This window comes from Candidatus Acidulodesulfobacterium ferriphilum (assembly GCA_004195035.1).
GTDB classification, from domain to species: domain Bacteria; phylum SZUA-79; class SZUA-79; order Acidulodesulfobacterales; family Acidulodesulfobacteraceae; genus Acidulodesulfobacterium; species Acidulodesulfobacterium ferriphilum.
The window spans coordinates 57,672-115,032 of sequence record SGBD01000001.1 but is presented as its reverse complement, the minus strand read 5'-3'; the positions used below and the strand labels follow the sequence as shown (position 1 = coordinate 115,032).

The 57,361-nt window shown below is 38.3% G+C and carries 62 protein-coding genes and 4 tRNA genes (2 of these 66 only partly in view); 54 read left to right on the top strand and 12 right to left on the bottom strand.

Going from position 1 to position 57,361, the window contains the following annotated elements:
* The 16 genes from EVJ47_00605 to EVJ47_00530 all read left to right on the top strand — a co-directional run.
* Positions 1–276, top strand: partial view of a heterodisulfide reductase subunit B gene (locus EVJ47_00605; protein RZD14820.1) — the final stretch only. Its footprint begins 603 nt before the window's first position; 276 of the gene's 879 nt are visible here — the last part of the coding sequence; the start codon falls outside the window, past its left edge; its stop codon occupies positions 274–276.
* Positions 277–318: 42 nt separating this feature from the next.
* A complete protein-coding gene (locus tag EVJ47_00600) occupies positions 319–2,301 on the top strand; it encodes a CoB--CoM heterodisulfide reductase iron-sulfur subunit A family protein (protein RZD14819.1) in 1,983 nt (660 codons plus the stop codon).
* Between the two features lie 43 nt (positions 2,302–2,344).
* Positions 2,345–2,803 carry a hydrogenase iron-sulfur subunit gene (locus tag EVJ47_00595; GenBank protein RZD14818.1) on the top strand — a complete coding sequence of 153 codons (459 nt, stop codon included), beginning with the start codon at positions 2,345–2,347 and terminating at the stop codon, positions 2,801–2,803.
* 100 nt (positions 2,804–2,903) lie between these two features.
* Positions 2,904–3,803 carry a 4Fe-4S ferredoxin gene (locus EVJ47_00590; protein RZD14817.1) on the top strand — a complete coding sequence of 300 codons (900 nt, stop codon included), beginning with the start codon at positions 2,904–2,906 and terminating at the stop codon, positions 3,801–3,803.
* A 20-nt stretch (positions 3,804–3,823) separates the two neighbouring features.
* On the top strand, positions 3,824–4,846 hold the full coding sequence (locus EVJ47_00585) for a hypothetical protein (protein ID RZD14816.1): 1,023 nt from the start codon (positions 3,824–3,826) through the stop codon (positions 4,844–4,846).
* Positions 4,847–5,063: 217 nt separating this feature from the next.
* Positions 5,064–5,888 carry a heterodisulfide reductase subunit F gene (locus EVJ47_00580; protein ID RZD14815.1) on the top strand — a complete coding sequence of 275 codons (825 nt, stop codon included), beginning with the start codon at positions 5,064–5,066 and terminating at the stop codon, positions 5,886–5,888.
* 3 nt (positions 5,889–5,891) lie between these two features.
* On the top strand, positions 5,892–7,805 hold the full coding sequence (locus EVJ47_00575) for a threonine--tRNA ligase (protein RZD14814.1): 1,914 nt from the start codon (positions 5,892–5,894) through the stop codon (positions 7,803–7,805).
* Between the two features lie 252 nt (positions 7,806–8,057).
* Positions 8,058–9,296 carry a trigger factor gene (tig, locus tag EVJ47_00570; protein RZD14813.1) on the top strand — a complete coding sequence of 413 codons (1,239 nt, stop codon included), beginning with the start codon at positions 8,058–8,060 and terminating at the stop codon, positions 9,294–9,296.
* A 66-nt stretch (positions 9,297–9,362) separates the two neighbouring features.
* Positions 9,363–9,962: an ATP-dependent Clp endopeptidase proteolytic subunit ClpP gene (clpP, locus tag EVJ47_00565; GenBank protein ID RZD14812.1), complete on the top strand. Its 600-nt coding sequence runs from the start codon at positions 9,363–9,365 to the stop codon at positions 9,960–9,962.
* A gap of 52 nt (positions 9,963–10,014) precedes the next feature.
* Positions 10,015–11,343 (top strand): ATP-dependent Clp protease ATP-binding subunit ClpX, encoded by a 1,329-nt coding sequence (clpX, locus tag EVJ47_00560; GenBank protein RZD14811.1) that lies wholly within the window; start codon positions 10,015–10,017, stop codon positions 11,341–11,343.
* 271 nt (positions 11,344–11,614) lie between these two features.
* Positions 11,615–11,899, top strand: coding sequence for an HU family DNA-binding protein (locus tag EVJ47_00555; GenBank protein ID RZD14810.1), 285 nt, complete (start codon positions 11,615–11,617; stop codon positions 11,897–11,899).
* Between the two features lie 77 nt (positions 11,900–11,976).
* Positions 11,977–12,053: transfer RNA gene (locus EVJ47_00550), tRNA-Val, on the top strand.
* A gap of 88 nt (positions 12,054–12,141) precedes the next feature.
* Entirely contained in the window at positions 12,142–12,429 is a 288-nt protein-coding gene (locus EVJ47_00545) for a DUF1640 domain-containing protein (protein RZD14809.1), read from the top strand.
* A gap of 57 nt (positions 12,430–12,486) precedes the next feature.
* A tRNA-Asp gene (locus tag EVJ47_00540) sits at positions 12,487–12,563 on the top strand.
* A 275-nt stretch (positions 12,564–12,838) separates the two neighbouring features.
* The gene (locus tag EVJ47_00535) at positions 12,839–14,668 is read left to right on the top strand and encodes a hypothetical protein (protein ID RZD14808.1); all 1,830 of its coding nucleotides are present in this window, start codon (positions 12,839–12,841) and stop codon (positions 14,666–14,668) included.
* Between the two features lie 18 nt (positions 14,669–14,686).
* The gene (locus EVJ47_00530) at positions 14,687–16,828 is read left to right on the top strand and encodes a response regulator (GenBank protein RZD14807.1); all 2,142 of its coding nucleotides are present in this window, start codon (positions 14,687–14,689) and stop codon (positions 16,826–16,828) included.
* Between the two features lie 140 nt (positions 16,829–16,968).
* On the opposite strand, the gene EVJ47_00525 is transcribed toward EVJ47_00530, so the two are convergent.
* Both EVJ47_00525 and EVJ47_00520 read right to left on the bottom strand, forming a co-directional pair.
* Positions 16,969–17,271: a hypothetical protein gene (locus tag EVJ47_00525; GenBank protein ID RZD14806.1), complete on the bottom strand. Its 303-nt coding sequence runs from the start codon at positions 17,269–17,271 to the stop codon at positions 16,969–16,971.
* Entirely contained in the window at positions 17,255–17,569 is a 315-nt protein-coding gene (locus EVJ47_00520; GenBank protein ID RZD14805.1) for a toxin, read from the bottom strand. The genes EVJ47_00525 and EVJ47_00520 overlap by 17 nt, the downstream gene beginning before the upstream one ends.
* Before the next feature lie 221 nt (positions 17,570–17,790).
* On the opposite strand from EVJ47_00520, the gene EVJ47_00515 reads away from it, so the two are divergent.
* The 4 genes from EVJ47_00515 (at position 17,791) to EVJ47_00500 (ending at position 20,498) form a co-directional block, all read left to right on the top strand.
* Entirely contained in the window at positions 17,791–18,159 is a 369-nt protein-coding gene (locus EVJ47_00515; GenBank protein ID RZD14804.1) for a response regulator, read from the top strand.
* 241 nt (positions 18,160–18,400) lie between these two features.
* Positions 18,401–19,954, top strand: coding sequence for a response regulator (locus EVJ47_00510; protein RZD14803.1), 1,554 nt, complete (start codon positions 18,401–18,403; stop codon positions 19,952–19,954).
* A 99-nt stretch (positions 19,955–20,053) separates the two neighbouring features.
* Positions 20,054–20,308: a hypothetical protein gene (locus EVJ47_00505; protein RZD14802.1), complete on the top strand. Its 255-nt coding sequence runs from the start codon at positions 20,054–20,056 to the stop codon at positions 20,306–20,308.
* Complete coding sequence (locus EVJ47_00500) at positions 20,286–20,498, top strand: hypothetical protein (GenBank protein ID RZD14801.1); 213 nt, start codon at positions 20,286–20,288, stop codon at positions 20,496–20,498. The genes EVJ47_00505 and EVJ47_00500 overlap by 23 nt, the downstream gene beginning before the upstream one ends.
* A gap of 121 nt (positions 20,499–20,619) precedes the next feature.
* Here the strand turns inward: EVJ47_00500 and EVJ47_00495 are convergent, their stop codons facing one another.
* The 5 genes from EVJ47_00495 to EVJ47_00475 all read right to left on the bottom strand — a co-directional run bounded on the left by EVJ47_00495 (position 20,620) and on the right by EVJ47_00475 (position 27,118).
* On the bottom strand, positions 20,620–21,798 hold the full coding sequence (locus tag EVJ47_00495) for a UDP-N-acetylglucosamine 2-epimerase (non-hydrolyzing) (protein RZD14800.1): 1,179 nt from the start codon (positions 21,796–21,798) through the stop codon (positions 20,620–20,622).
* 48 nt (positions 21,799–21,846) lie between these two features.
* Positions 21,847–22,776, bottom strand: a complete 930-nt coding sequence (locus EVJ47_00490) for a hypothetical protein (protein ID RZD14799.1) — start codon at positions 22,774–22,776, stop codon at positions 21,847–21,849.
* Entirely contained in the window at positions 22,727–24,676 is a 1,950-nt protein-coding gene (locus EVJ47_00485) for a hypothetical protein (GenBank protein ID RZD14798.1), read from the bottom strand. Before EVJ47_00485 ends, EVJ47_00490 begins: the two co-directional genes overlap by 50 nt.
* Positions 24,677–24,797: 121 nt before the next feature.
* Positions 24,798–25,838: a hypothetical protein gene (locus EVJ47_00480; protein RZD14797.1), complete on the bottom strand. Its 1,041-nt coding sequence runs from the start codon at positions 25,836–25,838 to the stop codon at positions 24,798–24,800.
* On the bottom strand, positions 25,835–27,118 hold the full coding sequence (locus EVJ47_00475; protein ID RZD14796.1) for a glycosyltransferase family 2 protein: 1,284 nt from the start codon (positions 27,116–27,118) through the stop codon (positions 25,835–25,837). Before EVJ47_00475 ends, EVJ47_00480 begins: the two co-directional genes overlap by 4 nt.
* Before the next feature lie 204 nt (positions 27,119–27,322).
* Here EVJ47_00475 and EVJ47_00470 point away from each other — a divergent pair, with 204 nt between their 5' ends.
* Positions 27,323–27,613, top strand: a complete 291-nt coding sequence (locus EVJ47_00470; protein RZD14795.1) for a hypothetical protein — start codon at positions 27,323–27,325, stop codon at positions 27,611–27,613.
* 321 nt (positions 27,614–27,934) lie between these two features.
* Here EVJ47_00470 and yaiO read toward each other — a convergent pair whose 3' ends face one another.
* Positions 27,935–28,828: a YaiO family outer membrane beta-barrel protein gene (gene yaiO / locus EVJ47_00465; GenBank protein RZD14794.1), complete on the bottom strand. Its 894-nt coding sequence runs from the start codon at positions 28,826–28,828 to the stop codon at positions 27,935–27,937.
* A gap of 58 nt (positions 28,829–28,886) precedes the next feature.
* Positions 28,887–29,219 (bottom strand): hypothetical protein, encoded by a 333-nt coding sequence (locus EVJ47_00460; GenBank protein ID RZD14793.1) that lies wholly within the window; start codon positions 29,217–29,219, stop codon positions 28,887–28,889.
* 381 nt (positions 29,220–29,600) lie between these two features.
* On the opposite strand from EVJ47_00460, the gene EVJ47_00455 reads away from it, so the two are divergent.
* The 25 genes from EVJ47_00455 to EVJ47_00335 all read left to right on the top strand — a co-directional run bounded on the left by EVJ47_00455 (position 29,601) and on the right by EVJ47_00335 (position 46,785).
* Entirely contained in the window at positions 29,601–31,604 is a 2,004-nt protein-coding gene (locus EVJ47_00455) for a diguanylate cyclase (GenBank protein ID RZD14792.1), read from the top strand.
* A 127-nt stretch (positions 31,605–31,731) separates the two neighbouring features.
* The gene (locus EVJ47_00450; protein RZD14791.1) at positions 31,732–31,929 is read left to right on the top strand and encodes a DUF2191 domain-containing protein; all 198 of its coding nucleotides are present in this window, start codon (positions 31,732–31,734) and stop codon (positions 31,927–31,929) included.
* Entirely contained in the window at positions 31,919–32,320 is a 402-nt protein-coding gene (locus tag EVJ47_00445; protein RZD14790.1) for a PIN domain-containing protein, read from the top strand. The genes EVJ47_00450 and EVJ47_00445 overlap by 11 nt, the downstream gene beginning before the upstream one ends.
* A gap of 31 nt (positions 32,321–32,351) precedes the next feature.
* A tRNA-Leu gene (locus EVJ47_00440) sits at positions 32,352–32,436 on the top strand.
* A 56-nt stretch (positions 32,437–32,492) separates the two neighbouring features.
* Positions 32,493–33,227, top strand: a complete 735-nt coding sequence (locus tag EVJ47_00435; protein RZD14789.1) for a YebC/PmpR family DNA-binding transcriptional regulator — start codon at positions 32,493–32,495, stop codon at positions 33,225–33,227.
* Positions 33,193–33,756, top strand: a complete 564-nt coding sequence (gene ruvC / locus EVJ47_00430; GenBank protein ID RZD14788.1) for a crossover junction endodeoxyribonuclease RuvC — start codon at positions 33,193–33,195, stop codon at positions 33,754–33,756. The genes EVJ47_00435 and ruvC overlap by 35 nt, the downstream gene beginning before the upstream one ends.
* Positions 33,757–33,774: 18 nt before the next feature.
* Positions 33,775–34,596, top strand: a complete 822-nt coding sequence (locus EVJ47_00425; protein ID RZD14787.1) for a Holliday junction branch migration protein RuvA — start codon at positions 33,775–33,777, stop codon at positions 34,594–34,596.
* A 70-nt stretch (positions 34,597–34,666) separates the two neighbouring features.
* Positions 34,667–35,749: a Holliday junction branch migration DNA helicase RuvB gene (ruvB, locus tag EVJ47_00420; protein RZD14786.1), complete on the top strand. Its 1,083-nt coding sequence runs from the start codon at positions 34,667–34,669 to the stop codon at positions 35,747–35,749.
* A 9-nt stretch (positions 35,750–35,758) separates the two neighbouring features.
* Entirely contained in the window at positions 35,759–36,295 is a 537-nt protein-coding gene (locus EVJ47_00415) for an epoxyqueuosine reductase QueH (GenBank protein ID RZD15523.1), read from the top strand.
* A 251-nt stretch (positions 36,296–36,546) separates the two neighbouring features.
* Positions 36,547–37,572, top strand: coding sequence for a UDP-3-O-[3-hydroxymyristoyl] N-acetylglucosamine deacetylase (gene lpxC / locus EVJ47_00410; GenBank protein RZD14785.1), 1,026 nt, complete (start codon positions 36,547–36,549; stop codon positions 37,570–37,572).
* A gap of 212 nt (positions 37,573–37,784) precedes the next feature.
* Entirely contained in the window at positions 37,785–39,422 is a 1,638-nt protein-coding gene (locus EVJ47_00405; protein ID RZD14784.1) for a hypothetical protein, read from the top strand.
* A 354-nt stretch (positions 39,423–39,776) separates the two neighbouring features.
* Positions 39,777–39,971, top strand: coding sequence for a type II toxin-antitoxin system HicA family toxin (locus EVJ47_00400; GenBank protein RZD14783.1), 195 nt, complete (start codon positions 39,777–39,779; stop codon positions 39,969–39,971).
* 5 nt (positions 39,972–39,976) lie between these two features.
* A complete protein-coding gene (locus EVJ47_00395) occupies positions 39,977–40,186 on the top strand; it encodes a type II toxin-antitoxin system HicB family antitoxin (protein ID RZD14782.1) in 210 nt (69 codons plus the stop codon).
* A 450-nt stretch (positions 40,187–40,636) separates the two neighbouring features.
* Positions 40,637–40,852 carry a DUF4258 domain-containing protein gene (locus tag EVJ47_00390; GenBank protein ID RZD14781.1) on the top strand — a complete coding sequence of 72 codons (216 nt, stop codon included), beginning with the start codon at positions 40,637–40,639 and terminating at the stop codon, positions 40,850–40,852.
* Positions 40,853–41,132: 280 nt separating this feature from the next.
* Positions 41,133–41,333: a DUF2283 domain-containing protein gene (locus EVJ47_00385; protein RZD14780.1), complete on the top strand. Its 201-nt coding sequence runs from the start codon at positions 41,133–41,135 to the stop codon at positions 41,331–41,333.
* A 207-nt stretch (positions 41,334–41,540) separates the two neighbouring features.
* A complete protein-coding gene (locus tag EVJ47_00380; protein RZD14779.1) occupies positions 41,541–41,831 on the top strand; it encodes a type II toxin-antitoxin system RelE/ParE family toxin in 291 nt (96 codons plus the stop codon).
* 9 nt (positions 41,832–41,840) lie between these two features.
* Complete coding sequence (gene higA / locus EVJ47_00375) at positions 41,841–42,098, top strand: addiction module antidote protein, HigA family (protein RZD14778.1); 258 nt, start codon at positions 41,841–41,843, stop codon at positions 42,096–42,098.
* A 107-nt stretch (positions 42,099–42,205) separates the two neighbouring features.
* Positions 42,206–42,472, top strand: coding sequence for an AbrB/MazE/SpoVT family DNA-binding domain-containing protein (locus tag EVJ47_00370; protein ID RZD14777.1), 267 nt, complete (start codon positions 42,206–42,208; stop codon positions 42,470–42,472).
* Complete coding sequence (locus EVJ47_00365; protein RZD14776.1) at positions 42,465–42,932, top strand: PIN domain-containing protein; 468 nt, start codon at positions 42,465–42,467, stop codon at positions 42,930–42,932. Before EVJ47_00370 ends, EVJ47_00365 begins: the two co-directional genes overlap by 8 nt.
* 401 nt (positions 42,933–43,333) lie before the next feature.
* Positions 43,334–43,600 carry a DUF4258 domain-containing protein gene (locus tag EVJ47_00360; protein RZD14775.1) on the top strand — a complete coding sequence of 89 codons (267 nt, stop codon included), beginning with the start codon at positions 43,334–43,336 and terminating at the stop codon, positions 43,598–43,600.
* Between the two features lie 4 nt (positions 43,601–43,604).
* Positions 43,605–43,817 carry a DUF2283 domain-containing protein gene (locus EVJ47_00355; protein RZD14774.1) on the top strand — a complete coding sequence of 71 codons (213 nt, stop codon included), beginning with the start codon at positions 43,605–43,607 and terminating at the stop codon, positions 43,815–43,817.
* 243 nt (positions 43,818–44,060) lie between these two features.
* Entirely contained in the window at positions 44,061–44,318 is a 258-nt protein-coding gene (locus EVJ47_00350) for an AbrB/MazE/SpoVT family DNA-binding domain-containing protein (GenBank protein RZD14773.1), read from the top strand.
* A 4-nt stretch (positions 44,319–44,322) separates the two neighbouring features.
* Complete coding sequence (locus tag EVJ47_00345; GenBank protein RZD14772.1) at positions 44,323–44,724, top strand: type II toxin-antitoxin system VapC family toxin; 402 nt, start codon at positions 44,323–44,325, stop codon at positions 44,722–44,724.
* Between the two features lie 343 nt (positions 44,725–45,067).
* Positions 45,068–45,283, top strand: coding sequence for a DUF3311 domain-containing protein (locus tag EVJ47_00340; GenBank protein ID RZD14771.1), 216 nt, complete (start codon positions 45,068–45,070; stop codon positions 45,281–45,283).
* Complete coding sequence (locus EVJ47_00335; GenBank protein ID RZD14770.1) at positions 45,283–46,785, top strand: sodium:solute symporter; 1,503 nt, start codon at positions 45,283–45,285, stop codon at positions 46,783–46,785. Before EVJ47_00340 ends, EVJ47_00335 begins: the two co-directional genes overlap by 1 nt.
* Before the next feature lie 108 nt (positions 46,786–46,893).
* Here the strand turns inward: EVJ47_00335 and EVJ47_00330 are convergent, their stop codons facing one another.
* The gene (locus EVJ47_00330; protein ID RZD14769.1) at positions 46,894–48,054 is read right to left on the bottom strand and encodes an iron-containing alcohol dehydrogenase; all 1,161 of its coding nucleotides are present in this window, start codon (positions 48,052–48,054) and stop codon (positions 46,894–46,896) included.
* 272 nt (positions 48,055–48,326) lie between these two features.
* Between EVJ47_00330 and pstS the strand changes: the two genes are divergently transcribed.
* The 3 genes from pstS (at position 48,327) to rpmB (ending at position 50,593) form a co-directional block, all read left to right on the top strand.
* Positions 48,327–49,421: a phosphate ABC transporter substrate-binding protein PstS gene (pstS, locus tag EVJ47_00325; protein RZD14768.1), complete on the top strand. Its 1,095-nt coding sequence runs from the start codon at positions 48,327–48,329 to the stop codon at positions 49,419–49,421.
* Positions 49,422–49,611: 190 nt separating this feature from the next.
* On the top strand, positions 49,612–50,298 hold the full coding sequence (locus tag EVJ47_00320) for a Uma2 family endonuclease (protein ID RZD14767.1): 687 nt from the start codon (positions 49,612–49,614) through the stop codon (positions 50,296–50,298).
* Positions 50,299–50,401: 103 nt separating this feature from the next.
* On the top strand, positions 50,402–50,593 hold the full coding sequence (gene rpmB, locus EVJ47_00315) for a 50S ribosomal protein L28 (protein ID RZD14766.1): 192 nt from the start codon (positions 50,402–50,404) through the stop codon (positions 50,591–50,593).
* A 38-nt stretch (positions 50,594–50,631) separates the two neighbouring features.
* Here the strand turns inward: rpmB and rlmD are convergent, their stop codons facing one another.
* Positions 50,632–52,005: a 23S rRNA (uracil(1939)-C(5))-methyltransferase RlmD gene (gene rlmD / locus EVJ47_00310; GenBank protein ID RZD14765.1), complete on the bottom strand. Its 1,374-nt coding sequence runs from the start codon at positions 52,003–52,005 to the stop codon at positions 50,632–50,634.
* 14 nt (positions 52,006–52,019) lie between these two features.
* On the bottom strand, positions 52,020–53,303 hold the full coding sequence (locus EVJ47_00305) for a hypothetical protein (protein RZD14764.1): 1,284 nt from the start codon (positions 53,301–53,303) through the stop codon (positions 52,020–52,022).
* Positions 53,304–53,407: 104 nt separating this feature from the next.
* Between EVJ47_00305 and rfbA the strand changes: the two genes are divergently transcribed.
* The 5 genes from rfbA to EVJ47_00280 form a co-directional block, all read left to right on the top strand.
* Positions 53,408–54,316, top strand: a complete 909-nt coding sequence (gene rfbA / locus EVJ47_00300) for a glucose-1-phosphate thymidylyltransferase (GenBank protein ID RZD14763.1) — start codon at positions 53,408–53,410, stop codon at positions 54,314–54,316.
* A gap of 26 nt (positions 54,317–54,342) precedes the next feature.
* The gene (locus EVJ47_00295) at positions 54,343–54,567 is read left to right on the top strand and encodes a hypothetical protein (GenBank protein ID RZD14762.1); all 225 of its coding nucleotides are present in this window, start codon (positions 54,343–54,345) and stop codon (positions 54,565–54,567) included.
* A 249-nt stretch (positions 54,568–54,816) separates the two neighbouring features.
* A tRNA-Glu gene (locus EVJ47_00290) sits at positions 54,817–54,891 on the top strand.
* A gap of 56 nt (positions 54,892–54,947) precedes the next feature.
* A complete protein-coding gene (locus tag EVJ47_00285; protein RZD14761.1) occupies positions 54,948–56,765 on the top strand; it encodes a chloride channel protein in 1,818 nt (605 codons plus the stop codon).
* Positions 56,762–57,361, top strand: the 5' portion of a protein-coding gene (locus EVJ47_00280) for an NAD-dependent epimerase/dehydratase family protein (protein RZD14760.1). 429 nt of this gene lie beyond the right edge of the window; the window shows 600 of its 1,029 coding nt (coding positions 1–600); the start codon lies at positions 56,762–56,764; its stop codon lies off the right edge, out of view. Before EVJ47_00285 ends, EVJ47_00280 begins: the two co-directional genes overlap by 4 nt.

Genomic DNA, 57,361 nt, shown 5'->3' with positions numbered 1-57,361 from the left:
GATGTCGTAATGGCTTTAACGGGCAATGTCTTATACGATATTAAAAAACATGGAGCAGACCTTGTGGTTGTTGCCTGCCCCCTGTGCCATTCAAATTTAGACGTCAGGCAGAGGGAAATCGAGAGAAAATACTCGGAAAAAATAGGACTGCCGGTGCTTTTTATAACCGAGCTTCTGGGGCTTTCTTTCGGCATAGCTCCGAAAGACCTTGCAATAGAAGGACATATGGTTGCGGCGGACAGGGTTTTAAGAAAGATAGAAGGATTAAAAAATTAAGATTATTATTTATTTAAGTTTGCATATATAGAGGTATATATTATGGCAAGAATAGGAGTTTTTGTTTGTTGGTGCGGTTCGAACATTGCAGGAACCGTCGATGTCGCTAAGGTTACCGAGGAGGCGAAGAAAGTTCCGGGCGTCGTAACCGCCGTTGACTACAAATATATGTGTTCCGACCCGGGACAAAACAGCTTGAGAAACATGATTAAAGAACAAAAATTAACGGGGGTTGTTCTTGCGGCATGCTCTCCGCATATGCATGAAAACACATTTAGAAAAGCTGCCGTTAAAGAGGGTTTAAATCCGTATTTTGTCGAGATTGCCAATATAAGAGAACAGGTTTCATGGGTTCATGAGGATAAAGAAAGGGCTACGCAAAAAGCCGTAGATTTAATGAAAATGATGGTGGAAAAGGTAAAAAGAGACAGACCCATCGAAGATGTCAGGGTTCCTTTAAACAAAAAAGCGCTTGTTATCGGCGGAGGAATATCGGGCATTCAAGCGGCATTAGATATTGCAAACGGGGGAGTAGAGGTCTTGCTTGTGGAAAAAGAGCCGTCCATCGGCGGAAGAATGATTCAGCTTGACGAAACATTTCCCACATTGGACTGCTCAAGCTGCATAATGACGCCGAAAATGGTTGAGGTAAACCAGCATCCAAACATAAAGCTATATACTTATTCCGAAGTCGAAGATGTTTCGGGATATATCGGAAATTTTAAGGTAAAAATCAAGAAAAAGGCAAGAAGCGTTGTCGAGCATGACTGCACAGGTTGCGGCGACTGCTGGAATGCCTGTCCGATGCATAAAAATGTCAAAAGCGAATTTAATATGAATTTGTCCGAAAGGACTGCGATATATGTTCCTTTTCCTCAAGCCGTTCCGCTTGTTCCCGTATTGGACAGGTCGGTCTGTCTTCACTTTAAAAAAGGCGGAAAATGCGTCAAATGCTATGAGGCATGCGGACCAAAGTGCATAGATTTTGATATGAAGGACGAGATTATCGAAGAAACGGTCGGCGCAATCGTTGCCTCGACAGGATACGACCTTATGGATAATTCCCTTTACGGCGAGTATGGCTACGGCAAATATAAGGATGTAGTATCAGGTTTACAGTTTGAACGGCTTTTATCGGCATCCGGCCCGACCGAAGGCGTGATTAAAAGACCCTCCGACGGGACAACTCCGCAGACAATCGTGTTTATTCAATGCGTAGGTTCAAGAGACCCCGAAAAAGGCGTTCCTTATTGCTCGAAGGTTTGCTGTATGTACACCGCAAAACATGCAAAATTATTTGCGCATAAGGTTCACGGTTCACAGAGCTATGTTTTTTATATAGACATAAGGGCGACAAGCAAGGGATACGAAGAGTTTGTCAGGGGGACGATGGAGCAGGACGGAGCGGTATATCTAAGGGGCAGGGTCTCGAAGATTTACGAAGATAACGGCAAACTTATCGTTAAGGGCGCCGATACGCTTTCGGGAAATCAGGTTGAGATTGCCGCAGATATGGTGGTTCTTGCAACCGGCGTCATACCTAAAAAGGGTTCCGACAAGACGGCGCAAATGCTCGGCATATCTTACGATAAATACGGATTTTTTACGGAGTCTCATCCGAAGCTCCGTCCCGCGGAATCCTCTACGGCAGGGATTTATCTTGCGGGCATGGCGCAGGGTCCGAGGGATATTCCCGAGTCTGTTGTTTCCGGTTCCGCCGCCGCATCTAAAATACTGGGGCTGTTTTCAAAGAACGAATACGAGGTTGAAGGAACGATTGCCAATGTTAATGAAGCTACCTGCGTTGCCTGCTTTTACTGCCAGAGGGTTTGCGGTTTTAGCGCGATTAGCAGGAAGGAGATTAAGGATAGAAGCGGCAAGGTTATAAAGGTTGTTGCCAGCGTCAATCCCGGACTTTGCACCGGCTGCGGCGCATGCGTCAATGCCTGTTTCTCGAAGTCGATAGATGTCAAAGGATTTATGGATGACCAGATATATGCGGAGATTAGGTCTTTAGCAATTTAAATATCCCTGATAATATTAAAACAAAAAAGGAGCCTGTTTTTAGATGGAAGATAAAAAAGAAAAGCCCGTGAAATCCGGCGGAAACAATGTGAGCGACCCCAGAATTATCGCATTTGTTTGCAACTGGTGTACCTACAGCGGAGCGGACCTTGCGGGAACAAGCAGAATGAAATATTCGGACAATGTAAGAGTAATAAAACTCCCCTGTTCGGGAAGAATAGACCCCTTGTTCATTGTCGAGGCGTTTAAGAAAGGGGCAAAGGGCGTATTGGTTTCGGGATGCCATCCCGGAGACTGCCATTATATCAGCGGCAATTATCATTCAAGAAGAAAATACGCGGCTTTCAGAGATTTACTGGGTTTTTTGGGCGTAGATTTAAACAGGATTGAATTTTCATGGATTAGCGCCTCGGAGGGTAATAAATGGGTTTCCGTAATTAATGAATTTACCGATAAGATTAAGTCGCTGAATGATAATTCAAGCGATATATTTAAAAAATAATTAAATAAAACTAAATAATAATTCATATGTCCCAACCCGCTTCAGCGGTAATCTATTCTATAATATAACTGATTTAAATTTAACTTTTAGGATATAATATATGGCAAATACAGATGAAAAGCTGCAAAAGATAGCAAAAGACCTTTTGGAAAGCGGGGAGGTTAGCTTAGTAATCGGCTATACCAAAGGCTCAAACCCCCAGAGGATGCGTCCGGTATTTATTACAAAGGCGGAGGATGCGGATAGGCTGTCTTTTAATCATCATGCCGTTCAAGATTTGGCGGTATTTTTAAAAAAGCCGGAGGTTAAAAAATTTGGCAAAATAGGCATAGTCGTTAAAGGATGCGACGAAAAGGCCGTTAACGCATTGATACAGGAGTATCAGGTTTCAAGGGATAATATAAAGATTATAGGCGTCGAATGTAACGGCGTCATCAGGCAAAATCTTGCCGACAAAGGTGAAACGGCTGTTTCCGAAGCCTCCGTTTACGATAAATGCCTCATCTGCAATGAACATACGCCTGTATTATATGACTACCTTGTCCCTTCCGAAGCCCCGAAGCTTAATTTATCAGGTAATCTGAAGCCTTATGCAAAGATAGAAGAGCTGGATTCTATGAGCCCCGAAGAAAAAAATTCCTTCTGGGAAAAAGAATTCGACAAATGCATAAAATGTTATGCATGCAGACAGGCCTGTCCGTTATGTTATTGTTCAAGGTGTATCGTCGAAAAGAATATGCCTCAATGGATAGACACAAATCTCGAAGAGACAGGCAATGCCCAGTGGAACTTAATCAGGGCTTATCATCTTTCTGGTAGGTGCATCGGATGCGGCGAATGTGAGCGCGCCTGTCCCGTAAATATTCCTCTTATGTTGATTAATGAAAAAATGGCAAGGGATGTCAACAATCTTTTTGGCTATAAATCGGGACTCGATATTAATGCCAAACCGGTGTTCGGAGTGTTTAGCGAAAGTGATTTTAACGAGTTTATAAAGTAAGATGCGGGAGAGCCTATAGAATGGAAGAAAAATATTTTGAAATCTTAGCCGAAGATTTAAAAAAATTTGTTAATTCTTTAATATCGGATAATTTTAATGTTATAGCCCCAAAAGACAAAGATGGGGACACATTTTACGGAAAAATAGATAAATTTGACGAAGCAAATCTGGGTATTCTTTTGCCGAAGATGTCTTATAAAGAATATCTTCTTCCCAAAACCGAAACTCTTTTCGAATATTCAGTTTCGGGAGTGGATGTCGATATAAAAGACGGTCTTGGAGCGGTTACGGGCGAAAACAAAAAAAGGGTTATTTTTGGCGGAAGGCCGTGCGATGCCGCCGCCGGTCCCATAATGGAAAAAGTTTTTAACTGGGATTACAGGGACGAATTTTTTAACGAAAGATTTAAGAATTTAACCATAATTTCTATAGCCTGCAAAAAGCCCGACAATTATTGTTTTTGCACGGATATGCAGCTTTCTCCCGAAAGTTCTTACGGTTCGGATATACTCCTTAAAAAGGAGGATAATAAATATTTTGCTACCGTGGTAAGCGAAAAGGGGTTGGAGCTTATAACCCCATACTTAAGCCTGTTTAAAGAAATAACGAAGGCTCAGATTCCTGCAGATAAGGACTGGAAAAAGGTTTTTGAAATCGAAAAGACAAAGGGGTTTTTGGATAAAAATTTTGAACATAACTATTTTCAGGACAGGTTTTTATCCTGCATCGGCTGCGGGATTTGTACTTATACATGCCCGACATGCCATTGCTTTGACATTCAGGATGAGGGGAATTTAAAAGAAGGCAGAAGGATTAGAAACTGGGATTCCTGCCAGTTTGCAATATTTACGCTTCATACATCGGGACATAATCCAAGGGTTACGCAGGGCGACAGGTACAGGCAGAGGCTTATGCACAAATTTAAAATATACAGCGAGAAATTTAACAAGTATTTATGCGTCGGGTGCGGCAGGTGTTCGAGAAATTGTCCCGAGGATATAGATATCAAGGAAGTGGCAAGGGATCTGGCGGGGTTAATTTAATAATTATTGTTATTTGTCATTATGACGGAATGACGGGAAAACTGGATTCCCGCTGAAGCGGGTTGGGACAAACTGCAAATAAATAAGGTCATAATGATAAATGAAAACGGTTAAAACTGGTTTGTCATTCCCGCGAAAGCGGGAATCCAGTCGAAAGGCGGCAGATAATGACCGTAATTGATAAAATTTTTAACATATAGCAGGGAGCAGATAGTTAATGGAAAATATTTACTTACCTAAGTTAGCGGAAATAAAGGAAATTATTCAGGAAACCAACGATACCAAAACAATCCGCCTTGCCATAAACGGCGGCAGTATCGATTTTTTGCCGGGTCAGTTTGGAGAGTTTTCGGTTGTAGGGGAAGGGGAATCGACCTTTGGGTTTTCGTCGTCTCCTCTAAGAAAAGAATTTTTTGAATTTAGTTTCAGAACCTCCGGCAGGGCAACCACCGGTATAAACGGATTAAATCCCGGGGACAAACTATCCTTTAGGGGTCCATACGGAAACTATTTCGATACGGCCAAAATGAAAGGCAAAGACCTCGTTTTCATCGGCGGCGGTATCGGTATGGCGCCCGTAAAATCAATTCTGGAATACTGTTTCGACGAAAGGGATGATTACGGCAAAATAACCGTTTTATACGGCGCAAGAACCGTGAACGACCTTTTGTATAGAAATGTTTTTGACGGCTGGAAAAAATATAAAAATACAGAGGTGGTTATTACCGTCGATCCGGGCGGCGAAACTCCGGATTGGACGGGGAAAGTCGGTTTTGTTCCTACTATTCTCGAACAGCTCCCCCTTAAAGGTGAAAATAGCATTGCCGTCGTTTGCGGGCCTCCGATTATGATAAAATTTGCCTTAAAGTCCTTAGAAGAAAAGATGGGTTTTGACAAAGAAAATATTATTACGACTCTTGAAAATAGAATGAAATGCGGGCTGGGCAAATGCGGGAGGTGCAATGTCGGAAGCGTTTATGTTTGCAAAGACGGTCCCGTTTTTACGGCAAGGGAACTCGAGAGCCTTCCTAACGACTTTTAATATATGCAATTATTAATCATTCATGCCGATACCTTTAGTTATGCTTTAACAGGAAAGACGCCTGTTGCCGAAGAAATCGATGTAAATTCCGTTAAAGAGTCCGAGGTTTCGTTTAAAGATCCGTTAGTGGTTTTTTGCACCGTAGAAAAAGGCGACGCCTCGGATGCGTACGCAATCGTTAAAAAGGCTTTTTATGAGATAAAAGGTATTTCAGAAAAATTAAAACCCCGGATTATAGTTTTATATCCTTACGCCCACCTGTCAAACAGTCTTGCCGAACCGTCTTTTGCAGTTAAGACCTTAAATAGCTTAAAAACGGAATTAGAATCTATCGCAGGGGTTTACAGGGCGCCTTTCGGCTGGTATAAAAGCTTTAAAATATCCTGCAAGGGACACCCTTTAAGCGAGTCGTCCCGCCATATAGTAAGCGAATCAGCCCCGAATCAGGCTATCCATAAGACAAGGGAAGATGTCGTAAAAGATGTGGAAAGCGAATTTTTTATATTGGATTATACCGGTGCAGAGACTAAAATAAATTTAAACGATAAAAACATATTAGCCGGCGATACCCTCAAAGACTTTCCATCCTTAAGAAAAGTTATCGCCTTCGAGGAATTTAAAATTAAAGACGGCGCAACCCCCCCATCCGTTGCGGCTATGAGGCGGCTTGAAATTGCCGACCATGAGGAAAACTCTGATTCGGGACATTTGAGGCTTTATCCGAAAGGGACGCTGTTATACAAACTTTTATCCGATTGGGCGGAAGATATCGCCTTAAACAGGTTAAAATGCATGGAGATTGAAACTCCTTTGATATATAACTGGAACAAGCCCGAAATTAAGGGGCAGGGGGAATCTTTTCATGAACGGCATTATTCCGTTTTTGTGCCCGACGAAAAAAGCGAAAGCGGGGGATTTGCAAAAGGCAAGGAGTTTGTCTTAAGGTTTGCGGGCGATTTTGGGCTTTTTTCGATGCTTAAAGACGCAAAGATTAGTTATAAACAGCTACCGCTGAGATTTTACGAGTTTTCGAAAAGCTTTAGATACGAAAAAAGCGGGGAGTTATCGGGTTTAAGGAGATTAAGGGGTTTTACGATGCCCGATATTCACAGCTTTTGCCTTAATTTAGAAGAAGGATTCAACGAGTATCAGGTGCTTTACAAACAATATGCCGATTTAGCCGAGGCCGCAAAAATTGAATATGCCGTTGTTTTTAGAATAGTTAAAGAGTATTATGATAAATATAAAGATAAGATTATCGAACTTTTAAAATATTCAAAGAAGCCGGCTCTTATAGAAACATTGTCGAAAATGAAGCACTATTGGGCGCTTAAGCATGAATTTCAGGGCGTGGATTCCGTGAACGGTTCCTGCCAGCTTTCGACCGTCCAGCTCGATGTCGAGGATGCCAAAAGATACGGCATAAATTTTGTTAACGAAAACGGCGAAAAGGAGGGATGCATAATCTGCCATTCTTCCGTCGGCGCAATAGAAAGATGGATGTATCTCATTTTGGAAGAGGCTCTTAAAAAAAATATTCCTGTTTTGCCTTTATGGCTCAGCATAACGCAGGTAAGAATTATTCCGGTATCCGATAAATTTCTGGATTTTGCGGTTAAACTTAAGGAAAAACTTTTTAGCTCAGGTATCAGGGTTGACATCGACGACAGGGATTTCAGCCTCGGCAAAAAGATTATGTTTGCGGAGGAAGAATGGGTTCCGTATATCGTCGTCGTGGGGCATAAAGAGGCGGAAGGGGGGGTTTTGCCGGTTAGAAACAGGTATAAGGAAAGAAAGAATTTCAATCTTAACGAGGAAGAGTTAATAAAGGAAATTAAAGGCGGAACCAAAAATATGCCGTACAGAAACTTAATACTTCCCGATATGGTTTCAAAGAGGCCTATATTTGTCGGCTGATTAAATATATTATATACTTTAATTATCGGTATAATTTACCTTAATCCTGCATTAGAAATTTTATTTTCTGGATTCCCGCCTACGCGGGAATGACTATTCGGAGATTAAGGTTTTAACTCAACAGTCGTCATTCCCGCGTAGGCGGGAATCCAGATTTAACATAGCTTTTGATATATAATGTAACTTCTAGTGCAGGATTAAGGATTTACTTTAATTTTGCGACATATAAATTAAATTTACAAGGGGATTTTAATGGATAACGCAGTGAATGGTTTTGTTATAGAGGATGAAACCTCGGTAAAAAAAAGGGTCAATTTAAAATTAGACGACCTGAGGACGGGCGAGCTTTTAAAAAAGAAATTAGAGACAGCGGCTAAGCAGTCAAATATCAAAGGTTTCAGGCCAGGGAAAGCCCCGTTATCCATTATAAAAAAATTTTATGAGGCGGAACTTCTTGAAGAAGCGGCAGTCGAGATTTTAAATGAAGATTTTAAAAAAATATTAGCCGAAAAAGACCTTTTCGTGGTTGGAACTCCAAGAATGGAAAAAAAGGGCGATAAAGAATACACCGTATATTTTGAAGTTATGCCCTCCGTGAAAAATTTAAATTTGGATTTAAAAATTAAAGAGGTTAAGAAAAGGGATATTACGGACGAAGTTATTAAAGACGAAATTAATTTCCTGCTTGAAAGGACTGCGGATAGCGAAAAACAGGATGACTTAAGCCCCATAAACAATAGCGACAGGTATTTTGTTAAGATAGATTACATTACGGAAGATGAAGCAGGCAAAGAGATAGATAACGCAAAGGACTATTTAATAAGCCTTAATTCAAACATTATCGATAAGTCTTTTGAATCCGTTTTTATCGGCAAAAAGAAGGGCGATAACTTTGAATATGACGACAGAGAAAGAAATGTTAAGGTAAAGGGCGTTATTAAGGAAATAGATAAAAAAATACTGCCCGAACTTAATGCCGAAACGATTAAAAATTTCGGCAATTTCAAAGATGTCGATGAGTTTAAGGAATATGTCAAAAAAAGCCTTAAAGAATATGAGGATAAAAGATATAAAGAATCTATCAGGTCATTAATATCGGACGAACTTGTCAATCTTAACCCTGTCGATTTGCCCGAAAGCGTCATAGAGGAAGACGCTTTGGCAAGATTAGAGGATTTAAAAAAACAGGGCAAATATAAAGATATTGACGAAAAGCAAAAGGGCGATTTATTAAATATGCTTAAGCTTATGGCAAAACGGGAGCTGGTATTATACCTTTTGCTTTCCGAAATTTCCAAAACGGAAAATATTAAAATAGACGAAAGCGATTTTGAAGAATTTTATAAAAAAACGGCGGGAGAGTCAGGCTTGAAAGAAGACGAAGTAAAGAGCTTCTATGCTACAGGCGAGGCCCGCAATAATCTTAAACAAGCCTTGCTCGAAGATAAGATATTTGATTTTCTTACCGCAAGTAAGGTATCATATATATAGATATATGCGAATTAGCGTATAGCCTGTATAAATAAAATTTAGAAAACTTTAAGGAGAATAATAAAAATGTCACTTGTTCCGATAGTCGTCGAGCAAACACACCGAGGGGAGAGGGCTTACGATATATATTCCCGTCTTTTAAAGGATAGAATCATATTTGTCGGAGATGCGATAGACGACAACTTTGCCAATCTTATAATAGCGCAGCTGCTTTTTCTCGAATCCGAAGACCCGGAAAAAGATATAAATATTTATATCAATTCCCCCGGCGGCATTATAACCTCCGGGCTTGCAATTTACGATACTATGCAATATATAAAACCGGATGTTTCTACGCTGTGCATGGGGCAGGCGGCAAGCATGGGGGCAGTGCTTTTAGCCGCAGGCACAAAAGGAAAGAGGTTTGCCCTTCCTCATTCCCGGATTATGATACATCAGCCTGCCGGCGGATTTCAGGGGCAGGCCACGGATATCGATATACAGGCAAGGGAAATTCTCAGGATGAGGGAGGAGCTAAATCAGATTTTAGCTTTTCATACCTCTCAGCCTATAGATAAGATTCAGGTGGATACCGAGAGAGATTTTTATATGAGCGGCGCTGAGTCCGCTAAATACGGCATTATCGACAAGGTCGTGGACAAGAAAGATATTAAAAGCGTAAAATAGTTTTATCGATATTTTCCAAATATTATAAGTATAAGCAAAAGAGGTAATTAATATGGCAAGAAAAAGTAATAATAATGATAATTCGGGTAGAGAGCTTTACTGTTCCTTTTGCGGTAAATCACAGGATGAGGTCAGGAAACTGATTGCAGGACCGTCCGTTTATATTTGCGACGAGTGCATTAATCTTTGCAACGAAATTATATCGGAAGAAAGCAAGCAGCCTGCCGAGCCGGACATCAAAGCTAAAAACTATCTTTATAAGCCGGTAGAAATCAAAAATTTTTTGGATCAGTATGTAATAGGACAGGAAAGAGCAAAAAAGATCCTTTCCGTTGCCGTTTATAATCACTATAAAAGGATAGAACACAACCTTTCCGTTAAAAGTATCGGGCATAACAATGCGACTCATAATCCAAAAGATAAATATAATAGTGCGGATGTCGAGATGCAAAAAAGCAACATTTTGATAATCGGACCCACGGGCAGCGGTAAAACTCTTTTAGCTCAAACACTTGCCCGCATGCTTGATTTGCCTTTCACTATAGCCGATGCCACGACGCTTACTGAAGCAGGCTATGTAGGCGAAGATGTCGAAAGCATTCTTCTTTCCCTTTTACAAAATGCCGATTATGATATCGAAAGGGCTCAAAAGGGCATTATATATGTCGATGAAATCGATAAGATAGCAAAAAAATCGGATAATGTTTCCATAACAAGAGATGTATCGGGGGAAGGCGTTCAGCAGGCGCTTTTAAAAATAATCGAAGGAACGGTTGCAAATGTTCCTCCGAAAGGGGGCAGAAAGCATCCCCATCAAGAATTTTTAAAGATTGACACAAGCAATATCCTGTTTATATGCGGAGGCGCTTTTAACGGCTTAGACAGGATTATCGAAAGGAGGGTCCATTCTCAGCCTATAGGTTTTAACACAAGCGCCAAGCCCAATAAATCTAATAATCCTTATGAAATAATAAAACAGGTTGAAACGCAGGATTTATTAAAATTCGGGCTTATTCCCGAATTTATCGGAAGGCTTCCCGTTATAGCCACGCTTGAAGAATTGGATGAAAAAGCCCTTATAGAAATTTTAACGAAACCTAAAAACGCCTTAGTCAAGCAGTATCAAAAATTGTTTGAGTTAGAAGATGTGAATTTACGATTTACCGATTCCGCGATTAAAGAAATTACAAAAAAGGCTATAAAGTATGGTTCGGGAGCAAGAGGATTAAGAACTATCCTCGAATCTATAATGCTTGATGTTATGTACGAAATACCGACGGATCCGACAATTAAGGAATGCGTTATAAATGACGATGTAATTATAAATAATGGGTTGCCTATCCTTCTTTACGAAAAGGATGCTCATGCTAAATCTAATTGATAGGGGCTTAATGACGATTTAAGGAGTCAAACTCTTTTGTAGCGGCGGTTTGACGATGGTTGACAGGCGTGCCTGCTAATAAATTCATAGGGAAAAACAGATTATTTTTTTATAAAGTAGATAAAATATACATTTTTTTGTTGACATATATATTAAAAACATATATATATTAAGTATGTTTTATCAGAACCCTTGTAAACATTGGATATTAAGTACGGCGGTTTAAAAGTTAACCATTAAAACCTTTAAAATGTAAAGGAGGAAGTTAAGTATGACAAAAGCAGAATTAGTTGATGCAATTGCAAAGCTGTCTAAGCTTACCAAAGCTGATAGCGAGAAAGCCCTTGGCGCAACGGTTGACGCTATTATTAACGCTTTAAAAAAAGGCGATGCCGTGAGGCTTGTCGGTTTTGGCACATTTGAAGTTGCGAAAAGAGCCGCAAGAAAAGGGAGAAATCCCCAAACCGGAAAGGAGATTCAAATTAAGGCTTCTAAATCTCCAAAGTTTAAAGCCGGCAAATCTTTTAAAGAGGCTGTCAACACAGGAAAGTGGTAATTTCTGATTACGCGCAATTTTTATTTGCTGCTCTCGTTTTTAAAATTTATTAAAGGCGGGGGCAGTTGTGTTTTTATGGGCGGATAGCTCAGCAGGTTAGAGCATCGGCTTTACAAGCCGGGGGTCACAGGTTCGAACCCTGTTCCGCCTACCATTTTCGTCTGCGCACTCAGGAATATTTTTCCGTTCGCCGTTTTAATTTTCTTGACTTTTTCTTCTTAACCGTTTATTATTGTAAAACTATGGAAACCTTTATTTTTGATACGCTGGCTTACGCGGAAAAATTAACAAGCGCCGGAATGCCTGAAAAACAGGCTAAAGCTATTGCCGAGGCTCAGGCTGATATTCTGTCGAAAAGTTTATTGGATTCCGTAGCTACAAAAGCAGATTTAAAAGAACTGGAAGCAAGAATAGATATCAAGATGAATCAACTGGAAATCAGGCTTATTAAATGGTTTGCCGGATTGTTCATTGTTCAGATTGGCGTTACGGTCGGCATTGTTTTAACCGTAATTAAATTTTTGCATTAAAATATAAGCTTTAATTATCGTATCGTATCGTTTCATCTCATACTTACTTACATAAACGGGGCTGTAGTTCAGACGGTTAGAACGCCGGCCTGTCACGCCGGAGGTCGCGGGTTCGATCCCCGTCGGCCCCGCCACTTAAAACCGCAGTATTTAAGCCTTTCCTAAAGAAAATTCCTCTTGACAGACTTAGTTAAATTTGGTAAATTTTAGTTAAAATTAGTTAATTTTTAACGTAAAACCCTCACAATTTATGAATATTTTTAAGAGCGGACAAACTTACCGATGCGAGTTCATAGTCGATAAAAAGCGATGCAGGTATTCCTGCAAGACCAAAGATAAGAATATTGCAGAAGAGGCAGCTTCCGCAATGCCGGGCTTAAGTATTTAAGAATACACGAATTGTAAACAAATGAAAGAATTTAATCTAAAAAAATTTTTTAAAAAAAAGGAAAATTCTGCTTTATTGGATAGTATCATAAATCTTTCCTCCGAACCGGTTTCCGTTTTCGATAATAACGGCAATCGAATTGCCGGCGAGCCCTCTGCCGCAAAAACCTCTTTTTTCCCTATAAAAATAGACGGGGAAGAAATCGGCAGGGTTTCTGGAAAACCCGGAGCAGAAGCGGCGGCTATTATGTCGCATTTCATAAGGTCGCGGTTAGTGCAGAGGTCGCTTGCGGAAGAAATACTCCAAAAATATAAAGAATACGATTTGCTGTATAATATTAACGACCGGATGTCGTTGTGTCCTAAATCCGCGGAAATCGCAGATTTTATTATAGGCGAACTTTTAAGGCTCATACGATTCGAATATGCCTCGATAATAATTTTTAACGAGGCGGATAAAACCTTAGATATTCTTTCTTCATTCGGTAAAAATTACGACGGCGCCGGTTATAAAAAGAATATAGAAAAAATCAACATCAAGGTTTTTAAGAGCGGCAAAGGCGAAATTATCAACGAAAATATCGAAAAAGACTGGGGCGGAAGAAAAAAAGCTAAAATAATTTCCGACAGAGATGGCTATTCTTTTATGTCAATTCCTTTAAAAACAAAAGGTAAAATTATCGGACTAATAAACGTATGTTCTTTTAAAGAGGCGACGTATTATATTGCTTCGGACTTTAAAATTTTATCTACTATTGCTTCTTATGCCGCAAATTCCATAGAAATTACAAGGCTTTATAACATCGAAAAAGAACGCGCCGATAAACTTCAGAAAAAAAATAAAGAGCTTAATACGGTAAAAGATATTATAGCCAATGAAAATATAAATCTGAAGCAAAATTTAAGGCAGAAATTTTCTCCTAAAAAAATACTGGGCATAAGCGGACAGGTTAAAAATTTATTGGACAAAATAGATAAGATAGCCGATATCTCTTCCAATGTCCTTATAACTGGAGAAAGCGGAACGGGGAAAGAGCTTGCGGCCAAAGCTATTCATTACTCTAGCGCAAGGGCGGAAAAGCCTTTTGTCGCCGTTAACTGTTCTGCTATACCCGAATCTATTTTTGAAAGCGAGCTGTTCGGCATAGAAAAAGGAGTAGCTACCGGCGTCGATAAACGCAGAGGCAGGGTGCTTGACGCGGATAAAGGTACGCTTTTTCTGGATGAAATCGGCGATATGCCGTTATCGGGACAGGCTAAAGTATTGAGGATGATTCAGGATAGGGAAGTAATTCCGGTAGGGGGGTCTAAGCCGGCGCCTTTCGATGCAAGGATAATAGCCGCAACCAATAAAAATTTAAAAAAGGAAATAACGGACGGAAATTTCAGGAAAGATTTGTTTTACAGGCTGAATGTAATAAATATCGATATGCCTCCTCTCCGGGACAGAAAGGAAGACATAGCCGTTCTTGCAAATTATTTTTTAAAAAATAACGCTGTAAGATTGGAAAGGCGGAGTATGCAGTTTACCCCGGATGCAATGGATGTGCTGACAAATTACGACTGGCCGGGAAACATAAGGGAACTAGAAAATGAAATAGAAAGGGCAGTAGCATTAAACATTTCGGGAAAAATTACGTTTGAAGATTTGTCCGGCAATATCAGAAAATATAATTCACCTAACGGTAATAATAATGCCGAGGATGAACAAATGGCGAATATAGAAGAGAACGAAACTGTTTTAATCAGGAAGGCGTTGGAAAAATCGCGCTGGAATAAAACCGCCGCCGCGAAAATGCTGGGTATAACGAGGGAAGGTTTAAGAAAAAAGATGATAAGGCTCGGAGTATGAATTCTATGCATAGAAATTATGGAAAATAATAAGAATGATATCGAAAAAGAATTGGCAGATATCCTCGCATATATAAAAAAGGTCCTAAACCACGAATTCGAATCTGCGTCCGAAATCGGTTTGACAGACTCCGAACTTGTAGAATCTATTAAATCGCTTGCCTCCGGGTACATAAACTCGCTGGTAAGAATCGAAGATTACGCACGCAGTCTTGCGGAATCGGAAAATAAAGTGTCGCAGATTAAGAGAACTTACGAAGCCATGTTGAATAATTCTTCGGTCGGTATTACGCTTGTGCGGAATAGGCATTTTGTTTTAGTAAATAAAAAAATGGCCGAAATGTTCGGATATAATTCGCCGGAAGAAGTTATAGGAAAAATTTCCAGAATATGCTACCGTTCCGACCGAGATTTCGAAGAAATAGGCAAAAGCGCATACTCGACCGTAAAAGCCGGTTTGGAATATAAGGTGGAATACATAGCCAAGAGAAAAGACGGTTCGGAATTTTGGGCTCTGCTTACCGGAAAATCGGTCAGCCCGGACGAGGTCGATAACGCCGATTCGGTTTGGGTGTTTCAGGATATAGACGAGAGAAAAAGACAGGAAAGCCAGTCGTCTGTTATTGTTTCAAGCTTAGTGGATGCCTTGTTCGTCGTAAATAAGCATAAAAAAATATCGGCTTATAATTTTGCTTTTTTATCCATGTTCGGTTTTAACGAAAACGACATAGGAGACGATTTATCCCGCCTTTTTGACCCAAAAATAAATGCCTTGGTAGATAAAGTATTTCTAAATGGGGATATAAATAAAAAAAATATTTATACGGATGAAATTGGTCTCAGCGGAAACAGAATCTGCAGGGCTACGGCGTCATCGATGTATTTAGACATCGAAAGCAGCCTGTCCAAAGACGATTATGCCGCAGATGCTTTTATAGGCGTGGTCGTTACCGTAAGAGACATCACCAAGGAAAAAGAGGTAGATATGATGAAGACCGATTTCATATCCACGGTATCCCACGAATTAAGGACGCCTCTTACTTCCATTCTCGGCTTTGCGAACATCATAAGCAAGAAATTTAAAGATACAATATATCCCGCGCTTAATACAGAGGATAAAAAAACTAAGAAAACCGCAGACCAGATAGAAAGTAACTTAAATATAATAATATCCGAAGGGCGGAGGCTTACTTTCCTTATAAACGATGTCTTGGACATAGCCAAAATGGAAGCGGGCAAGATAGAATGGAAGGACGAGCGTTTTACCGCGCAATATGCGATAGAGCATGCCGTATCGGCAACCTCTTACCTTTTTCAGGCAAAAGGTCTCGGCATAATAACCGACATAGAAGACGGACTTTCCGAGATACATGCCGACAAGGACAGGTTTATCCAGGTCGTCATAAATCTTTTATCCAATGCCGTAAAGTTTACCGATAAAGGAGATATAACCGTAAGGGCAAAATCAGATAAAGATTTTGTGTTAATAAGCGTTTCGGATAACGGCATAGGCATAAGCAAAGAAAATCTAAACAAGGTATTCGAAAAGTTTAAGCAGGTCGGCGATACCCTTACCGATAAGCCTGAAGGCACCGGACTCGGACTTCCCATATGCAGGCAGATTGTGGAACATTACGGAGGAAAGATATGGGCGGAAAGCATGGAAGGCAAAGGAAGTACTTTTTATTTTACCGCTCCGCGCTATTTAGGTAAAACCGGTACGGCGCGTATAAAAGATTTTATAGAACAGCTTAAAAACTCTGCTCCTCCTGCGTTAATCTATAGCGGGGTTTCCAAAAACATATTGATAGTGGACGACGACGGGAGCATAAGAAGGCTTCTAAGGCAGGAACTCGAATATGCCGGCTATATTACCGACGAAGCCGCCGAGGGATTAGAAGCTTTAAATAAAATAAAGCATAAAAAATACGACCTTATTATATTAGACGTTATGATGCCGGGCTTAAACGGATTCGACGTAGCCAGGATTTTAAAAAACAGTCCCGATACTATGGATATTCCGATTATAATTTTATCCGTCGTCGAAGACAAAGAAACAGGATTTAAAATAGGCGTGGAAAGGTACCTTATTAAAGGGGCGGAATACCCGCAGTTATTGAACGAAGTTAACGGACTGCTGGGTAGCGGCAATTTTAAATAGCATATACCCAAATTGTCGATAGAAAATTATTCTTACGGTATTTTGGTTCGCATCAAAAATATACTTTGATAAACATAAACGGAAAATACCGCATATTCTTTGCCTGTATTTATTAATAATATTTTTATCCTATTTTTTCATTAAGTCTTGATAGTTATTTTATTCTGGGCAAATTGATGCAGAACGGACGATATAAGCGTCTGATAAGGAATGCCGGTCTCAAGGCTTTTGCGTTTTATTTTCAGGATATCTTGCTTAGAAATCCTGATGCTTATATTTGCTTTCTTTTGTATAAAGCCGGAGGCTAATTTTTTAAATCTGGCTTTTTCGCGGGACAAATTTTCAACGCTTTCATATTTATCGTTTTCGTAATCTTCCAGGATTTTTTTTTCATACTCGTCAAGGTCAATCAAGCCGGCTAACTTGCTATTTTTCTTTCTCATTTTTATTTCCTCTTAAATATTTATTTGTAGCTTTTCTACTTGGAATTACCGTCTTTAAAAAAACGATTGCACATTTGTTATTTTCAGTTAAATTATCTTCTATTTCAAAGGGAACTAAATAGGCATATTCATTAATTTCTACGACAAAAATTAGTTGGTCCGGATACTTACGTTGGTTTTTATGCCGTATAATATCGAGTAAGCCGCCTTGATTTATAGCAAGTATAATATCCTCGAAACAAACATCTCTAGTATATTTTAATAAGTTATTTTTAGCCTCATCCCATTTAAATTCCATGAGTCAATTATAATGCAATTAATATATAATGTCAATAATTTGTAGCATTGAAGCATAAAGGATTGGGCATAAAGAATTTTGCTTGACATTAGCCGCCGTATATTTTATATTAACAATATAAATAAGCTTTGTTGCTTAATTGCGGGCATATTTATGCGTGCAAAAACGTGAAGCTTTTTCAAAATTATTGTTGTATTAAATATTATTCAAGGAAAGGTACAATGCCTAAAGTTCTTATCGCCGACGACGAACCGCATATAAGGCTGCTTTTAGAACAGACCCTCGAGGACCTAGAAGACGAAGGTTTAGAAATACTCGTCGCCGAAAACGGTGCCGAAGCCCTCGAAGTTATCAGGGAAAACAAGCCGGACATGGTTTTTCTTGACGTTATGATGCCTAAGATGAACGGGTTCGAGGTATGTGCGGAAGTAAAAAACAACTTAAAAATCCAAGATATATGCATAGTCCTTCTAACCGCGAAAGGACAGGAAACCGATAAATTAAAAGGAATGGAATCTGGAGCCGATATGTATATAACCAAGCCTTTCAATCCAGACGACATCGTAAAGAAAGTCCGCGAAATTTTATAAACATTTATCCTTATATTTCCAACTTTGTGCCAACTTTATTTTCATTTTGCCAACTTTATTGCGCAATTTTAATTAAATAATTCCTTTTTCGTTTCGTGCCGGTTGGTTATGCAAGTCTACACATAGCCGTTATTTCTAACAAATCGATAAAGATAACCTAATTTTTCGTTATGGTACGTAAATTGCATATATCTTACATTAAGACTTAATTGAGATTAAATAATTTACGGAGGATTTATATATGGATAATCTGGCGACTTCTATCTACAGGGTTATTTTGGATAATTCGCTGGTCGGCATAGTTCTTCTGCAGAAAAGGCATATAATTTTGACAAACAAAAAAATGGCCGAATTGTTCGGATACGATGCGCTGGAAGAAATGCTCGGCAATACGACTAGAATACTTTACCGCTCGGAAGCCGATTTTGAAGAATCAGGCAGAATAATATATTCGGATCTTGCCAAAGGAAAAGAAACAAAACTTGAATTTATAGGAAAAAGAAAAGACGGCTCTGAGTTCTGGTGCCTCTTGACGGGAAAATCGGTCAACCCCGGCGAGGCAAGCGGCGCCGATTCGGTCTGGATTTGTCAGGACATCACCAAGGAAAAAGAGGTAGATATGATGAAGACCGATTTCATATCCACGGTATCCCACGAATTAAGGACGCCTCTTACTTCCATTCTCGGCTTTGCGAACATCATAAGCAAGAAATTTAAAGATACAATATATCCCGCGCTTAATACAGAGGATAAAAAAACTAAGAAAACCGCAGACCAGATAGAAAGTAACTTAAATATAATAATATCCGAAGGGCGGAGGCTTACTTTCCTTATAAACGATGTCTTGGACATAGCCAAAATGGAAGCGGGCAAGATAGAATGGAAGGACGAGCGTTTTACCGCGCAATATGCGATAGAGCATGCCGTATCGGCAACCTCTTACCTTTTTCAGGCAAAAGGTCTCGGCATAATAACCGACATAGAAGACGGACTTTCCGAGATACATGCCGACAAGGACAGGTTTATCCAGGTCGTCATAAATCTTTTATCCAATGCCGTAAAGTTTACCGATAAAGGAGATATAACCGTAAGGGCAAAATCAGATAAAGATTTTGTGTTAATAAGCGTTTCGGATAACGGCATAGGCATAAGCAAAGAAAATCTAAACAAGGTATTCGAAAAGTTTAAGCAGGTCGGCGATACCCTTACCGATAAGCCTGAAGGCACCGGACTCGGACTTCCCATATGCAGGCAGATTGTGGAACATTACGGAGGAAAGATATGGGCGGAAAGCATGGAAGGCAAAGGAAGTACTTTTTATTTTACCGCTCCGCGCTATTTAGGTAAAACCGGTACGGCGCGTATAAAAGATTTTATAGAACAGCTTAAAAACTCTGCTCCTCCTGCGTTAATCTATAGCGGGGTTTCCAAAAACATATTGATAGTGGACGACGACGGGAGCATAAGAAGGCTTCTAAGGCAGGAACTCGAATATGCCGGCTATATTACCGACGAAGCCGCCGAGGGATTAGAAGCTTTAAATAAAATAAAGCATAAAAAATACGACCTTATTATATTAGACGTTATGATGCCGGGCTTAAACGGATTCGACGTAGCCAGGATTTTAAAAAACAGTCCCGATACTATGGATATTCCGATTATAATTTTATCCGTCGTCGAAGACAAAGAAACAGGATTTAAAATAGGCGTGGAAAGGTACCTTATTAAAGGGGCGGAATACCCGCAGTTATTGAACGAAGTTAACGGACTGCTGGGTAGCGAAACCCAAAACTAAATATAAAAGGAAATGCGAAAAGGCGGCGGCAAAACAGGTTCTATATAATTAATATTATTTATAAAAATATAATTCTTTTTAAGAGTGGAGATGATTTAAATGGTTAAAAAATTAATGTATTTTACGGGAATTAGTTTTTTTGTTTATCTCTTCGGGTTTATTTTGCTGTATATATTTTTGAAGAGTTTTACCCTAAATCATTTTCTGCCGGTTTTTACAGTATTTTCGCTATTTTTCGCCGCCGTAAACTCGGTTTATTTTTATCTCAACCTGTTTAAGCATGTTAAAGAATTAGACGACGAATTTAAAAATATATCGGGGGCAGACAAATATGATTTTACCAATACGAGATAGGCAATACCACGGAAGAAATGAAAGAAATCAGAAACAATTTCGAAGCGATAGTATCCGTTATGAACGATTCCGCAAAGTCGGAGCGCATATCGAAAAAGTTGCGAGACTTGCGGAGGACGGGGTAAGAGAAATAGTTAGCACAATCGAAGATTATATTAAAAGCGGCGATATTTCGTCTTCCGACCTCTGAGACAGAAATTATATTCCCGTAGCAAACACTAATCCCCAGAAATACAAAACAAAATTTACCGATTTTGTAAAAAGGCGGATTCAGCCGATAGAAGATAAATACCTTGGAATAAACCACAGTTTCAAAATCGCTGGATTAAAGATACATGTTGGGGCTTCAAAAAAGATTTTTCCAATATGCAATTATGTTTTTCTTTTAAAATACTGATTATTTTTTCTGAAGATTTACCGTCTCCATATATATTAACCTGCCTTCCCATTTTTCTATATCTTAATTTATTGTCAAGCAAGTCAACAGTTTCTTCCACTATTATATCTTTATGAGCACCGGAAAGCACCGATACGCCGGCTTCTACGGCTTCGATACGTTCCGTTGAATCCCTCATGACGATAACCGGTTTTCCTAAAAAAGGCGCCTCTTCCTGTATGCCGCCGCTATCCGTCAGCACTAAAAACGATTTATTCATAAGCCATATTAAATATTGATACTCCAAGGGTTCCATTAAAAATACGCCTGCAACGTTTTTCAATGCATCATATACCGGACCGCTTACATTAGGATTAAGATGAACCGGATATACTATTTGAATATCTTTGCGCTGGATTGCTATTTCTTTTAAGGCTTCGCATATATTCTCAATCCCTTTTCCGAAACTTTCCCTTCTGTGCCCCGTTACCAAAATTATTTTTTTAGAAAAATCTAAAAAATTAAAAAACTCCTTATATATTTTATCACCTTTTTCTCTTATTAAATCAAGGCCTAACAATAGGGCATCTATGGCGGTATTGCCGACTATATAAACGTTGTCTTTTATCCCCTCGTCGAATAAATTATCGCTTGCTTTTTTAGTTGGCGCAAAATGGTAATTTGCGATTTGGCTTATTAATATCCTGTTCATCTCTTCCGGAAATGGAGAATATTTATCATGGCTTCTTAAACCGGCTTCTAAATGAATTACCCTTATTTTTTTATAAAATCCGGCTATCGCTCCGATAAACGCTGTTGTAGTATCTCCCTGAACAATTATAAAGTCCGGTTTTTCATTTTCTATTAAAGGTTCGATAGCTTTTAAAATATCCGCGCTTATATTAAAAAGCGATTGATTGGGTTTCATCAATTCAAAATCATGGTCTATTTTTATATTAAAAAAGTTTATAACTTGTTCAAGCATTTGTTTATGCTGTCCGGTTATGCATACTTTTACATCGAAACAATCGTCTTCTTTTGATTTGAGTATTAGCGGTGCTAATTTAATAGCTTCGGGACGGGTGCCTAAAATAAATAATAATTTTGTTGGCAATTAATCCTCCTTTAATATATCTTTGATATATTATTTATAAAATTTTATTTATTTATTTATTTTTTCTTTGGTTAAAAAATATAAGGCCTTCTGTTCGGCAGGAAACGGTCCTGTTTTTTTCCTATAAATAGATTTAAACTTATTCCACAAAAATTTTGCCGATACGGTAGATTGATCCGTAATGCCGTATAAAATGGGAAATAATTGGGCAAGCGCATCGGGATAATAAACTAACCAGTTCGAATAACGTTTCCTGCCTTTTATAATAGCCCAGTCAAAGTTATTTCTGCGGCGGTTATAAAGATTTTTTATGATAGCCGCTTTTATTGATTTTTTTAGTTTTTCGTAATAATTAAATTCTTTACCGGATTTTTCCCCTGTTATTTCCAAAAGGCCAAGATATGCTTTCACGCCTCCGTAATCTTCGCAGTTATCCATAAGGTATTCTTCGTCTTTATCCGGCAAAGCTTTTATAAGTCCGTTGTTAGAGGTCTGCAAATAAGGGATAATATAAGCGACATCTTTTAATTTTGACGATATGTATTTAAGCATCTTGATATCTTTGGTTTTTTTATAATATTTATAAACCGCCATAATATAAGTTGCGGCATAACTGTCCGCCGAATCGTAAGTATTTGCAGGTCTTTCAATGCATCCCGATTTAGATATAATATAATCGTACATTGTTCCTGTAAGACCAAATTTATCGGGATAGTTAAGATGTTTAAAGTACCATAGTATATAGTCTTTTATAATTCCGGTATTTTTATTTTTTTTTAGGAAATATAACGCTATTACATTGTCGGTGTATGGATCAATATAATATTTTTTGTTGCTTTTTATTTTTACATTATAAAACCTGCTCCATAACGTCAAAGCAGGGTTATTGCAGGAGGCGGCTGCCGCACGCCCGGAAACTAAACCCAAATTAAGAACCGTCAGTGCCGCTAATATGCCTAAAATGAACAATATCTTCATTTAAATCTCCCGTAAAAGCTAAATAATAATAATTCTTTCCTTCGTCAATTTTATAAGCGTTACTGTCGGCCGGTTTTCTAACTAAATTCTTCGGTAGGGCAACCGTAATTCCTTTTAGTCCTTCCTTGTTTTTTATGAATAAAGTAATAGAGCCGTTCTTTGAGGACATAAAAGAATATTTGGTTTTTAAAAATCTCAATATAAACTTGGCAAAATAGGCCATAGGTCTGACAATCAGCTTGCCTTCATTTTGCTTTTTTTCTATATAATCGGTAAAAGCCTTCATATCTTTCAAGTAATGATACATATGTATATCGTAAGGATGTGAATACCATAGCCTGATATCTTTATTTCTAATGCAGTGATTTACTAAGCCTTTCTGCCAGTTTAATACTTCCGCATTTGACATATGGCCGTAGCGCCTTAATTCATAAAGAGATGCTATATTTCCGTCTATCGATACCGGAAACGCTATAACTTTACGGGAAACCATCTTGCCGTTCCAGAAAACCCTCGTTGGTCCGGAACCAATGCTTCCAGTGTAATAATTTGCTATCATTCTTAACTTCGATAAGATTTCGGTCGATACCGGCTGAGGAAAAACTCCTTGAGCGGGCATATATTCTGTTATCTTATAACCGGATATGCTTTGTAAACAATTATTGTTTTTTTTGATAAGATGATACATCTGCTTTTCGCCAAATTTTCCGCTTAAAACACGCTTATACCAATAGTTATGTGTCCACCCGCCGTCCGTGCCTATTGTTCCGTAGGGTAATAACATCTTAATATAAGGCCTATTTTTCCCGCACGCGCCTACGCCTCTTCCATCCCCGGGGCGATCTTCGAAACTTCCTGCCGATATATCAAACGAATATTTCAGGTTTTTTCTAAGAATACGGTTTTTTATCATATATGGAATGCTTTTGCTGACAAGATAGTTTTCTATATGCCAGTTTACGATCAATCCGCCTTTTCCGTAAGGCGTGTAAACCAAGTGAGGCATCTTTACTATCTTAAACAGGAATGTCCTGATAAAAGCCCGCATTAAAGATCCATTTGAGGCATATGCTTTCAGATAGCCTAGTTGCATATCAATATATAAAATATGTCCTCTGCCATATTTTTTTAAAACAATTGCGGGGAATTTTTTTATGTTGTTTTTTGTGATATATGTATCGTTTATTTGCCGGTAAGAAGGAAATTTAAGCGTTTTTTTATCGTTGCGTTCTATACCGTAAGCATATATGTTTTTAGCCTTTAACCTTGGTCCTGCCGCGGTATACGCCACAGGGAAATAGAGCGGCCCGTACATATACCCGCTCAGAAAATTGTCCATTGTATTTCCTTCCAATATATTAAAAAAATTAATACTATCCATATTCTTAAATCTTAACAAAGAAACTACATATGACTTACCCCTCATTTTGCCGTATAGCTCATAATTCAAACCGATAATCTTTGAGAACAGACCCTTTTTTAGATATAGGCCTTCTTTGGTTTTTATTCCTGCATTAAAAATAACTGCGACATTTCCGCCATTTTTTAAATAGTTCTCTACCCAAAATTCCATTGAGGAAGGGAGTTCTTCGTCTGCCGCATCCGGAAATATAACCGCAGGCATATTTTTACTTAATGAAAGCGGGTCGAAAGATATGAGGTCGGAATAACTTATCGTCCTGCAAGGAACTCCTTCTATTTTTAAAGCGCTCTTATAAGCGGATAAAATAGATAAATCGTATGCATTTTTGGACTTGTTGCCATATACCAAAAAGACCTTTATATTCTTATCCGTGGAAAAGATTTTGTATTTTTCAACCCGATTATAGCCGTAATAAATGATGGGCGCCGCGATCAATATCGTTAAAATGAAGATTAATATAACAGTTATCTTTTTCATTCCTTTTTCCTCTGCTCAAAACAATTTTAAAAGTATTTTTTCGACTACCGCCGCATATTTATATCCTGTTATATCCTGCACGGTAATAATTTAATTTTTTGGCAAACAAGCAAGCAGATAACTACACGACGGTCCCTATCCCTTCCGTAAGAACAAAACCGTAAATCGTAACATTATTGCCAAGGTTCAATTTCTTTTTTGCTATTACCGACTTTAGTTTATTAATATCTCCTACATCCACGCCTTCCAGGTAAACCTCTTCCTGGGAAAATATGTTCCCGCCGACTTTTATATTGCCCGCCATTGTTATTATGCTATCGGATATTATATTTCCTAAAATATTAACATTTTTTAAAGTTTTTATAGTTATATTTCCGCTTGCCTTTATATCCCCATTAATGGTGAATTCGCTATTTATATCAAGGTTCCCGTTTATTATAAGGTTCCCGTTTATCAAGACAGGTTCATCGTATCTCATGTCCTCATTTATTATTTCATTTAAAGTAGTTGAAATGGACGCGTTGTTAATGTCAAACCTTCCGTTGTCCGCTAAGCCGTGATCAACGGAGGATGGGTCTTTCAACGTTAAAATGGGATTGCCGAGAAGCCGTCTGAATTTACAGCCTTTAGACAATTGAAACTCTTCTCCGCAAGTGGCGCTTATTCCAAGATAAGTGTTTTCACAGGCTCTAATTCTGCCGTTAGCATCAAGCCACCTCATTATTTTTGAGTTATCGTCTATTTCTACATCTTTAGTTACCGCTGCCGCACGAATAATGCTATTATTTCCGAACGACGCATTGCCTTCCACGAAAATTTCTTTATTAAAATTATCAGCGTGTCCGGTAATTAAATTGCCGGATATTAACAGAATGCGGTCTAAATTTTTTTTATCGGAATTAAAATCGGAGTATATCATTTCGATTTTTTCTAAACCGGAAGATAATTTTATTTCCGCCGTACCTTTTTGAAACCCCGCTTTTTTAAGCGAATCTTTCAAGATTTTCTTGAACGACCTGCCAAAATACCGTGCGTCTCTGGAGTAGTCCATTTTTACGGGCAGAGGTTTATTGTCCAACGGCGCTAAAAGCTCTATAATGCCGGGAAGAAAAGGTAAAAAGATAAAAAACGCAAATATTAAAATTAATATGATAAAATTCATTTTGCTGCCGCCTCCTGCACCGATGGCTCTTTTCTGTAGCGTTTTGTTTTATGCCATGTAACTTTTCTTAAGCTTATAACATCGATAACCGATTCTATAAAACCCTGCGAGATAAACCACACATTAAAAACAAAAATAAAAAAGAAAAAAGGCAATAGGCGCATTCTGTATGAGGTTCTATCTAAAAAAGCGCCGATTCCTATCTCGTAAAAAGGAGCAAAGCTTCCAAAAGTTACATACCCGCCTACTAATAAATATATAATTGCATAGTTTGTTATATTCATTTCGCCCATAAAAAATAATACGATAGAATCTAATATACCCAATAAAAAAATAACCGGAATAAAATATACGAAAAGCAAAAGAACCCCGTCTAACTTTTGATAAAAATTCAAATGTTTTGTTGTTATAACCGGTATAAGATATTTAAACATAACCCTGTTATGCCCCCTTGACCACCTTTTAATCTGATTTGCCCTTGTCCTCCATTCCTCCGGCGCTTCTTCATAACATTCCAAACGATTGGCGTAAGCTACATCCCATCCCTTAATAAATAAATTAAATGTAAGCTCAGTGTCTTCCGCAAGAATTTTTTCGTCAAATCCGCCTATAGAAATTACTAATTCTCTTCTGAAACCTCCTACGGTTCCGCCGTATTGCGGGATAAGACCAAGATTATACCTTGCCTGCTGGTCCACCTGGTAACCGCCTGTTCTCTCCAAATCGAGCATGCGGGTAAGCAAATTTTTGCCGGTATTGATAAGCATCACCCTCCCCATTACACCGCAGACTTTAGGGTCTTTAAAAGCGGCCGTTAAATCCTTTAATAAGCCTTTCCCTGGAAGATAATCCGCATCAAAAACCAGTATTATTTCACCCTTTGCTATATTCAATGCTTCGTTAATGGCCGGCACCTTACCCCTATTTTCGCTTTCCCTGTGAATCGGCTTTATAAATGGATATTTTAAAGCGTAAGAATCGATTATTTCTTTTGTTTTATCGGTAGAGCGGTCATCTATAGGTATTATCTCTATTTTTGACATAGGATAATCCGATTTTATTAATAGATCTAATATATGGGATGCCGTCTTTTCCTCGTTATACATAGGAATCATAACGGATATCATCGTAAATTCGGAATCTATTATATCCTGATAATACATCTTTTGTTCGCCGAACACCCTGTTAAACGTAAAAAAGTTATGCCTTAATGCATAAATCACCATAACAAATATCACAAATAACATATAAATTTTTAACGCAATAATTAGTACAACCATTGTCCTTCTCCTGCATAGTTTTTATTTTTTTCTGCTACCGTACTAAAATAATAAGAATAGATGCCTACTATATATAAAAAATCAACTAATGGACCAAAAGCAAAAAAAAGCGCCGCCATAAATACAAAAGAAAATTTTTGCAGTATATATAAAAATAAAATATACCGAATAACGCCAAATATCACGGAATAAATTAATACGGCAATGGAAACTAAAAATTTTATGAAAAAATTGGACGGTAAAGGAACTAATGCCATCGCAAGAATAACAGGTATAAAAAACCATATTGCCACTTCAGTTTTTATGTATAAATCTGAAAATGTCGTAAGGTCATATGGAAATTTGAACGGGACAAGGACAAAAAACGCCGAAGATATCGCGTTTATTAATAATATATACATTAAATATAAAAAAACCGGCTTAAAAATATGCGTCTTTATAAAAAGAAACATAATTAAGAGAGCTAAAATAGAAAATAAAAAAAACACTAAATAAAATAGCGGCGAATGAAAGAGCGAATACATAGAAACTATATATAAGCTTGAGAAAATATAATGGCTTTTTAATATCCCAATTTTTCCATTGATAAAGTATTTGGAAAGAATAAATATAGAAAACCTACATATATAAAGGGTTATGGCTGGATAAAGAAATAGCACCAATAAAACAGGCGATAAAAGACCTATGCTTTCCCAAAAAACTTTTTTTTTGGAAAACGTTTCCTTTCTGTATGCCCTGTGGTAGTAAATAGTATCTTTTATCGTGTCTGTTTTCATGTCTGTTTATTATTCATCTATTATTAACTATTAATATTAATCAGAAGTTTTTAAAAATACCTATACTTATTCCGTAAGCTCTATAATTACCTTGAAGAATAAAATAGTCCAATTTTCCTATAATTCCAAAATCTTTTTTTAGCCATATCCTTTGGCGTATTTCTATATTCAGAGCATTATAATTTACGGCGCTTTGATACCGTACCGGCAGGTATGTCGTTAAATATGCCTCGTTTCCGGTAGTTACATTAAGGTATGTCCTCTCCCAATAACGTTTTCCGTAACCTATGGAATAAAGATGAGACCATGAAACAACATTGCCAGGATCGCTGATAACCCTGAACAAGCGGTAGCTTGCTATCCATCGCTTATAATAATAGGTAAGCCCGGTGGAAGCTATCAGATTTAAATTATTATCGTTATATTTTATGTATGACCCGCCTATTTCCCAAACAATATTTTTATTTTTGCCGAGTTTAAAATTAAAATTATTGTCTGCTCTAAACTCAGGCAAATAAAGATAATTGGTACCGCTTGAAATATCGGAGTATGTGTAAAGCCAGGGCGTCCAAATCGTGTAAGCGCCGATTGTTCCAAGTAAGCCTTTACCCTCTATTGTTCTTGAAAATCCGTCCGCTTCGATAAAATAATTGAATTTTTTAATAGAATTATTATAATACTTCACGGTGCCGATGTACCATGAACCATAGATTCCATGCGGCTCGAGAAAATAGTAAGAAGCGCCCACGTCGATCCTTTGATTATCGGATGAAACTTTGCCGGCAAAAACAGTTTTGGAAAACGAAAACATAGAAAAAATAATGATGAACAGCGCAATTACCAAACCTGTAAATTTAAATTTTATCGTCAAATATTTTTCAATGACCGGTATAATACAAGTCTCCTTTCTATTAAAAGCTATTAATCCTTTCATTTTCTATCCTTTTTAATTTTTAATCCCCTTTAACATCCTGTATCTTTTTAAGATAATCTTAAAAAAGATTTATTTCCTTATACCTCTTTAGGGTTTCGCCTATCAAATCTCTTTTGTCGAACTCCATTCCGACAATATAATTTATAAAATTTGCGACAACGGCCGCATTTTTATTTCCTTTAATCAACGCTATCCGTTCGCCGTTTACCACTACAGGATAACCCATACAAATATCCGCCCCTAAACCGGTTCTTCCAATATTTGCTAAAATATTACCTTTATCGCCTAATATTAATAAACGGGCATCTAAAACATTCGCAGTATTATCTAACAGCTCGGCCACCTCTTTTCTATAAAATAATTTTTTTAATATTTGTTCTATATTTTTCATGTTTTATTTTTTTTCTCTGTCTTTTTATCATATACTACAGCAATTTTAATGCCATCATATAAATTTTTCGGAGTTTCCTTTTATTCTAAGGCTGTCATGGGATATAAACGGGGTTGGAAATAAAAATCAATACTGAAAAAACCGGCAGATAAGTTGGCGATACAGGAACAAAGTTGGCACTGATGCCAACATCGTTGGCAGTAGTCGGTGTAGCCCTTCCATCATTGAATATTACAATATTGCCGTTTCCGCCTTTATTTTCCTCGCCCGTGCCCCGCGTCCTTCCATGGCACGGGAGTTGCTTTACTTTAATAATATAGGTATTCGAATAATTTTAATCTGAGTAAAAATATTAAATAATTATTTATAAAAGGTATTTTTATGCTAAATTCTTCCGATTCTCTGCTTGAAATATTAAGTAGTTCCATGTATTTTGGATATTTTGTATACGGCGAAGGAGGCAGAATAATTTATATAAATCGGCATTTTGCGGAAATTTTAGGATATGACGCTAAAGAACTTATCGGCAAAAATTTTATAGATTTTATATTAAATCCCGAAGAAAAAATTCAATCTTATATATCTAGGCGGCTTAACGGGGAAGAATTCACAAGAGAAGACGCATATTATATTTTTAAAACAAAAAAAAATTCATTAATACCTATTTCTGTGTCGACTTACACGGTTTTTTACGAAAATAAACCGGCTGGGCTTGCGATTGGAATAGACAAAGCACAAGAGAAACTTTACGAAAGGCTCTTTCTTTTTACAAGCCAAATAAACCAGATAATAGTCAGGGTGTCCGACGAAGGAACTCTTCTGCGCAAAATATGCGATATTTTTGTAGATATCGTCGGATACGATGCCGCAGTCGTAGGATGCGTCGACGATTTTAACCTTTTTAAACAAAAATACGCAAAGGCTAAAACTAAAGAACATGAAGACGGTATAATGTCTCTTATCATAGGGGTAAATCCGGATACGCCTTACGGTAAAGGTTCGGTAGCAAGAGCCTATGCAAGCAAAAAAATCAGCCTTGTCTCCGGCGCGTCGAAAGACTCTGCTTCAAGAGCATTGCACGATTATTACGAAAGATTTAATATAAACTCCGTCTGTTCGATACCGATTTTAAAAAACGATAAAGTTGAATATATATTTTTGCTTATGGATTCCATGCAGAATGTGTCCAGCGAAAACAAAATAGACGAGATAATAGAACTTGCAAATTTATGCGCCGAAGAGATTTCAAGCGTAATAAAAACGGCTATAAACTCCGGAGAAATATCTTCTTCCTATATATGGGACAGAAATTATATTCCCGTCCGCGATACTAATCCTCAGAAATATAAAACCCGTTTCAGTTCCTTCGTTAAAAATCGGATCCAGCCTATAGAAGATAAATATTTAAGGATGAACCCTAATTTCAGGTTTTTCGTTTTAACGGATAACAACGGCTATGTTGCCGCGCACAACGGTATTAACGACCAGCCTTTAACCGGCGATTACAAAAAAGACCTTTATGGCAACCGTTCGATGAGGATTTTCGATGATCCTGTCGGTTTGGCGGCGGCGAAAAATACGGACAGGTTTATCATCCAGACTTATGAGAGGGATACCGGCGAGGTTATGAGCGATATCGGCGTTCCTGTATTCATAGACGGAAAACACTGGGGCGGCATAAGGGTCGGCGCAGGGGAAGAACGCATGAACCTTCTCGAAGAAATTCAGTTAGACGTTGCTTACGCATTAGAAAAAATAGAGTCCCAGCGGAATATGCTTATACGTCAGGAAAAACTCAGGATTGCGGCGTTTTACGACGCGCTTACCGGTTTGCCAAACCGCCGCGCCCTCACAGACGAACTGGAAAAAACTATAGCAAGGGCTATGCGGCAGAACTGGCAGACTGCGGTAGGAATGATAGATTTGGACGGTTTCAAACCCGTAAACGACACCTATGGACATGAAGCCGGCGATACCGTTCTTCAGATTATAGGAAAGCGGTTAAGGGACTCTTTGCGCAAAACCGACTTCATTGCAAGAATCGGGGGAGATGAATTTGCTGTTATAATAGAAGACTGTAAAAATATTAAATCCTTAATTCCCATATTTAATAAAATCGAAGAAAGCGTCCGCGTTCCGGTTGCGCTTTCGGAAAGTAAAACCGTTACGATAGGCCTGAGCATGGGTGTACATATTTGCCATATAGATAATGACGTTACAGCCGACACTCTCCTGCGGTATGCCGACGACGCGCTATATCAAAGCAAGGAACACAAGGCGGACAGAAAATACTTCTGGACGGTTAATAGACCCTTTAAATTAAAAAAGAAAAGCCTCGTCGGCGCTACGAATAAACTTACTGATCCTGTCCCTTTTTCTTTTTAAAAACTCTGCATTTAAAAAATCGTTTACAAATATTGCGCGCTATTGACATTTGCACAAAAAATAATTTATAATTGTGCATGTATTATGCATATTTTATAAAACAAGTAAATGTATAAGGTATATAGTAATGCGCACAACAATCACGATAGATAAAGATATAATAGATGACTTAATTAGGGAAACTCATGTAAAAAGCAAAGCCTCTGCCGTGAAAATAGCCATCGAGTCTTATCTTAAAAAAAAGAAAATAGAGAAAATTCAATCTTTAAAAGGCAAACTTGAATTCGATATGACCGCGGACGAAATAAGGCATTATGAAAGATGAAAAAATCTTAATAGACACTTCCATCTGGATAGATTATTTTAAAAAACAAAATGCCGCTGTCGTTGAGGTTATGGATTTAATTCTTGCCAAAAACGATATTTACGTGCCTAAAGTGGTGATAGCCGAGCTTATACAGGGTTCGAAATCGGAAAGAGAGGTCTTGGTTATAGAGGAATTTTTAGATGCATTTTATATTATAGATAATGCAGGCAGCACATGGATAAAAGCCGGAAAATTATCTTTTACTATGAAACAGAACGGGAAAACGGTAAATCTTATAGATTGTTATATATCTATTATGGCTATGGAGAATAACTGCGCAATATATACTTTAGACAAGCATTTTAGCGAGATAAAAAATTTTATAAAAATTAAATTATTAAAGGCCTAAAAATAAGTATAAGTATTGCTTTATTATCTTTGCGAGAGTGGCGAAACTGGTATACGCACTGGACTTAGAATCCAGCGGAGCAATCCTTGGGGGTTCGAGTCCCCCCTTTCGCACCATATCATTATAATTTTTTAGCCGATTTTATTTATTATTTCATTATTTGGGGGTTTTTATGTCCGGTCACAGTAAATGGAGCACCATTAAAAGAAAAAAGGGGGCTTTGGACGCAAAGAGGGGCAGGATTTTTACCAACATCATCCGCGAGATTATCACAAGCACCAGAATAGGCGGGAAAGATGCGTCCACTAACCCGAGATTAAGGCTCGCCATCGAGGAAGCTAAAGCCGCCAATATGCCCAAAGATAATATCGAAAGGGCTATGAAAAAGGGGGCGGGAGAGCTTGAAGGCGAGACTTACGAGGAAATAATATATGAGGGATACGGTCCAGCGGGGGTGGCTTTACTTATCGAGACTTTAACCGATAATAGAAATAGAACCGTTTCAGAGGTTAGGCATGCGCTGTCGAGGCATGGCGGCAGTCTTGGAGAATCGGGCTGCGTTATGTGGATGTTTAACAAAAAGGGCGTTATAGGGTTCGATGCAAGCCTCTATCCTGAAGACACGGTTATGGAAGCGGCGCTCGAGGCGGGAGCCGAAGACATAAAAACCGAAGATGACGAGGTATTGGTCTATACGGACATAAAAGACTTCGAGGCCGTTAAATCCGCATTCGAGTCTAAGGGAATGAAAGAAAAGTTTTCCGAACTTTCTTATATACCACAGACAAATATCGAGCTTAAAGGAAAAGAGGCAGACCAGATGGTTAAACTTATGGACGCGCTGGAAGAGATAGAAGGCATTCAAAACATTTATGCGAACTTTGATATACAAGAAGCGGAGGCTTAATTTTTCCTTTATGAGTTACAGGATTTTGGGAGTTGACCCGGGTTCAAGGCTGACAGGTTGGGCGGTTTTGGATTTACCGTCTTTCGGAAGGACTTTTAATTTAATATCCTGCGGGTTAATAGATGCAAAAAATAAAGAATTTCCTTCCAATTTGGGTAAAATTTACGAGGAACTAAGAGAGGTTATGAAGGAATATTCGCCGGGCATAATGTCTTTGGAATCTGTGTTTTCAGGAGTAAATCCCGCTTCTTTAATTAAACTTTCTCAGGCAAGGGGGGTTATATGTCTTTTATCATCCGTTTTCAACATAAAATTAAAGGAATATTCGCCGAGGTTCGTAAAAAAGAGTATCGCAGGTTATGGGGATGCAAATAAACAGCAGATGAAAGAGGCATTAAATATAATATGCGCTTCTAAAAGTTCCAACATTAAGGCTTTTTTAAACGATAATATGGACAGCAACATATCGGACGCTCTTGCAATAGCGGTTTGCTGCGCCACCGATATGTCGAACTTTATTTATTCTTAAAAATCTTAAAAATGGGAAATGATCGCCTATTTAAAAGGAAGGGTAATTTACAGGGATAACGAAAAATCCTCTATAATACTGGAAGTCAACGGGGTCGGATATGAGGTTTTTATGGCGGAGCGGTCGGAAACCTCCGGCAGCCTAAGCCTTTTTATTTACACATATATCAGGGAAGACCGTATTACGCTTTACGGGTTTCGTACCTCCCTGCAAAGAGAAATATTCAGCCTTCTTCTGGAAGTTAAAGATGTCGGACCAAAGCTTGCCGTAACAGTTCTTTCGGGAATCGACTCCAATAACTTTTTAAATATTTTAACCACGCAGGACATATCCGCGCTATCGCAAATTAAAGGCATAGGCAAAGCTAAAGCCGAACGCATCATTATGGAGCTTAAAAATAAAATCCTTAAAAAACCCGCTTTAATCAGCGATATAAAGGCTGAAGATATTTGCAATTATAATTATAAGGATATTGGCGAAAACAAACACGGCGGCGCAGGTTTGGATAATAATTTAAATTCCGTTGATGCCCCAACCCCGCATGTCCCGCCCGCTACAGCGGGAAAGTCCCTACGGGACTTCACGAGCACGGAGTGCGAGAGCGAAGCGGTAATCCAGAGAGGCGCTATGGATAATAATTTAAATTTTACCGATGCCTCCAGTATTATTCTTGAATCTTCATGTGCTTTAGAGGCGTTGGGATATTCAAAATTAGAGTCTTTTAATCTTGCAAGCAAGGTTTATACAAATATTATAAAAGGCGGGGGAATAACGAATATCGACACCGAAATATTGACAAAGGAGTGTTTGAGGTATATATACTCGTTAAAAAATATTTAATTATAATTGCCTTAGATGTTTCGTCCTGCAAATTATTATATAATATATGATATAGAATATAGGATAATATATGAGTTCTTTTAAAAAAGATTTTACGGATGAAGACGATAAAAATATCGATAATAAGGAACTTCACGGGAGCGAAGCGGAAGGTTTATTAAATGAAGAGGGTAACGAATTTGACAACCCTGTAAGACCCACCAGTTTCGACGAATATATCGGTCAAACCCAACTCAAAGAAAATCTTTTAATTTTTATAAATGCTTCTAAAAAAAGAAGTTCTACTCTGGGGCATCACGATTTAGACCACCTTTTATTTTTTGGGCCGCCGGGGCTTGGCAAAACCACGCTTGCAAGTATCATATCCCATGAACTCGGGGTTAATATAAAAATAACCTCAGGGCCTTCAATCGAAAAGGCGGGCGATATTGCGGCGCTTTTATCTTCCGCAGGCAACGGCGATATTATATTTATCGACGAGATACACAGGCTGCCGAAGCCGGCCGCCGAGATGCTTTATCCCGCCATGGAGGATTTTAAACTCGATATTATAATAGGCGAGGGCGCAACGGCAAAATCCATAAGAATCAGTCTGCCGAGGTTTACGCTTATCGGCGCAACCACAAGGGCAGGGCTTATTCCGTCTCCGCTTCGGGACAGGTTCGGGTTTTCTTCGAGACTTGAATATTATGAACCGGGTGACCTTGCAAGGATTGTTATAAGAAGCGCATCCCTTTACGGCATTAAGATAGACAATAAGGCCGCTTTTGAAATTGCGCGCCGTTCAAGGGGAACGCCAAGGATTGCAAACAGACTTTTAAGGAGGCTGAGGGATTATATGGTTCATTTAAAGAAAGATGCCGTTGACATAAGCGTTGCAAAATTCGGCATTGAAAGCCTCGGGATTGACGAATTAGGGCTTGATGCTAACGACAAACTTTTTTTAAGAATGATAATAGACAAATTTGGCGGCGGACCGGTGGGCATAGAAACGATTGCGCAGGCAATGAACGACGAAAAAGATACCCTTGAGGATGTAATCGAGCCTTACCTTGTGTCTTGCGGGTTTATATTGCGGACAAAAAAGGGCAGGATTGCCACGGAACTTGCTTACAAGCATTTTGGGCTGACAAAAGAAGACTCGTTGTTTTAAATGAAAAAAATGGAAAATAAACTTTTGCTCCACATCTGTTGCTCTCCTTGCCTGATGTATCCTTATACCGTCGTCGATAAAAAATTCGATACCGTTATAGGTTATTTTTACAATCCGAACATACATCCTTACAGTGAATATTCGAGGCGGGAGGAGTCGCTAAAGAAATTTGCGGAAAAAGCCGGCCTTAAGGTTATCTGCGAAAAAAATTACGATATGGAGGAGTTTATTAGAAATGTCGCATTCAGGGAAGAAAACCGCTGCTATTACTGCTTAAGCAAAAGGCTTGAAAAAACCGCTTCCCTTGCCAAATCCTCCAAATTTACCCATTTTTCGACCACTCTTTTATACAGCAAACATCAAAAACACGATTACCTCAAAGAGGTCGGTTTTAACCTGCAAAAAAAATACGGCGTTAATTTTTATTATGAAGACTTCAGGCTGGGCTATAAGGAAGGAGTGAAACTGTCTTACGAATACGGCTTATACCGCCAGAATTACTGCGGGTGCATTTACAGCGAAAAAGAAAGGTTTTATAAACCATGAATTTTAGTTCGCACCATAATGCGAACAAAAATTCGTATTTAACCCAACCTCAAGAAAGCTCGTTTTGTAGCCGTAGTATAACCGCTTGATTTTCTTAATTTTTATCTATTTAAATCATTTATATCGTCATTGGCACATTTTTTGCACATAAAACTATAAATAATTGCCGTTACGGCAAAGGCGGGATTAAGATATTCCAACCCGCTTCGCCGAAGCGGTAATCCAGAAGGGTTTAGAGGTAAACTATTACGATGGAAAAATTTGCGATATTAAAAGAAGAAAAAGACGAATTTCAATGCACTGTAGCCAATATGCTTTTCTTTAAAGGAATCGGTTTGCACACGGGCAAAGAGTCGTCCATTGCGGTTAAACCGGCAAAAGCAGGTTCGGGCATTACTTTCGTACGAAAGGACTTAAAGCCGAATGTTATAATTAAGGCCGATGCGGGCAATATCTGTTCCACGACATTAAGAACCAGCATAGGAAGGGCAGGTAAAGAGGCTGGAAGCGGCAAAAGCGGCACAGGGTGCATTTCTACCGTCGAACATTTAATGTCGGCTTTATGGGGTGCGGGTATCGACAATGCCGTTATAGAGGTTTACGGAGACGAGATTCCGGCTATGGACGGCAGCGCAAGAGTCTTTTACGAAGCGTTTTACGAAAGCGGCATTAAAGAACTGAATGCAAACAGAAGGTATATAGAAGTATTTAAACCGATAATATTAAAGAGCGGGGATATTTATTCGGAAAAGCATGCGGGGGAGCAAAGCGCAAACGAGGGCGAGGTAAGCATTGCCGTATATCCCGCAAACGGCTTCGAAATATCTTATATTATGGACTTTAATCACCCGTTAGTAAATTCCGGCTCAATCGATTTGAAAATTGACGGGTTTAACTTTCATAAGGAGATTTCGAAGGCAAGGACATTCGGTTTCTTAAAGGATGTCGAATATTTAAAAAAGAACGGGCTTGCGCTGGGCGGAAGCTTGGATAATGCTTTAGTGCTGGATGAAACCTCGGTTCTTAACAAAGAAGGGCTCAGATATAAAGACGAGTTCATAAGGCATAAAGTACTGGATTTAATCGGCGACTTATATCTTTCCGGTTACAGGATTAAAGGCAGGGTCGTTGCAAAAAAGACCGGCCACGATATAAATTCTAAATTAGTAAAGAAGATAAACGGTTTTTTAAATGACTCAAAACTAAAAGGCGGGATACAAGCGGAACAGGAGAAACAGGCGGCAGTCCCAAATGCCGGCGCAGCCCAGTTCGCGTAATATCGGAGGCGGCGCAATACTGTAATTAGCATATAAGCATATTCATATATTAGAATAAACCTGACTTTTATAATAAATTAATAATTTTTTAAAATATTTATTTATGCTTGACAAGCCAACTCGATATATGATAAGTTTTATTAAAACTACTGCTATAGGGGGATGTTCCAAGTTTTTTAATTTTTAAAATTTAATTTAATATGGAGGTAAAGATGAAAAGAAAAATTTCATTGCTGGCATTGCTCACGATTGCAATTGCCGGTTTTTTAGCACTAACAACGGCTTCACCGTCGTTTGCCGCTTCTCAGGCAAATAAGGCCGGCGTCAGCTTTTCAATGAGCGGGCAGTACATCGGCAAGGCTTTCTGGTCTCAGAATCAGTCTCAGCTGTTTACTACTACAGGTGCGTATCCTAATTCAAATTCCTTTGAAGTATTTCTTCAAAGATTAAGAATGAACGGTTCTATAAGCTACGATAAGTTAGCTCACGGCATGCCGCTTGCCGCTATTTTTACACAGTTTGACCTTACTAACGCTTATAACGGCGTTACAAACGGTTATGGAACAAACGGCTGGCAGGCATTAGGGTACACCACCGTGCCGACGGGTTTTAACCACGATTTTAACACTTTCGGCTTAAGGCAGGCTTACATCAGGTTTATTACCCCTATCGGCGCTATTATGTTCGGTCGTATGCCTGTTAAGTTCGGTCTCGGCGTTGCCGTCAACACTAATGCGGACGGTGTAGGCGATTTTATCCCGTTGGGCAATGTAGGGGTATTTGTCGGGAACTTATTCGGCAACGAAACAACCGCATGGAATAATGGAAATACACCAACCCCGATAGGCGCTCTTCCTCCTGCTCTTTATGGCTATTCTCACATTCAGAGCGGCACTATTCCGACATTAGAGGTCATGAGCTTAAAGCCGATGAACGATGTTTCATGGAGCGCTTGGTTAACAGAGGCACATTTAAATCAGTTTGGCGCTGTTCTTTCTTCTTTTCTTGCTGCTAATGCTGCTCTTTCGCCTACTCCCCCTTCTCCGGGCTCCCAATCATTACTCAGTGAGAGTGCCTCCGCCAACATAACTTACGGCGGGTTAAGCGCGACATACGCAAATAAAGGAACTAATGTTGCGGGAGAGTTTGACTATTTCAGAGGGGATATAATGAATTCTCCTTATGCTTTTTACAACAATGCGACCACGGATGACAGGACAAAGATTGGAAGCTATGACCTTTATTTAACGGGTTCCCAGTTGTTAAACACTTCCACTCCCACAACCGTCGGTTTAAAATTCGGCATAGGCGGTCCTATTTCCTATCAACATTTGGATATGACATATTATTCTCAAATTCAAAATACGAGAACATTATTTGGCGATGTCATTGGTAATAACTGGCAGTCAATTCAACTTTCCGCTCCCGGAATAGATTTATTTTACAATGCTCCCGGCGAAGCCATGGGCACAAATTTAGCCAACAGATATACGATTATGGTAGATGCAACGGAACATTTTACTGGAATGAACGATTTACAGGAATCGTTAATTCATGCCGCATGGTTAAAAAAATCTATAAACGGAACTGATATGTTTGGCGGCAACGATATAGGAACCGAATTTGACCTTAATTTCACGCATCACTTTACAAAAACGCTTGCATGGCAGGCATGGGGCGCTTATGTATGGACGGGAAGCGGTGTTGAGTCTGCCACTACTCCTGCTCCTAATCCTGTTAAACAAGTCCCGGGTAATTGGTTTGCTCCAAATCAGGGTTCCAACAACTTTGCCAATGCCTCGCATAAAGATATTACGGCTATTGGAACTGCCATTATCTGGAACTTCTAAGATTTGCAAAGTCGTTAGATTTAGTATAAGCAGTTTAACAATAAAACCCCCGAAACTAATCGCTTCGGGGGTTTTGCATTTCTTATCTCCATCCCCCCCCATTCCTTTCCTCTCCCATAATTCGTTGTTATGTTAAAAATAAAGGTGTCAGATTTATTTATTCCCTTACTCCCGACTGCATCTGCCGCAGTCGCTTGCCCAATAATTTTTTATTATATCAACTTAAAATATCTTTTAATTTTAGAGTTAATTTTTATTTATTAATGTCATATAATACAAACATAAACAATAACAATGTATTTATAAATGTAATGTTATTTGTAAATTTTTAGTGTTAAAATACAAATATAAAAAATGAAAATTCGTGATATAATAAAAATATTAGAAAAAGACGGCTGGGTTCTTATTGCGATAAAAGGCAGTCATAGACAATATAAGCATTCTAATAAAACGGGCAGGGTAACTATTGCAGGACACCCTAATGACGATATAGCAGCAGGAACATTAAACAGCATTTTAAAACAGGCAAAATTAAAGGAGAACAAATAGAATATATGCATAAATTACTTATTGTAATTGAAAAGGCGGGCAATAATTATTCGTGTTATTCGCCTGACCTGCCGGGTGTTATTTCTACAGGAAAAACCAAAGAAGAAACAAAAAAAAACATGGCTGAAGCCATTAAAATGCACATTGACGGATTAATAGAAGACGGAATAAATATTCCGGAATCTGTTTCTTTTGCAGAATACCTAACTATATAAAGAATTAAAGTCAACTATATTATTTAATCTCTTAAACCCTTGTCAAATCTGCATTTCAGGACTTATTGGCATTTATGCAATAAGTCCTTTTTTTCCCTGACTTTGACACCCCACCCCATTTAAGCAAATATCTTTTGTAAAACTATTCGGACAGACAGTACTGTTTCAGGCTTGAAGACTTGGATAAATTTATCGTTGACAACAAAAATTAAATGTGTCGGATTTATTTATTCAATCTTTGCAAAGTCGTTAGATTTAGTATAAGCAGTTTAACAATAAAACCCCCGAAACTAATCGCTTCGGGGGTTTTGCATTTCTTATCTTCATCCCCCTCATTCCTCTTTCCTATAATATCCAATTACGCCAACTTGATTATTTTATGGAATTAATGTATAAATAAATTAAATAATGCTAATAAAGATATCATATTTATTCCTAAGTTAATAATTTATGCTATTAAACGATTTTGAATTTAGCATACATGCAAATGATGTTATTAAAGAACGTAAAATTTCCGAAAAATGGATTTCCGATGCTTTAAATAATCCTGATTGGAATATTGTTAAAGAGGATGGAAACTTGCACTATTTTAAAAATATCTCGGAAAATAACGGAAGGGTTTTATACATGTTGTGGTCAACCATAATGCGTCCCCGAAAAGAATAGTTACGGTATATTTTGACAGAAAATATAAGAGAATTAAACAAGTCGAGACTAACCCTAATCCCGATTTAGAAAATATTTAAGATATTCCAACATTAAGTAATTCTGGATTCCCGCTGAAGCGGGTTGGGACACCCATTGGGTGAAAGGCTAAATTCCATAATTGTCATTCCTGCGTAAGCAGGAAAGTTTCTTTGAAACTTCACGAGGCTGAAAGCCGAGAGCGAAGCGATAATCCAGAATATAAAATCCTAAATCGGGATTTGGGGACTAAGGAGTAAAAATGAAATTAAAAGTGGACGAAGAAAGTGACGCCCTTTATTTTAGGTTAGACGAATCGCCTATAGTCGAATCTGAAGAGGTTGAGCCGGGTGTTATTTTAGATTTTAATTCAGATGGAAAAGTGGTTGGAGTAGAAATGCTCAATTTAAGTTTAAGGATAAATCCGGAACAGTTAAAGATACTGCAATACGAAACTGCTTAAAATAAATTTATTTTCTCACTCCCACTCCCGCTTGAATCTGCGCGGGGGGTATTTTCCCGTTTTCCATCCCAAGAAAATTAAATGTGTCCAAAATTAAATGTGTCGGATTTATTTATTCAATCTTTGCAAAGTCGTTAGATTTAGTATAAGTAGCTTGACAATAAACCCTTGAAGTTAACTGCTTCGGGTTTTTTTACCGCCATTTAACTGAATTTTATTAATATAGAAACCGAAAAGCTTTACCTAAACGGTTTTAGTAAAAAGATTCCACAACACATACAAAAAATTGCGATTCGCAAATTAGATATGATAGACGCTGCAGGAACATTGGACGATTTAAAAGCTCCTCCGGCTAACCGGCTTGAAGCCTTAAAAGGCGATTTGAAAGGATTTTACAGTATTAGAATTAACGACCAATACAGGATAGTTTTTACATTTAAAAATGGAAACGCACACGATGTTTATAGATGTTTATATATAACGGATTATCATAATTGAGGCAATAACATGAATATTTTTGATTTTAAAAGAGACGCTACGCATCCCGGAGAGGTTTTGAGAGAGGAATTTTTGAAGCCTCTAAATCTAAAACAGACAAAACTTGCTATGGATTTAAATGTTACGTTTAGGACAATAAACGAACTTGCAAACGAGAAAAGAAGTATTAGTCCTTTAATGGCTTTAAAGCTATCGGAATATTTTAAAACTACTCCCGAATTCTGGATGAATTTGCAGACAAAATATGATCTCTGTAAGACAAAATAAAATATGCTTCGCACAGCTTAAGCAAGATTAAAGAAAAAATATTGCAATTGTTTCCGAATTCTGATATTATGAAATCATACTTTAGAATAGGAGATTAAATACGTTATATGAAACCGTTTACGGCAGAAATAAAATCCCGGGGACAACTGACCATACCTAAAAAGATAAGGGACGCGGGTTATCTTGACGAAGGGCAGGTCGTTTCAATTATTCCCGCGGGCGACGCCATTATAGTCACGCCTAAAAGGCTTGAATTAGATGAAGCGCGAAGGGAAATCAAAAAAATTATCAAAAGGTCGGGGCTTTCCGTTGAAGAATTAATGAAAGGGCTTAAAAACGAAAGGGCAAAACTCTATAAAGAACTGTATGGGTGAAAAAACTATCAGAGTTTTTCTCGATTCAAATGTAATCTTTTCCGGAATTATTTCGGATAAGGGCGCGCCTCGCATCATTCTGGATATATTGAGTCTTAGAACTTCTTTCGTTACAGGAATAACGGGAGAATACAACCTCATAGAAATAGAAAGGAATATAAATAAGAAAATATCGGATGCAATGCATTTATACAAAGAATATTTACCCAAAGTTAATCTAGAGATTATAAAATTGCCGTCAGCCTCCGAAATTGATGAATATTCCGGTCATACCGCCGCCAAAGATATTCCGGTGCCTGTTTCGGCGATTAACGGCAAAGCCGATTATCTTGTTACCGGCGATAAAAAGGATTTTAAAAAACCTAAAATATTTGGAAATTATTCGTTTCAAATATTAAATCCTTCGGAATTTATTGACGGGATAATCCCCCTGATTTTTAAAGCGACTAAAAAAAATTAATTTTTCCGCCGAATTACCCCCCCAAAAAAAAATTATTAACGCCAAATTGGGATTTAGGAATTTATTTTCTGGATTCCCGCTTCGCTCTCGCTTTTCAAGCATCTTCGGCACGCAAGGGCGGCATGCGTCCTTTAACGCGTGCCTTCGATATGTGAAGTCCTTTTAAGGACTTTTCTGCCTACGCAGGAATGACTTTGAGAGGATTTATCGTTTCACCCGTTGGGTGTCATTCCCGCGTGGGCGGGAAACGAAGTACAGCGAAGCTCATCCAGTGTTAATATAGCTTTAAAGCCTGTTAAAAGATTTCTATCGGCAATTTTGGGCACTTATGTTAACTTGATTATTTTATGGAATTAATGTATAAATAAATTAAATAATGGATAATGATATTGAATTTTTAAATGAATATAATTTTTACCAGTCATGCTAAATTAGAAATGAAAAGAAGAAATATAAAAGAATCTCTTGTAATAAGCGTCATTAAAAAAGCGGGACAAAAAATAAATTCTAAAAATAACAGGATTATATTTCAAAGTAAATTTTTTGATGCCGATGCACAAACCAAAATGATTTTAAGAGTCATATGTGAATTGATTAAACAGGAAATCGTTAAAATAATAACCGTTTATAAAACTTCTAAAATAAAAAAATATTGGGTTGAGGATTAAAAATATGAAAGTCATATATGACGATGAAACCGATACATTGACGCTTATTTTTAATGACGGTAAAATTTCTGAAAGCGATGAAATAAAAGAGGGTATGATTTTAGATTATGATGACCAAGGAAAAGTAGTTTCCATGGAATTATTAGACGCGTCGGCGCAGGTTAAAGACCCTAAATTTATCTCTTATGAATTAAAAGAAATCAAGCAAGCTATGTAATGTATAAATTTAAATTAAAGGTGTACAAGATTTATTTCACTCCGGCAGGCATAAAAGCTTCGCTTTTATAAGCGCCCGCCTACGTATCTCACTCCTGCCCGCGTAAAATAAAATAAAATAAAGTCTGATTTATTTATTTCTTAAACCATTTTTTAAAGTTGACAAGGCATTTTTAGTATGATATAAATTTAAGTAATACATAAATTTTAAGTGTTATAAAACTATAGCGGAAGGAGAGCACACATGCCAAGAATAATAGAAAAAACAACAGTGACCAGCAAAGGACAGATAACCATTCCAAAAAAATATAGGGATATGTTGAAATTAAAAACTAACGATGCGGTTACATTTAGAGTAAGGCAAAATTCTATCGAGATTATACCGTTTACTTCAAATATAAGCAAATATTTTGGAAGGGTAAAACCGAAGGAAAGCCCTGAAGATTTTAAAAAAATAAGGGAGAAGTTCGAAGAAGCCGTTGCAGGGGGATTGAAAAAATAATATTATGCGCTTTGCGGATACAAATATTTTTCTCCGTTATCTTACCAACGATGATGCCGAAAAGGCTAAAAAGGTATTCTTCCTTTTAAAAAGGGTAGAAGAAGGCAAGGAAAAAATAATTACAAGCCCTTTAGTTATTTTTGAATTGATTTTCACGCTTGAAAAATTTTATAAAGTACCAAGAAAAGATATTAAGGAAATGGCGGCGGCTATCATTAATCTTGAAGGATTGGCCGTAGAATTTAAAGATGTCTTTATTTTTGCCCTTAAATTATTTGCGGAAAAAAATATATCTTTTGCCGATGCTTTTAACGCTTCAATTATGAAATTAAATAATATGACCGAGATTTATAGCTACGATACAGATTTTGATAAGATTGAAAAAATAAAAAGAATAGAGCCTTGAGAAAAAATAAAAAAAAATAAAGATGTCATATTTATTTCACTCCGGCAGGCATAAAAGCTTCGCTTTTATAAGCGCCCGCCTACGTATCTAAAGAAAATAAAGGTGTCAAAATAAGAGGGTCTGATTTATTTATTTCCCTCCCCCATAAATCTTGTCTCGTAGTTGCTGCCGATAAATTCAATTTTTCCGCCGAATTACCCCCCAGAATTATTAATAAAAATGATTGAGTTAATTTTATATTATTATATAATAAACCGATAAATGATAATTTAATCTTTAGAAATATATATCCGATTTTAAATTAGATATATTTTTCTAACATTGCTTTAGGGGAGGTTAATTTATGAGTAAGAATTTTTTGTTTACGGTTGCCGGGATATTAATCGCAATCCCGACTATCGTTCTTGCCGTTGTGCCGCTTTACAACCACTCTGACCCGGCTTTTTTAGGCCTGCCGTTTTTTTACTGGTTTCAGACGCTCTGGCTCGTTATAGCGACCATTCTTTATTCCTTTGCTTCATTACTGATTTCTAAAGTAAAAGGCGGAGGTGATAAATAATGTCCAATATTCAGGTAACGATAATAGTTTTTATCGCCCTTTTTTTGTTATTTACGATAATCGGCTTCTGGGCGTCGAAATGGCGGGCAGGGGATCTTAACCATTTGCATGAATGGGCATTAGCAGGCAATAAAATCGGCACATTCCTGATGTGGTTTCTCGTGGGAGCCGATATATATACGGCATATACCTTTATTGCCGTCCCATCGGGCGTGTTCGCAAAAGGAAGTCTATTCTTTTTTGCCGTTCCTTATGTTATGGCTACTTTCGGAATTGCAATGGTGGTAATGCCGAGCCTCTGGAAAGTATCCAAAGATAAGGGATATGTGACTGCCGTAGATTTCGTGAGGGATAAGTTTAACAGCAGGACGCTGGCAATATTAATCGCATTAACGGGAATAGTTGCCGAACTGCCTTATATTGCCCTCCAAATAGTCGGAATGAAAGCGGTGCTTCAGGTTATGCTTCTTTCGTTTGGAGACGCTAAGGTAATCAGTGAAATTGCTCTTTTAGTATCTTTTATAATACTTGCCGTATTCACATTCTGGAGCGGGCTGAGAGGCGCGGTTCTGACGGCGGTGATGAAGGATGCGATTATTTTAATTACGGTAGTGGCTATTATAATTTTAGTGCCGTTATCATACGGGGGATTTCATCATGCCTTCGCCGCCGCAAAAAATCTTGGAGCGGGAAAAACTCCGCCCGTCGATTATGTTACATTGCCGCCTTTATTAGTCAACGGTTATATAAGCCTTTTTATATTAAGCGCGCTTGCCCTGTATCTTTATCCCCATGCCATTAACGGGGTTCTCAGCGCTAAAAGCGCAAAAAGCGTCAGGCTAAGCACCGCCCTTCTTCCCATCTACGGTATAGGACTGGCATTTCTTGCAATGTTCGGAGTATTAATCTATGCCGTGCCTTCGGCTCTTAAAGCGGTGGGAGGGAACGGAATATTAGTCGTTCCTACTTTAATAGAAAAGACTATGCCGCCGTGGTTTACGGGTTTCGCGTTTCTCGGCATATTCATCGGGGGTTTGGTTCCTGCAGCCATAATGGCAATATCGCAGGCAAATCTTCTAACCAGAAATATAATAAAGGAGTTTAAACCGGACCTTGACCCCAAAGCAGAGGCAGATATAGCAAAATGGTCATCCGTCGTATTTAAATTTCTTGCGCTGGGGTTTGTCTTTCTTGTTCCCGAAACATACTCCATACAGCTTCAGCTTCTTGGCGGAATACTGATAGTTCAAACGCTGCCGCCCATATTTATAGGGCTTTACACTAAGTGGCTGAACAAGAATGCCCTTATCGCAGGCTGGCTTGTCGGAACGGCATCGGGACTTTATTTCGTTATGGAGGCAAACGCGGGGCATGCAATCGTTACTACTTTTATGCACACGCCGTTTGGGCTTTTGTATGTTGCGCTTATAGCCCTCGTCCTTAACCTTATAGTAACGACGGTATGGTCGGCGGCGGCAAATGCGGTTAAGGTTCGAAAATAAATAAAAAAGGGAATATAGTAAATGAAAAGCCCTCTTTTTTTAAGAGGGCTTTTTTATATTTTGAAGAAAAGAAAAAAGGTCCGATTTGTTTTCCGCGTTTTTAGTATCTTAATAACTTAATTCCAGCAGCCTCAAAGCCGCCTTTTCATCAACATCCTTTGGGTTGTTTTGTGCGGCAAATCCCATAGTGGCAAAAGCTTCTTTAGCCATTTTAGGCAGTCTGTCTTTTTCGACCCCTAAATCCTTTAAGCGGACATTTAAATTAATCGATTTTAAAATTTCCTCTATTTTTTCTATTAAAGCATAGGCGTATTCGTCGTCGCTTTTCCCTGCCCTTTTAACGCCGAGATGATGGGCTATGAGCATAAAATCCCTTTTGCATGCTTCAAGGTTGTATTTCATGGATTCTACCGTTAATGCGGCAAGACCTGCTCCGTGGGCGACATTCGGGTAATTGCCTGAAACGGGGTGCTCCAGCGCATGAATTATGCCTACGCCCGATAAGTCGATTGCAAGACCCGCAAGAGCGGAGGCTAAAGCCATATTTCCCCTTGCCTCCGGATTATTCGGTTCATTATAAGCCTTAATCAAGTTATCCTTTAAAAGATAAAAAGCCTGCATGCAGTAAGCAGAGGAAAAGGCGTTTCTCATTTTGCCCGTAAAAGCCTCAAGAACATGGACAAAAACATCGAAACCGGTGGTTGCCGTAACATAAGGGGGCATAGAAGTCATAATTTCGGGGTCGATTATTGCCTCTTTCGGATACATGCATTCATAGCCGAACCCCGGTTTTTCCTTTGTCTTCGGATTGGTCATTACGGAGTATCTGTTTACCTCGCTTCCCGTTCCCGAGGTTGACACGATTGTTATGACAGGCAGGGCGGCCGCGGCCGGTGTTTTAAGATAATCCCACACGGGAATATTTCCCTTTGCGGCAACCGCTATAGCCTTAGAGGAATCAAGGGGGCTCCCCCCGCCGAGTCCGATAATCAAGCCGACCCCCTTTTCTTTTGCGATGCGGGCAGCTTCGTCTATTTCATCTATTGTTGGATTAGGAGTTATTTTATCGTATATTACCTGCTTAACCCCCTCATCTTTTAAAATCTTTACAAGCCTGTCAAGGACGCCCGATTTTTGCATAGAGGTTTTGCCCGTAATTATCATTGCAAGATTTGAGTATTTTTTGGCAATTTTTCCAGTATTGTTTATAAATCCGTTTCCAAAATGGATTCTTACCGGATTAAAAACATTGATATTTAAAGATTCCATAAATTTGCCTCCGTTTTTTTATAAATTAATTTGTAAACAGCGAACCTGCGTAGTTTATAATCTGATTATTATATGCAAAAACGACATGGAATTCAACTAATGTAAAATTGTAACAAAAATTTAACAAAACTGTAATAAAACTGTAACATTAATTTGCTATTATAATAAAGTCAAAATAATTTAAAATGGAAAGCAAACAGCGTCATTGTAAAAATGAAGGCAAATTTAACAATTTAACAATCTAAAAATCTATTTATTTATGGAGGAGATTTATGGAAAAAAGAAATTTTAAAAAATTTTTTGGAGGTCTGGCGGCAATCGGTATTATTTTTCTCGTATCGGTTTTTGTTGCAGGATGCGCAAAGTCTAAAGCTCCAAGCGCGAAGTCAAAAGGTCCGTCGGGGACTATCACGATTTCAGGTTCCACGATGCTTTACCCGTTAAATTCCGTTTGGGCTGTCGAGTATCACAAGCTTCATCCGAATGTTACCGTTTCCGTCGCAGGTACCGGTTCAGGTTTCGGTATTTCTAACGCGGCTAACGGCAACATCACTATCGGGGCATCCGATGCTTACCTTACGAAAGAGTTTAAAAAGAGGTATCCGAACTTAGTGAATGTTCCCGTCGCTCTTGACGATGCGCAGGTTATTTACAACATTCCGGGAATACCGAACGATGTCAATCTTAAGATGACTCCTCAATTAGTCGCGGATATTTACTTGGGCAAGATTAATAATTGGGACAATCCGATATTTAAAAAATTAAATCCGCAGTACAAATTCCCAAACCTGCACATATTTGTTGTCCACAGGGCTGACGCGAGCGGAACTACATTTGATTTTACGAGCCTTTTAACCGATACTTCCAAAACATGGGCAAATAAAGTCGGAAGAAGCCTATCCCCCTCATGGCCTGTTGGAAGCGGATACTTGGGAAGCGACGCCGTGGTTGCCGCCGTTAAAAGCACCTCGGGAGCAATCGGCTATGTAGGCCTCGGATGGATTTTAGAATATCATCTTTCAAGCGCCGCTATGCTTAACAAAGCGGGTAATTATGTCGTGGGTTCCGTGGAAACGATTGCCGCAGCCGCTAATTCTGCCTTAGCACAGGGCGACTTTCCGGCTGATTTCGATAAATCTATAGTCTGGAATGTTTCGGCAAAAAATGCCTATCCCGATTCAAACTTTGAATTCTGGATGATTAGAAAAAAACAGCCGGATCCTTCTACCACCGCAACGATTAAGGATTTAGTAAATTGGGCGTTAGGACCAGGACAGGCGTCAAAATATACCGTAACAACAGGTTTTGCGCCGCTCCCGAAATCCGTTATGGGTAATGTTAAAAAACTTCTGGCGCAGGTAGAATAGACAACCGATAGACAACCGCAACCTTGCAATGATTAGATTAGCCCTTCGGTTTATTAAATAAATCGAGGGGCTTTTTCTTTAAGGATTTATAATAATAATTTTGTGATATAATATATACAGATTAGATTAATACAGATTGATTTTGTTTTTATTTATTTGCGCTAATTTTTGAATTAATTAAAATAAAATTATGAATAAAGTATTTCTATCCCAAGGATATAAAGAACATATTGCAAATAACAGCGAACCAAAGAAGGAATGCTCCGTTCAATTGCTTGGAACACTTCCGCTTCGCACCGATTATACCGTATTGGACTATTATGCTCTTCCGGAAGGAAGCCCCTATCAACTTATAGAAGGAGAGTTAATAATGACACCCGCACCCACAAGACACCATCAGTCAATATCTAGAAATCTTGAATTTTTAATTTTAAACCATGTAAAGAAAAATAATTTAGGTTTTGTTTACGATGCTCCGATAGATGTGTATCTTGACGATAATAATGCCTTTCAACCCGATATTATTTTTATATCTAATAATAATAAGTTTATTATGGAAGATAAGGGTATTCTGGGGGCGCCGGACCTTGTAATAGAAATCGCATCGCCGTCAACTATGGGTTATGATATAAGCGCCAAACAAAGAGTTTATGAAAGATGCGGCGTAAAAGAATATATTATGGTAAACCCTATGGAAAAATCCGTATCGGTATTCTTACCCGAAAATAAAAACATACATAACAATACCGGCAACGAACCTGAAAATAAGCCTAATTTTATCTGTCATAAAATAGATTTAAAAGAAAATAAGACGCTGCATATTAAAACTTTAGATTTAAAAATAGACTTAGAAGAGGTTTTTAAGCCCGATATCTAATCTAAATTATTGCAAAGTTTTTTGATTGACAAGCGGCGAATTTCAATATATACTAAACAAACCTAAAATTATATAAACTAAAAAAATATAGAGAGGACGTAATATGTCAAGAGTTTGCAGTATCTGCGGAAAAGGCATTCAATACGGCAATAAGGTTTCACATGCCAACAATAAGACAAAAAAGGTGTCTTATCCAAATTTGCACGAAGTTAAAGCCGTCGTTAACGGTTCCAATAAAAGAATCAAGGTTTGCGCAAAATGCCTGAAAGCGGGCAAGGTCATAAAAGCCGCGTAACACATATATAACCATACATATAACATATAGACGCAATTCTACCGTTTCCTGCTTAAAAACGCAATGTGTTCCATGTGATATGTTCTTGGAAACATATCTATCAGGTTAATTTGTTCTATCAAATATCCCGTTTCGACGAACGCCCTTAAGTCCCTTAAAAGCGTCATGGAATCGCACGATATATATATTACGGACGACGGGTTTAAGCCCGCTACTTTTGGCGCTAATCCCTTAATTCCCGCCCTCGGAGGGTCAAGGACTATCAGGTCATAATTTATTCCCCTTTTTTTCGCTTTTTCCAAAAAATCCCCCGCATTCGACATTACAAAGTTAATATTTTTAATGTCGTTTAATTTAAGATTTTTTTCTCCAAGCTCCACGGAAAAGGGGTCTGCCTCAACCCCCGTAACCATTTTCGCATAATCCGCCAGAAATAAAGTGATATTTCCGTATCCGCAAAATAAATCGAGGGCGTTATCAAAATAAATTCTCCTGTTTTCATTAAGGTTTTTAATATACGCCGTTACCTTTTCTATTATGTTTTCATTTTGTTCTCTGTTGACTTGGATAAAAGACGGGAGGTCGTACGCAAATTTTTTGCCTTTTAGCATAAAGTAATTCCCTTTGCCGCGTAAATTGTTATCGTTTTTATCCCTATCCCTGCTATATTTTATAATCTTTTTATCTTCCTTATTCCCTTTTTTCTGTTTAAGCTCAACAAAAACATTATCTGCCCCCGTTCTTTCTATTATATCCTTAAAGGTTAAATCATAATTTTGGCGCAGGTTCGGGATACGATTTTTTAAACTAAAGGTTATATTTTTTAATCCGGTATCCGTCAGCGTTACGGAATATATTTCGTTCAAAAAATTATCCCTGTAATTGCCGCTTAAGAGTACATTCCTTGCATTTTTCAACAATTCGTTCACCCCTTCTTTCGCAAGATGGCAATACTCTATGCCCTCGACATCATGGGACAGTTTTTTGTAAAACCCGATAAGAGGAGGGGAAATTTTCAACCCTATCTTTTGCCTGTAATTAAGGTAATTTTGAGTTTTAAAACCTTTTATTAAATTAACATTTTCAAAATCTTTAAATCCGAAATCTTTAAAAGTCTTGTTAAATTCCGCTTTAAAAATCTCCGTTTTCCAGTAAAGTTCTTCTTCGTACGGTATATGAAGGTAGTCGCATCCTCCACAAATGCCGAAATGCTTGCAAATCGGGGCAATTCTTTTCTGCGACGGGTTTATAATTTCAACGATTCTGCCGAAGGCGTAATTTTTATGCTCATCGTAAATTTCTATTTTTAAAGTATCCCCCGGGCAGGCGCAACCTACAAACACAACCTTGTCATTAACCCTTCCGACGCCGTAACCTTTATATGCCAGGGAATCTATTTTTATTATTTCCATATTTCATTTATTTTTTAAGATATAAATTGGCTTATTCTTTTTTTTGCATAAATGTCAAAGATTATCCCCTGAACGGTGAGCGAGAACAACACGATTATAAAGACATAAGTTATAATTTCGGAGCGCATTTTCAGGTGTAAAGGCAGGGACAACGCCATTGCAATAGATAATGCGCCTCTCAGTCCTCCAAAAATCATAAAATTTTTATAAATATTATTCATAGCAACACCCTTTGAAAATATTTCAAATTTTTGTTTAATAAAATTTATTAACGGGGCAAGGATATATATCGAAAAACCTCGGGAAAATACGGCAAAAACGATTAAAATACCGGAAACAAGCCAGAAATTTAAAATTTTAAAAAGATTCATCTCCATGCCTATTAAAAGAAATATTAAAGAATTCAAAACAAACGCCAGGAATTCTATTACGATAGGAAAAACTTGTATTGTTTGGGACGAAACCATTTTTTTGAAACCATAATTTGCAAGTATTATGCCGCTGAATATTATCGTTATTATAAACGATACGCCTATATAATATGCCGCTATAATCGATATATACGCAAGTAAAATCGAAATCATTATTTCGGTAAGATAATCATAAGTAAAAGAAAGAATAAACGAGATTAAAAAGCCGAGCGCTATGCCGAGTATAGCCCCGCCAAGGAATGTATATAGAAACTTTAAAGAAGACATTCCTATAATAAAAACCGGGTTTTTATTAAAATTTATCGTTAAAAATAGTTCATATAAAACTAAGCTTATGCCGTCGTTGAAAAGGCTTTCGCCTTCAAGAACGGTTTCAATCCCTTCACTTGCTCTTGCTCTTGGTTTATCCCCGCTTTCGCCGCCGTTCTCTCGGCTCTCCCTGCCCCCGTTATTTTTTAGCAATGCCATTATAGATAAAGGGTCGGTTGGGCTTATTATTGCGCCGAACAACAGAGATTGCTTCAGGGGAATACGGAACACATAATGAAGCGCCAGCCCGGACAGAATAGTAGAAATAATTGTTCCGAATATTGCGTAAACAGAAATCGGGAGGAGATTTTCTTTTAATGTTTTGACTTTAAACTTAACCGCCCCTTCCATTATCAATATCGGCAAAAAGACATAATATATAATGGCGGGAGTTATTTTCAAATGGGGAAAAATATGGAATAAGCCGACCGCAAGCCCGATTAAAACCAGCATAGAAGCATACGGTATTTTAAGGTAGCCTGTTAAAATACCCCCAACCGTTGCAATAGATAAAAGTATAATTGCAATTATCACGATTTCGGAACTTGCGTTTTCCATCTTCTCCCGTTTTCCTTATTCTTCCCTTGTTTTTAAAATTTTTATATTATATTATATACAAAAAACAAACGAATTAATTAAAATTAATAATTAATATTATCGATATGAAGGGTATCATTCTTGCAGGAGGCAGCGGAACAAGGCTTTATCCCATAACCTTAAGCGTTTGCAAACAGCTTCTTCCAGTTTATGACAAGCCGATGATTTATTACCCGTTGTCAACCCTTATGCTTGGCGGCATCAGGGATATTTTAATAATCACGACCCCGGGCGATGTCGATAAATTTAAAGCTATATTCGGCAATGGAAACGACCTGGGGCTTAATATAAGCTATAAAGAGCAGGTTTCACCCGGCGGGCTTGCGGAAGCCTTTATCATTGGAGAAGATTTTATAGGCAAAGACGATGTATGTTTGATTTTGGGCGATAATATTTTTTATGGGCACGGTATCCCCGATAAATTTAACTATGCAAGAGAAATTATAAATAAAAAAGGGGGCGGCGTCATATTTACATATTATGTCGAAGACCCTCAAAGATACGGAGTTATCGAAATAGATGACGATGAAAAAGTTTTGTCGATAGAGGAAAAGCCCCAAAATCCAAAATCGAACTATGCCGTTACGGGCGTTTATTTTTACGATAATGATGTTGTCAACATAGCTAAAGAGTTAAAGCCTTCCGAAAGGGGAGAACTTGAGATAACCGATGTAAATAACATATACTTGAGCGGCGGGAGGCTTAATGCCATTACGCTTGGAAGGGGTTACGCATGGCTTGATACGGGAACGGCTGAAAGCCTCCTTGACGCGTCCAAGTTTATCGAGATGATGGAAAAAAGGCAGGGGCTTAAAATCGGGTGCATAGAAGAAATTGCTTATAAGATGAATTATATATCCGTAGAAGAGTTGGAGAAGCTATCTAATAAATGCATTAAAAGCGGCTACGGCGGGTATATTTTAAAAATAGCAGAAGGTGAAAAAAATAAAAATAAAAATAAATCGCCGATTTAAAAAAATAAAAAAATGAGTTTTTTTGAGTGCAAATTAATTTGAATTTTTGGGATATACTGGACTGGCTTGCATTTGCCGTGACATTGGCAGGCGTCTGGCAATTAAGCTCGCATAAAAAATCTGGTTTTATTATAAGCGGCTTCGCGTCTTTTATCTGGGCGGCAGTCGGCTTTCACTCAAATCTTACGGGTCTTGCCGTTTTAAATATACTGTTAATATTCATATATTTAAGGGGCTATATTAAAAAGTAACCTTAATCCTGCAATAGAAAATATTTAAATGTTTCTATCTTACGTAAATTCTGGATTCCCGCTTTCGCGGGAATGACACCCGCCGGGTTAAAGTTTAAATTCCCTTATTGTCATTCCCGCGAAAGCGGGAATCCAGAAAATAAAATTCTATTGCAGGATTAAGGAGTAATTTTTATTTATTTTATTTTAAATATATTATATAATTTAACGATAAATGTTTTTCGTTTGAAAAATCCTATTGATTAAAACGGCCCCATAGTCTAGCGGTTAGGACGTTGCCCTCTCACGGCAGTAACACGGGTTCGAATCCCGTTGGGGCTGCCATTTTTATTTATTATGCTTAAGTTATTAAAATAAGTATTTTCCTTTCTAAAAAATATATGCCTTCTTTAAAAAAAACATTTATAAAAGCTAAAACGAACCTCAAAAGAAAAATAATATTATTTCAAGACAATTCCATTTTTTATTTTTCGAGATGGATTTTTTTTGGAGTGCTGATAGGGATTATCGCCGGCATCGGCGCCATAGTTTTTAATTCGCTAATAAGGCTTTTCAGATTTATATTTCAGGTAAGTCTGGCTCATTATTATTCTCCGAGACCCGGGCTGTTAGGTCAGACGGGAGCGCCTCCGAATACGGTGGCAATTCACTGGGTAATTCCTTTGATTATAATGTTCGGCGGACTGTTATCAGGTTTATTAGTTTATACTTTTGCGCCGGAGGCCGAAGGGCATGGAACGGACGCGGCTATAGACGCCTTCCATAATAAAGACGGGTTTATCAGGGGAAGGGTGCCGATAATTAAGACGCTGGCGTCCGCCGTTACGCTCGGTTCGGGCGGTTCCGGCGGAAGGGAAGGACCTGTTGCGCAGATTGGGGCGGGATTCGGTTCCGTTCTTGCAACTTATTTGGGACTGCCTGTTCCCGATAGAAGAACAATGCTTGTCGCGGGGATAGGGGCAGGCATCGGCGCGATTTTTAAATCTCCGCTTGCAGGCGCAATGTTCGGCGTAGAGGTTTTGTATTCCGAAATGGATTTTGAAGGCGGGGCGTTAATGCTTTCTATTATAGCGGCTATTGTGGGATATTCCATTTATGCCTATTTTTACGCTGGTTTTAGTCCTGTCGTGTTAACTCCTATGTTTACTTACTCAAGGCCGATAATTCTAATTTTTTATGCAGTTTTGGGGATTTTTCTCGCCTTTATGGGAAATTTTTATGTAAGATTTTTTTATTTTGTTCATGACATTTTTAAAAAGATAAATATTAAACCCCACTTTAAACCTATGCTCGGCGGCGCGCTGGTCGGCATAATAGCTTATTTTTTTCCGGAAATTATGGGTGTCGGTTACGGCTGGCTCCAGCTTGCCGTTCTGGGAAAATTGACCATAATAACTCTTATACTCTTAGGGTTTTTTAAAATTGCGGCAACCTCGTTTACTATAAGTTCGGGCGGTTCCGCCGGGGTTTACGCTCCTTCATTAGTTATAGGCGGAGCGTTCGGAGGGGCAATCGGGGGGATTTTTCATATTTTGTTCCCGCAGCTGGTACTCGCTTCCGATATTGCGCCGTTTGTTTTAATAGGCATGGGAGGATTTTTTGCAGGCGCCGCAAAAACCCCAATTTCATCCTTATTGATGGTTTCGGAGATGACGGGAAGCTACGGGCTTTTGCCCCCTTTAATGCTTGTTTCGGCAATAACCTTTGTTGCAAGCGGTAAAAAAAGCATTTATTCCAAGCAAAAAAGAAATAGAATGGAATCCCCCGCCCACTTTAAAGATTATTTGATTAAGCCACTTCAAAGATATTCGGTTAAAGATGTTATGGAGGAAGGTTCGGCGGCTAAGCCTATAGACCCCGATATGCCTTTATACGAAATGATCAAGATTTTTTTTAATTCCAATTTTTTTATGCATCCCGTCATAGATAAAACAGGTAAAATAGTCGGGACGATTAAGTATGATAAGATAAAAAATATAATGCTGACTTCGCCGGACGATTCAAGGCTTGCAAAGGATATTATGGACCCGCCGCCCATACCGAGAATCAAGATAAACGACACGCTGGATATTGCCGTACACAGCTTCTTTAGAAAAAACGCGGACGAACTTATTATAGTCGATGAAAAGGGCGATTACCGGGGAATCTTAAGAAAGCGGGATGTCGTGCTTGCCATAGAAGGAGGGCAAAAAATTTGACCGAAAAAATAAAAAATTGGTTTAAAAATAAAAAATTGAGGTTTTTGGTTACGGGGGCGGCAGGCTTTGTCGGAACAAATCTTGCGTTAAGGCTTTTAGAATTGGGGCAGAGCGTTACCGGCGTCGATAGCCTTATTACTGGCAGGATTTCCAACATAGAGCATATTAATAATTTTGCGAGGGAAAACGGAAAAACGGACGGCTTTAAATTTATTAAAGGTGATTTAAACGATGCCGAACTTTGCAAAAATGTCGCCGAAAATATAGATTATGTCTTTCATGAGGCGGCAATAGCGTCCGTTCCGTGGTCGCTAAAAGAACCGCATCTTTTTCATTCCAATAACGATGCCGCTTTCTTTAACATCCTTAACGCTTCGAGGCTTTCAGCGGTTAAGAGGTTTATTTATGCATCGAGTTCGGCTGTTTACGGAACAGATTCAAATATTCCGTCGGCAGAGGACAATATAGGAGAACCCCTTTCCGTTTACGGCGCCGCAAAGCTCACCAACGAAATATACGCAAAGGCATTTTTTAACAGTTTTGGTTTTGAGTCGATAGGCTTCAGGTATTTTAACATATACGGGAAATTTCAAGAC

Excerpts from the sequence above, each read along its gene's own strand:
- EVJ47_00600 (RZD14819.1), top strand. The coding sequence starts at position 319 with ATGGCAAGAATAGGAGTTTTTGTTTGTTGGTGCGGTTCGAACATTGCA.
- EVJ47_00595 (RZD14818.1), top strand. The coding sequence starts at position 2,345 with ATGGAAGATAAAAAAGAAAAGCCCGTGAAATCCGGCGGAAACAATGTG.
- EVJ47_00590 (RZD14817.1), top strand. The coding sequence starts at position 2,904 with ATGGCAAATACAGATGAAAAGCTGCAAAAGATAGCAAAAGACCTTTTG.
- EVJ47_00585 (RZD14816.1), top strand. The coding sequence starts at position 3,824 with ATGGAAGAAAAATATTTTGAAATCTTAGCCGAAGATTTAAAAAAATTT.
- EVJ47_00580 (RZD14815.1), top strand. The coding sequence starts at position 5,064 with ATGGAAAATATTTACTTACCTAAGTTAGCGGAAATAAAGGAAATTATT.
- EVJ47_00575 (RZD14814.1), top strand. The coding sequence starts at position 5,892 with ATGCAATTATTAATCATTCATGCCGATACCTTTAGTTATGCTTTAACA.
- tig (RZD14813.1), top strand. The coding sequence starts at position 8,058 with ATGGATAACGCAGTGAATGGTTTTGTTATAGAGGATGAAACCTCGGTA.
- clpP (RZD14812.1), top strand. The coding sequence starts at position 9,363 with ATGTCACTTGTTCCGATAGTCGTCGAGCAAACACACCGAGGGGAGAGG.
- clpX (RZD14811.1), top strand. The coding sequence starts at position 10,015 with ATGGCAAGAAAAAGTAATAATAATGATAATTCGGGTAGAGAGCTTTAC.
- EVJ47_00555 (RZD14810.1), top strand. The coding sequence starts at position 11,615 with ATGACAAAAGCAGAATTAGTTGATGCAATTGCAAAGCTGTCTAAGCTT.
- EVJ47_00545 (RZD14809.1), top strand. The coding sequence starts at position 12,142 with ATGGAAACCTTTATTTTTGATACGCTGGCTTACGCGGAAAAATTAACA.
- EVJ47_00535 (RZD14808.1), top strand. The coding sequence starts at position 12,839 with ATGAAAGAATTTAATCTAAAAAAATTTTTTAAAAAAAAGGAAAATTCT.
- EVJ47_00530 (RZD14807.1), top strand. The coding sequence starts at position 14,687 with ATGGAAAATAATAAGAATGATATCGAAAAAGAATTGGCAGATATCCTC.
- EVJ47_00525 (RZD14806.1), bottom strand. The coding sequence starts at position 17,271 with ATGAGAAAGAAAAATAGCAAGTTAGCCGGCTTGATTGACCTTGACGAG.
- EVJ47_00520 (RZD14805.1), bottom strand. The coding sequence starts at position 17,569 with ATGGAATTTAAATGGGATGAGGCTAAAAATAACTTATTAAAATATACT.
- EVJ47_00515 (RZD14804.1), top strand. The coding sequence starts at position 17,791 with ATGCCTAAAGTTCTTATCGCCGACGACGAACCGCATATAAGGCTGCTT.
- EVJ47_00510 (RZD14803.1), top strand. The coding sequence starts at position 18,401 with ATGGATAATCTGGCGACTTCTATCTACAGGGTTATTTTGGATAATTCG.
- EVJ47_00505 (RZD14802.1), top strand. The coding sequence starts at position 20,054 with ATGGTTAAAAAATTAATGTATTTTACGGGAATTAGTTTTTTTGTTTAT.
- EVJ47_00500 (RZD14801.1), top strand. The coding sequence starts at position 20,286 with ATGATTTTACCAATACGAGATAGGCAATACCACGGAAGAAATGAAAGA.
- EVJ47_00490 (RZD14799.1), bottom strand. The coding sequence starts at position 22,776 with ATGAAGATATTGTTCATTTTAGGCATATTAGCGGCACTGACGGTTCTT.
- EVJ47_00485 (RZD14798.1), bottom strand. The coding sequence starts at position 24,676 with ATGAAAAAGATAACTGTTATATTAATCTTCATTTTAACGATATTGATC.
- EVJ47_00480 (RZD14797.1), bottom strand. The coding sequence starts at position 25,838 with ATGAATTTTATCATATTAATTTTAATATTTGCGTTTTTTATCTTTTTA.
- EVJ47_00475 (RZD14796.1), bottom strand. The coding sequence starts at position 27,118 with ATGGTTGTACTAATTATTGCGTTAAAAATTTATATGTTATTTGTGATA.
- EVJ47_00470 (RZD14795.1), top strand. The coding sequence starts at position 27,323 with ATGGAAACTAAAAATTTTATGAAAAAATTGGACGGTAAAGGAACTAAT.
- yaiO (RZD14794.1), bottom strand. The coding sequence starts at position 28,828 with ATGAAAGGATTAATAGCTTTTAATAGAAAGGAGACTTGTATTATACCG.
- EVJ47_00460 (RZD14793.1), bottom strand. The coding sequence starts at position 29,219 with ATGAAAAATATAGAACAAATATTAAAAAAATTATTTTATAGAAAAGAG.
- EVJ47_00455 (RZD14792.1), top strand. The coding sequence starts at position 29,601 with ATGCTAAATTCTTCCGATTCTCTGCTTGAAATATTAAGTAGTTCCATG.
- EVJ47_00450 (RZD14791.1), top strand. The coding sequence starts at position 31,732 with ATGCGCACAACAATCACGATAGATAAAGATATAATAGATGACTTAATT.
- EVJ47_00445 (RZD14790.1), top strand. The coding sequence starts at position 31,919 with ATGAAAGATGAAAAAATCTTAATAGACACTTCCATCTGGATAGATTAT.
- EVJ47_00435 (RZD14789.1), top strand. The coding sequence starts at position 32,493 with ATGTCCGGTCACAGTAAATGGAGCACCATTAAAAGAAAAAAGGGGGCT.
- ruvC (RZD14788.1), top strand. The coding sequence starts at position 33,193 with ATGCGAACTTTGATATACAAGAAGCGGAGGCTTAATTTTTCCTTTATG.
- EVJ47_00425 (RZD14787.1), top strand. The coding sequence starts at position 33,775 with ATGATCGCCTATTTAAAAGGAAGGGTAATTTACAGGGATAACGAAAAA.
- ruvB (RZD14786.1), top strand. The coding sequence starts at position 34,667 with ATGAGTTCTTTTAAAAAAGATTTTACGGATGAAGACGATAAAAATATC.
- EVJ47_00415 (RZD15523.1), top strand. The coding sequence starts at position 35,759 with ATGGAAAATAAACTTTTGCTCCACATCTGTTGCTCTCCTTGCCTGATG.
- lpxC (RZD14785.1), top strand. The coding sequence starts at position 36,547 with ATGGAAAAATTTGCGATATTAAAAGAAGAAAAAGACGAATTTCAATGC.
- EVJ47_00405 (RZD14784.1), top strand. The coding sequence starts at position 37,785 with ATGAAAAGAAAAATTTCATTGCTGGCATTGCTCACGATTGCAATTGCC.
- EVJ47_00400 (RZD14783.1), top strand. The coding sequence starts at position 39,777 with ATGAAAATTCGTGATATAATAAAAATATTAGAAAAAGACGGCTGGGTT.
- EVJ47_00395 (RZD14782.1), top strand. The coding sequence starts at position 39,977 with ATGCATAAATTACTTATTGTAATTGAAAAGGCGGGCAATAATTATTCG.
- EVJ47_00390 (RZD14781.1), top strand. The coding sequence starts at position 40,637 with ATGCTATTAAACGATTTTGAATTTAGCATACATGCAAATGATGTTATT.
- EVJ47_00385 (RZD14780.1), top strand. The coding sequence starts at position 41,133 with ATGAAATTAAAAGTGGACGAAGAAAGTGACGCCCTTTATTTTAGGTTA.
- higA (RZD14778.1), top strand. The coding sequence starts at position 41,841 with ATGAATATTTTTGATTTTAAAAGAGACGCTACGCATCCCGGAGAGGTT.
- EVJ47_00370 (RZD14777.1), top strand. The coding sequence starts at position 42,206 with ATGAAACCGTTTACGGCAGAAATAAAATCCCGGGGACAACTGACCATA.
- EVJ47_00365 (RZD14776.1), top strand. The coding sequence starts at position 42,465 with ATGGGTGAAAAAACTATCAGAGTTTTTCTCGATTCAAATGTAATCTTT.
- EVJ47_00360 (RZD14775.1), top strand. The coding sequence starts at position 43,334 with ATGAATATAATTTTTACCAGTCATGCTAAATTAGAAATGAAAAGAAGA.
- EVJ47_00355 (RZD14774.1), top strand. The coding sequence starts at position 43,605 with ATGAAAGTCATATATGACGATGAAACCGATACATTGACGCTTATTTTT.
- EVJ47_00350 (RZD14773.1), top strand. The coding sequence starts at position 44,061 with ATGCCAAGAATAATAGAAAAAACAACAGTGACCAGCAAAGGACAGATA.
- EVJ47_00345 (RZD14772.1), top strand. The coding sequence starts at position 44,323 with ATGCGCTTTGCGGATACAAATATTTTTCTCCGTTATCTTACCAACGAT.
- EVJ47_00340 (RZD14771.1), top strand. The coding sequence starts at position 45,068 with ATGAGTAAGAATTTTTTGTTTACGGTTGCCGGGATATTAATCGCAATC.
- EVJ47_00335 (RZD14770.1), top strand. The coding sequence starts at position 45,283 with ATGTCCAATATTCAGGTAACGATAATAGTTTTTATCGCCCTTTTTTTG.
- EVJ47_00330 (RZD14769.1), bottom strand. The coding sequence starts at position 48,054 with ATGGAATCTTTAAATATCAATGTTTTTAATCCGGTAAGAATCCATTTT.
- pstS (RZD14768.1), top strand. The coding sequence starts at position 48,327 with ATGGAAAAAAGAAATTTTAAAAAATTTTTTGGAGGTCTGGCGGCAATC.
- EVJ47_00320 (RZD14767.1), top strand. The coding sequence starts at position 49,612 with ATGAATAAAGTATTTCTATCCCAAGGATATAAAGAACATATTGCAAAT.
- rpmB (RZD14766.1), top strand. The coding sequence starts at position 50,402 with ATGTCAAGAGTTTGCAGTATCTGCGGAAAAGGCATTCAATACGGCAAT.
- rlmD (RZD14765.1), bottom strand. The coding sequence starts at position 52,005 with ATGGAAATAATAAAAATAGATTCCCTGGCATATAAAGGTTACGGCGTC.
- EVJ47_00305 (RZD14764.1), bottom strand. The coding sequence starts at position 53,303 with ATGGAAAACGCAAGTTCCGAAATCGTGATAATTGCAATTATACTTTTA.
- rfbA (RZD14763.1), top strand. The coding sequence starts at position 53,408 with ATGAAGGGTATCATTCTTGCAGGAGGCAGCGGAACAAGGCTTTATCCC.
- EVJ47_00285 (RZD14761.1), top strand. The coding sequence starts at position 54,948 with ATGCCTTCTTTAAAAAAAACATTTATAAAAGCTAAAACGAACCTCAAA.